This window comes from Clostridium sp. cel8 (genome assembly GCF_014050525.1).
Taxonomy (GTDB): domain Bacteria; phylum Bacillota; class Clostridia; order Clostridiales; family Clostridiaceae; genus Clostridium_B.
Genome location: NZ_JACGAG010000015.1, coordinates 1 through 57,254 on the forward strand (window position 1 = coordinate 1; position 57,254 = coordinate 57,254).

The window sequence follows — 57,254 nt, forward strand, 5'->3', positions numbered from 1 at the left end:
ACAGCATAGAAATAAAGCACCAGAAAACTGGTGCTAATGTTAAAAGTTTTTTGGGACATTTTCAAAAACGGTTGACACATATTATCAATTTTCCTCATAAATTTAAAATTTATGATTATATATATAAATAGTATATCTTCAATCCTTAATATCCAATTGACACTTCATATAAAAAATGCTACTATATAAATGAATTGATAATGGATTTCAATACAAATTGATAAAGAGGTGACTTATATGAGTATTTGCGATTTAAAACCTGGGCAAAGAGCTTTGATAAAAAATATAACTGGAGATGATAAGTTAGTTAAAAGACTTTTAGCATTAGGATGCATCGAGGGAACTGAAATAACTCTAAAAAATTTTGCTCCACTAGGTGATCCAGTAATTATAAACTTGAGAGGTTTCAATCTCGCCCTACGAAAAAATGATGCAAAGAAGATTTCAATTGAAGGATGAATTAAGGATTTCCCATTTTATTTTATAGATACTATATAATTTCTAATATATTTATAGCAACTAATTACTAAATTTTTGGAGGGAATACATGATTACAGCAGCTTTATTAGGAAATCCCAACGTGGGAAAAACCTCTTTATTCAACTATCTTACAGGTTCAAACCAATATGTTGGAAATTGGCCAGGAGTAACAGTTGAGAAAAAAGAAGGTTATTTTGAAGATATAAAAATAGTAGATCTACCCGGAATATATGCCATGGACACATATTCAAATGAAGAAAAAGTTTCTAAGGCATTTTTAAATAAAGACAATGTAGATGTAATAATAAATATTGTAGACGCATCTAATCTCAATAGAAACTTATATCTTACAACTCAACTTAAGCAATTTAAGAAACCAATTATATTGGTATTTAATATGATGGATATAGCAGAGGAAATTGGACTAAAAATAGATTTTAAAAAAATAGAATCTGAACTTGGAGTTATTGCAATTCCAATAATAGCTTCAAAAAATAAAGGTATAGATAACCTTAAAAACGTACTTATAAATAAAGATTTTAATAATATACCTCATGATAAAAATAATTTTGATTTTAAAACAGAAAAACAAGCCTATTCATTTATAAATGGTGTACTGAAAAGATGTACTACTGTAACAAAGGCTAAATCTGTATCATATACTGAAAAAATAGATAATATAGTACTAAATAAGTTTATAGCATATCCTATATTTTTATTCGCACTTTTTTTAATTTTTAAATTTACATTCAGCTGGGTTGGTCAGCCTATTGCCGACAAATTCAGCGACTATCTTTCAGGTAGTATAACATATTATTTAAGAGACCTACTTTCTGGAACAAGCCCTTGGTTTAGTTCACTTTTAATTGACGGAATACTTTCTGGAGTAGGATCTGTAGTTGTATTTTTTCCTGTAATATTTTGTCTGTTTTTAGGTATATCTCTCTTAGAAGACAGTGGATATATGGCAAGAGGAGCTCTTATAATGGATAAGCTTATGAGAAAAATAGGACTTTCAGGTAAGGCATTTATTCCACTTATAGTTGGGTTTGGATGTTCAGTACCTGGAATTATGTCATCTAGAACACTTGAAAGTGATAAAGATAGAAAACTAACAGCATTATTAATACCACTTATGTCTTGTAACGCAAGATTGCCTATATATGCCCTATTTGCATCAGCTTTCTTTGTAGGAAGTGAAACTGAAGTAGTATTTTCATTATATTTACTTGGTATAATTTTTGCATTTATAATAGGACTATTATTTAAAAATACAATATTCAAAAAAGATGAAGAACCTTTTATAATTGAACTTCCAAAATACAATATCCCTAATTTAAAAAATCTTATTATACATACTTGGGAAAAAGCAAAGGGATTTTTAAGAAAAGCAGGAACAATAATATTTTCAATGTCAGTTATAATATGGTTCTTGTCAAACTTTAGCTTAAAAGGAATGGTACCTATAGATCAAAGTATTTTGTACCATATAGGCAAATTTATAGCTCCTATATTTTCACCTATGGGATATGGAAGCTGGCAAAACACTGTGTCACTTATTTCAGGATTAATGGCAAAAGAAATTGTAATTGGTACTATGGGAATCATATATGGAAGCGATCTTACAAAAATACTTCCTCAACACTTTACTAATATTTCAGCCTATGCCTTTTTAGTATTCGTTCTATTATATACACCATGTATATCAGCAATATCTGCTATGAAAAAGGAATATGGAAGTAAAATGGCTGCTTTTTCCGTAACCTATCAATTTGCACTAGCTTGGGTTGCCTCATTTATCACATTTAAAATTGGTTCTATTATATTCTAATGGAGGTGTATAGATGATTATAGAAATGCTAATAACATTAGTTATTGTTGCATTTGCAGCATATATACTAGTTAGAAATATACAAAAAAAATCGAAAGGTAATTGTTGTTCTAATTGCAATTCATGTTCAAGTAACTGTATAAGTAAAAAACATATTAAAAATCAATGAAAAAAAGAACTTCTTCATTAAATTTTGTGAAGGAGTTCTTTTTTACTCTAAACCAATTAAATCAATTTTTATCCGATTTATCTATAAAATAATCCACAATATCTCCAATAGAAATCATTCCTTCTACAGTGTTATCATCATCTATTACAGGTATAGCTATTATATTATTTTTCCTTATTCTTTTTGCAACATCTATAACATCTTCATCTTCATGTGCAGTTATAACATCTTTTGTCATAACCCACTCTACAGGACATGTGTCATAGTGACCTTCTTCCATCAAAAATCTATATATATCAGCTTTTACTATCATTCCAACCAGTTTCCCTTTTATATCTATAACCGGAGCTCCATTTACTTTATGCTCACCCATTACATCTAATGCCTTGCTTAAAGTATCATCTGGCCTTAATTTTAATATCTTTGAGTGCATTATAGTAGTAATCATATTTCCAATCCTCCTTAAAATAATTATATAACAAATAGTAAAAAAAAGCTAAAAATCAATAACTCTTCCTTAAGATAAAATTTATTTCTTCCATATCTCTTCCGCCTTTTAAAATATAATCTATTACACGAGAAGCTGATTTTTTAGACATCTTATCTACACGACAATTTAAATTTATATTATTCTTTTTTATAAGACTTGTCAAAAACCTAAACTGTTTATCTGTAATTAAATCATCTCTTACAATTGAATCATTGTTTTCAATTTTATAGATAAACTCATGTATTTTAGGAAGATTCAATACATCCTCATAATTATGAAGCATTATAATTTTTTCTAGTTTTTCACTTTTTGTATTTAAAAATTCATTATATAAGTCTACACTCATTCCTCCATCTATTTGATCTTTTCTATTAATTCCTATATACTTTTCAACAGATTTTAAATTACACCTTTTCATACCAATTTGTTTATAATAAGGTCTTATATTTCTATATAAATCTATATGATGTTTAGGAGGATTAAAATTTATATTTGACCTTAACATTCTCTCACATATAAATGGTTCATCAAATGCAATTCCATTGTAAGAACACCAAATATCACAATCTAAAATATCATGTCCAAAACTATATAGCAATTCACTTTCATCTTCCAAAGACTCTGCAAAATACTGAGTTACTGAAAATTTATCATGATCCGAAAAATTTCCAGAAGATATAAGTATAACACTATCATTATTTTTATCAAAGCCTGTAGTTTCTATATCAAAATAAACTATATCTTTCATATTGTATTCATTAAATATATTTTTAGGAATTTTTAAAACTTCCTCATATTTCTTAATAAGCATTATTACCTCCAAATTAAATAGTAGGGAAGTTAAACATGCTTTAAATTGCAGTTATTTAACTTCCCTTTAATTTTACATTTCCTCAACTACATCTATTCCAAGTAAATATAATGCATTTTTTATTACCTGACAAGAAGCCTCTACAAGTTGCAGTCTAAATCTCTTTACATCTTTATCTTCAGTATTTAGTATACTACAAGAATTATAGAATTTATTAAACATTTTTGCAACTTCTATAACGTATCTAGTTAATACAAATGGTTCCAATCTATCTATTGCGTTTTCTATATGGGATCTGAATTCAGAAAGTATCTTTGCAAGTTGAAATTCTTCCATAGAACTTATTTTAACATTATTTACATCAGAATTAAACCCTCCAGCTTTTCTTAGTATACTTTTTCCCCTAGCATAACTATACTGTACATAAGGTCCAGTTTCGCCGTCGAAACTGAGCATTTCATCCCAGTCAAATACTATATCTCTCTCCCTATTGTTTTTCAAATAAGTAAATACTATAGCTCCTATGCCAACCTTCTTTGCCACTTCATCTTTATTTTTTAAATTAGGATTTTTACTTTGAATTATTTCAAGAGTCCTGTCTATTGATCTTTGCAATAAATCTTCAAGGAAAATTACATCTCCATGTCTTGTTGACAATTTCTTATTTGCAAATCTTACAAGTCCAAATCCTACATGAATGCAAGAATCAGCCCAATCTTTCCCCATAAGCTTTAATGTAGTAAATACTTGTTTAAAGTGTAATGATTGATCTAGTCCAACTACATATATACACTTATCAAAATCATATGTTTTTTTTCTATATATAGCAGCTGCAAGATCACGTGTTGCATATATAGTTGCTCCGTCTGATTTCTTTATTATACAAGGAGGTATATTGTATTTATCAAGCATTACTACCTTTGCCCCATTGCTATCTTCAAGCAATCCACAATTGTCAATTTCCTCTATTACATCATCCATTTTGTCACTATAAAAGCTTTCACCTGCATAGGAATCAAATTCAACACCAAGTGCTTTATAAACTTCACTAAATTTTTCTAAACTAAGATCCTTAAATTTTTTCCAAAGTTTAACTTCCTCTTCTTCTCCATCTTCTAGCTTCTTAAAATACATTCTTCCTTCATCTTCTAGTGATGGATCCTTAGAAGCTTCATCATGAAACTTTACATATATTCTTAAAAGTTCTTTTATAGGATCTTTTTTAAGTTCATCTTCATTACACCATCTCTTATATGCAGATATAAGCTTTCCAAATTGAGTACCCCAATCACCAAGATGATTTATTCTAGTGCAATTATAACCTTGAAAATCCATCATTTTATACAGTGAATTTCCTATAGCAGTACTAAACAAATGACCAACATGGAAAGGCTTTGCAATATTTGGAGATGAAAATTCTATTACTATGTTTTTTCCATTACCCTTTGAAGATTTTCCATATTCATCTCTTTTCTCTAGAATCTCACCTATAACATCTTTTGAAAACATTTCTTTATGTACAAAAAAGTTTAAATAAGGACCAAAATTTTCAACTTTGTAAAAGTATTTTGTATCAATCTTATCTTTGAGTTCACTTGCAATCATATTTGGGGCTTTTCTCAAAATTTTAGCCAATTGAAAACATGGAAATGCAAAATCTCCCATTTCAGGTTTTGGTGGTATTTCAATAATTCTCTCTATGGCATCAATTTCCATATCTACATTTTGTTTTATTTCATTTGCTATTATTTTTTTATAATCAATCATAATATTTAAAACTCCTCTCTATGTATTACACTATTTTTTATAACTACTTATAACATTATAATATAAAATATACACGCCTCATATGTAAAGAGACGTGTATTAAATCCGTGGTACCACTCTAATTGATAGAAAAATCTATCCACTTTAAACTTTAACGCAGTTAACGACTTATTTTTTACTTCTCAAAAAGCATTTTTCATAAGTTCCTCAAGGGCTCTTTTCTTTTTAGTGTAATTATAGGCTCCCACCAAAATCCTACTCTCTTAAAATTACATCTAAAAGTACTCTTCCCCGTCATAAGAATAATTTTTAATTTATTATATTACTATATCGTGTAACTTGTCAATGGAAACTACTGCTGCTTAAACTCAGACCATATTCTATCATATATTTTAGATGCACTACCAACATCTCTGAAACTTTCTGCTTTTTTAAGTTCTGAATCTGGTATATATACAGCTTTATTATTTAGATACTCCTCAGACATATACTTTTTTGCTTCTTTATTCGTATTTACATATTCAATTTTTTCAGTAGCTTCATTACTTATCTTACCATCTAACATGAAATTTATAAATTTCTCTGCATTTTCCTTGTGTGGAGCATTAACAGGTATTACAAAGTTATCTTCTTCTAAGTTCATTCCCTCTTCTGGGTATACTATCTTGAACTTTGGATTTGCACGAACTGCTGCTGATGCCTGAGATCCATACATATATCCAACACTTACATCTCCATCTATAAGGCTGTTGTGTGGAGTATCTGCATTTAAAACTTTAACATTTGGCTTTAATTTTTTTAATTCAGCACTTGCCTCTTCTAATTTTTTAGAATCTGTTTCATTCATAGAATATCCTAGTTTTTTAAGAGTCATCCCTATTACTATTCTAGGATCATCTACAAGTACAATTGAATCTTTAAGAGCTGGATTCCACAAATCACTGTAAGATTTTATAGGTATTTTAACTTTATCTGGATTATACACTATCATCTGAGTACCAAGGGTATATGGAATTGAATATTTATTGTCTTTATCATAGTACTGTCCTAAAAATTGAGGATCTACATTCTTATAGTTTGGTATATTATCTTTATCTATAGGTTGCAACAATATGTTCTTTTCCTTTAACATAACTTCAATAATATAGTCACTGCATATAACTACATCATAATCAGATCCCTTTACTGCTTGAAGTTTAGATAGCATCTCCTCATTAGTAGAAAAATTACTGTAGTTTACCTTTATTCCAGTTTTATCCTCAAATTCCTTTACTACAGAATCTGGAACATAATTAGCCCATGTAAATAAATTCAATACCTTTTCCTGTTTTTGTGAAGTCTTTTCAGATCCACATCCAGTAAATGACATTACTAAAAATGACATTACTGCACACATACTTAAAAATTTTAATAATCTTTTTTTCATAATATTTTCCCCCTAAAAATTATAATCTTTTTTGACTTACCAATTTAATACATTCACCAGTTATAAGAATAACAAAAGTAATTATAAGCATAACAGTGCACAAAGCATTTATTTCAGGCGACAGTCCAAACCTTAACATTGAAAACACTTTTATAGGAAGAGTAGTACTTTCAGGTCCTGATACAAAAAAGTTTATGATTACATCATCAAAAGACAATATAAATGCAATCATCGCACCTGTAAATACTGCTGGAACTATATTTGGAAGTATTATTGTAAAAAACACTTTAAGTCTAGTTGCACCAAGATCCATAGCTGCATCTTCTATATATGAATCAAATCCTGAAAATCTAGCTCTAACTACAATTAAAACAAAAGGAATACTAAAAGTTACATGAGATAGTATCAATGTTCCTATTCCAAAATTTATTTGAAACTGTGAAAAATAGCTAAGAAGGGCAATACCTAATATTATTTCAGGTATAACTATGGTTATATTTAAAAGTAATTCAATTATACTCTTTCCTTTAAATGAGTACTTGTACAATCCAACTGCACCTATAGTACCAATTACAGTAGATATAAAACTACTTACAATTGCTATTGTTAAACTATTTTTAAATGCAAAAATAACATCAGTATCATTAAATAACCTTTCATACCATTCAAATGTAACTCCTGTCCATAGTGAACCAGTTTTTGCTTGATTAAAAGAATAAATAACTATTACAAGTATAGGCAAATACAAAAATATAAAAATCATACTGATATATATGTATTGGCTCCATTTAGCAAATTTTCTATTCATTAAAATACCTCCATATCAGTATTTTTGCCCACTATCTTTATACTAACAGCAACTAAAATCAAAGTAGCCACTACCATAAATATAGATACAGCTGCACCAAATGGCCAGTCACGAGCTACTAAAAATTGATTTTTTATGAGATTTCCTATAAGCATTACTTTACTTCCTCCCATAAGATCTGAAATATAAAATAATCCAAGAGATGGTATAAACACAAGTATACAGCCAGCTATTACTCCAGGCATTGTAAGAGGTAAAATTACAGTTAAAAATGTTGCAAAGTTTCCTGCTCCTAAATCTTTAGCTGCATCAATATAGGATTTTTCCAATTTTTCAATAGAATTATAAATAGGAAGCACCATAAATGGAAATAGAGTATATGTCATTCCTAAAATAACGGCACCATAAGTATAGAGCATTTTCAAAGGTTCTTTTATTATATTTAATTTAAGAAGTATACTATTTATAAGTCCTCCTGTACTCATAAGATTCATCCACGCATAAGCTCTTATAAGAGAATTTGTCCAAAATGGAATAATAATAAGCATTATTACAAAGACTCTAAATTTACTTGATATTTTACTTATAAAATACGCAAAAGGATATCCAAAAACAAGTGAAACTATAGTTGTTATAAATGAAATTCCTATTGAATCTCCAAAAACCTTAAAGTATAATGGAGATGCAATTCTTTTATAGTTATCAAGAGAAAAAACAAAATCTATGCCTCCATTTACACCTCTTCTAAGAAAACTTACAAATATAACATAAAAAATTGGTACTGCTATAAAAAGTAACATCCATAAACTTACAGGACCTATAAAAATATATTTTTCTAAATCAAATTTTTTTAATTTTTTTTTCAACTAAACCACCTCTTTAGCTTCCTTTGAATCTTCACCTTCATCTTCATTTTGAATTATCACAGCATCTTGAAAATTCCAGTATAACCATAGATATTCTCCTACTTGTGGTAAATATGCTCCCTTAACATAATTATTTAGAATTACAAAACTTCCATTTTCCAATTTAAATGTAATTTTTCTGTTTGATCCAAGATACACACTACTAATTACTTTTCCTCTCAATGAGAACTTTTCCTTTGGATTTAAAGAAAATTTAATATTCTCTGGTCTTACCATTAAACATACTTTATCACCTTTTTTAAGTGAGTCACTATTTATTCCCATATATCCATTCTCATTTTTCAAGTATGCTATACCATTTGATACAGAATCTACAATACAGTCAAATATATTTGATTCTCCTATGAAATCTGCCACAAATTTTGTATGTGGTTTTTCATATATTTCCATAGGTGTGCCTATTTGTTCTATTACACCATCTTTCATAATAATTATACGATCTGACATATTAAGTGCTTCTTCTTGATCATGGGTTACATATATAAAAGTTATTCCTAAATTTCTCTGAAGATTTTTAAGTTCAACTTGCATTTGTTTTCTTAGTTTAAAATCCAATGCTCCAAGTGGCTCGTCTAAAAGTAGTACATCTGGATTATTTACAAGAGCTCTTGCAATTGCAACTCTTTGTCTTTGACCTCCACTTAAATTTTTAGGCATTCTTTTTTCATATCCCTTTAGCCTTACAATTTCAAGCATTTTATTTACTCTTTCTTTTATAGTTTTTTTATCTATTTTCTTTATTTTTAGTCCATATGCTATATTATCATAGACGTTCATATGAGGGAAAAGTGCATAATTTTGAAATACAGTATTTATACTCAATTCATAGGGTTCCTTATTATCTATACGACTTCCATTTAAAAATATATTTCCACTTGTTGGCCTTTCAAATCCTGCAATCATTCTAAGTGTAGTTGTCTTTCCACATCCGCTTGGTCCTAAAATAGTAAGAAACTCACCTCTTTTTATACTCATTGAAATATTTTTAAGTATATCTTGTCCATTAATTTTTTTGTTACTTTTACAAGTTCAAGAATATTATCCAGCGTAATCAACCCCCAAAATTATATAAATTATATGCACAAATCTCAGTTCAAAAAGCCTCTGCATCCTATGAGATACAGAAGCTAACTTATGCGATTTATCTTAAAAAGTCTAACTATAATTCAATTCATAGTAATTTACTCAACATTAAATTATAGTGTAATAATACCACATTATAGAAACATATGTCAAATAATTATTTTTATACGCAAATTTAGATAATAAAAAAATACATACTAAAAGCAATTGCTATACTACCTTTAATATGTATTCAACATAATTATTGTATTGTTTATTTAAAACTTAGTCCACTTTTTTGCACCACTTACCACAAAATTCAGCCTTTCTAGTACACATGACTTTACTTGAACCACAATTTGGACACTTATATTTATCTTGTTCATAACTTATCTCATATATATTTCCACAGTCAAAACACTTAAACTTGCAAAATGTTGCTCTATAATTTCCTCCGCTTATCCTTATAGAATTTCCCTTTGTTAGTGCTGTAGCCACTTTTTTTCTAGCACTATCTATAATATTTTGAAATGTTTGTCTGGAAACTTGCATTCTCTCAGCACATTCTTCTTGGTTTAAATCTTCAATATCTTTAAGTCTCATTGCTTCAAGTTCTTCTACTTTTAAAGTTATTTCTTTAATTTTACATTTTGGTTTTCCCCAAGGAATAAAGTAAGTATCCTTGGGAAAATATTCTACTCTCCTACACTTAGTTGGTCTTGGCATTTAAATTCCTCCTCTGTATACTTACACTAACATTACAACATTTACACTACTTTAAAGCTATATACAGAGATTATACACAAATATAGATTAGTAGTTAATTACCGCAATTCCCCTCATATTCGTGTTCACTGCAAACACTTCCTGTAGATTTTAATTCACCTTTTATATACTTTTTAACTATATCGTCACAATTTCCTTCAGCTCCAACAACTACTTCAATATTATTTTGGTTAAATAAATCTTGTGCTGTCTGTCCCATGCCACCTGCAATAATAGTATTTACATTTAAATCACCTAAAAATACTGGCAGAAAACCTGGTCTATGCCCTGGATTAGGCTTAAATTCTCCTTTAATAGATCCATCTTTACTAACTTCATATATTTTAAAACCTTCACAATGTCCAAAATGTCTACTTACATACTTTCCATCACTTGCTACTGCTATTTTCATTTAAAATTCCTCCTATAAATATTTATTGGCATTTGCCATCTTTATAATACTATTATTTTATATTATTGTCAAATGCCAATAACTAATTTTTATATTCTCTCTGCTATAAGTCCATAAAAATCTTTTGCAATATCTATAGTGGAAATATTGATAAATCCTAATTTATCTAAAATTTTTACTAATACTTCTTTATCTAATCTGTCTTCCATAGGAGGTCCCATTTTATAATTACCTTTTTTCCACTCAATAATGGCAATTCTACCTTTTGAGCAGATAATTTTTTTTACTTCACTTAAAAACTTTTCTTTATTTTTAGCTTCATGAAGTACATTACTTATAAATGCAAAAGTTACTGTTTCTTCTTGAAGCTTAAGATTATTCTCTTCAGTTAAGACAGTTTCTACATTTGATATATCTAATTTTTTCAATTTTATCTTGATTTCATTGATCATTTTATCTAAAATATCCAACGCATATATTTTTCCACTGCTTCCTACAATATTAGCTGCAGGTATAGTAAAGTACCCAATACCACAACCTATATCAGCTACTATATCACCATCATGTAGTCCAAATTTAGTAAGAGTGCTCTCAGGTGGAAGTATTTTTCTTCTTTCTTCACTATTAAGCCTATGCTTGTGTTTATAATTAAATTTATGAGGCACTTTTAACTCCTCCTTATGTATACATATTTTTTTATCACAATTTAATATAACATAAATTTAGTATAAATTCAAAATTTTCAATTATGTAAATCAATGTTATATAATTTTTTATATATAAAAAGCCTTAAGAGTTTTGCCTCTCAAGGCTGAAATTTTATATAGCACTTTCCTTAACAGTGTCTGAAGAAGATGCATTAGAATAGTATTTCATCTTTACATAGAATAATACAAAGAATGCTACTGAAACAACTACCCCTGTTACATTAGAAAAAGTTGGATTTAATCTAAAACCTTCTTGTGCTTGTAATATATAGCTTACACTAACTGCAGACATAAATATTGCAGGTAAAGTTGTAATCCAATGGTTTTTACTATTTTTATAAAGATATACAGAACATGCCCATAGTGTTACCATAGCAAAAGCCTGAGTTAAAAAGCTCATATACCTCCATAAAATAGGGAAATCTACAAATGTAAAGAATATTGCAATAACAAACATTGGTATAGCTAAAGTTAGTCTATTTTTAATTTTTCCTTGAGGATATTTAAACATTTCAGCAAGTAATATTCGTGCACTTCTAAAAGCTGTATCACCTGTTGTAATAGGGCAAACAACTATACCAATTATTGCAATTACACTTCCAATAGGTCCTAAAAGTGATTTAGTTATCTCAAATACAGCTCCTGCAGGACCAGCCTTTCCAAGAACAATTTGTCCTAAATTAGTAGTATTACCATAAAAAGCTAAACCAGCTGCTACCCAAACTAATGCTACAACTCCTTCTGAAATCATTGCTCCATAGAAAACAGTTCTTCCTTCTTTTTCATTTCTTAAACACCTTGCAACTAATGGAGATTGAGTTGCATGGAAACCAGATACTGCACCACATGCAATTGTAACAAACATCATTGGCCACATAGCTAATTTACTAGGATGGAGATTAATAAAATTCACTTCTGGAATATTGTATCCTTGAAATAACATTGCACCACCAACGCCTATTGCCATAAATAAAAGGCAAGCACCAAAAATAGGATATATTTTTCCTATAATTGCATTTATAGGAAGCATAGTTGCAAGAAAATAATAAAATATAATAGCAAATACCCAAAAATTCACTCCGAAATTTACAGGTATTAATTGTGACAATAGTTTTGCAGGTCCGACTATAAAGACAATTCCGACAATCATGGAGAAAAACACTGTAAGAACTCTCATAAATCTTTGTACAGACTTACCTAAGTATTCTCCGTGAATTTCAGATAAACCAGCTCCATTTTTTCTAACAGAAATCATTCCAGATATATAATCATGAACAGCTCCACCAAATACGCAGCCTATGATTACCCACAAAAATGCAACAGGTCCATACAATGCCCCTTGGATAGCACCAAATATTGGTCCAAGTCCTGCTATATTTAAAAATTGTATAAAATAAAGCTTCCAAGAAGGCATTTGAACATAATCTACTCCATCTTCTGAAGCGTATGCAGGTGTTATTCTACTGCCATCTGCCCCAAACTGCTTCTCAACATATTTTGAATAAAATAAGAAGCCGGATAAAAGTATTACTAGTCCCCCTAAAAAAGTATACATATTATAATTCCTCCCTATAAAAATATTTATATTTTATTTATATACAAATAATTTAAAACATTAAATCACTAAAGTAATATAATTATTTTAAACCACAATTTTAAAACATACATAATCTAAGTTTTTTTAGATAGAAAAAGACCATTTCTCGATATGGGGCGAGAAATGGTCGCGGTACCACCCAAATTTATAACTTAAAGTAATAACGGTTTTCACCGACATAAACTTACTACTATTTCAGTTTGCAACTCTAGGGTGATTTTTCAAAAACAATAACTTATGGGTTTTCAGCTTATCCCACTCTCTTTTAAGTATCTTGTCTTCTACTTTTCCCTATCCTAGTTTTTATATTATTTCTTTATTGGTTATTAACTATTATAGCAAGTATTATTATAATGTCAATAGTTAATTTATGATAGTTTGTGTCAAGTTAAAGTGGGCAATTTTATTTTTTAATTTCTCCATTATAAATTCAGTTAAAATTTTATCCTCAAAGGACTTAGTCCGCAGCCCGAAAGAGCGCATTTATTCTATTGACTTTTTATCTAGAATTTTAAGACTATCTATGAATAAGTTCAGTAAAATTTCTTTCTCTAAATAAGCTCTGTATTGCCTTTCTACCATTAGTTATGGCTCAGCCTGTAAATGATATACTTGATTTTTCAGCTAATATCTTAGCCAAATTATTGGCACCTTTAATAGACCAACTCATATTTCTTCTTTTTCTTCTATTTTAGAACTTAACTTTTGTACTAAATTACTTGAAATATGACCTATTGTATCCATTTTTAGATATTCATCTAATAAAAACTTATAGGCCTTTTTCCCAAACCTTCGGTCTAAGTGCGTTAGCACTTCTTTCATAAATTCACATGCTTTATTACATACATATTTATATATTTTTTTCTCTAAGTTATTGAAAGTTATGTCATTATCCTTTAAACTTAAATTGTACATTAATATCACCCATTTCTATATAGTTTCGCTAACTTATATTATAATGGATATATTATGTACATGGGAGATGTTTTTTGCATCTCCCTTTATTTTTTATTATTAATTACTACTATCTTTGCCCACTAAATTTATACTCTAAGTTTGTGATAAAATTTCAGCTCATTTCATTAATCCATGGAAATTTTACTATTCCTATTGTATTTACATACCCATAGTTCTTATAAAACTATATAATACACCACTTTTTAAAGGTGGAAAATATGCATTTACATACCACATAGTTCTTATAAAACCTTAATAAGACCTAAAGCGGTTATGTGCTTATTAGAATTTACATACCACATAGTTCTTATAAAACCTTCTAATTATCAATATCGTGTGTTGTATGTTGATTCATTTACATACCACATAGTTCTTATAAAACTTAAAAATGTAGTATATAAAGCACCTTTTAAGTTTAGATTTACATACCACATAGTTCTTATAAAACTAATACTCGCATAATTTGTTCCGTACGGTCTTTCCATGATTTACATACCACATAGTTCTTATAAAACTAAATAATATTGCACAACCCCATCTTTTAATACACAATTTACATACCACATAGTTCTTATAAAACCCATACGATCTGTTAACGGCTTATCTATAACACTTACATTTACATACCACATAGTTCTTATAAAACTTCTCATGTCACTTGCATAGCCTTGTACGGCACTCAAATTTACATACCACATAGTTCTTATAAAACATATTCAAAAAAACAAAAGAAATTCTATTGGTACAAATTTACATACCACATAGTTCTTATAAAACAAGCTATAACAAAAGCACTTGATACTGCAATAATCAAATTTACATACCACATAGTTCTTATAAAACGATGAAACATGGATGGATGCTAATGCAGCAATAAAGAAATTTACATACCACATAGTTCTTATAAAACTAGTGAAACACAGGCAGATCACGACGCTCTTGCAACTATTTACATACCACATAGTTCTTATAAAACTAATAATATAATGCAGATACCGAACGGATATATTGAATTTACATACCACATAGTTCTTATAAAACTTTAACTATAGTAGATAATATTATAAAATCATATAATAATTTACATACCACATAGTTCTTATAAAACTTGAATTATCATTACTTTGAAAATCTTCCACATTATTCATTTACATACCACATAGTTCTTATAAAACAAATAACTTTTGTATCAGTATAAAGAGAACTTAAAGGATTTACATACCACATAGTTCTTATAAAACTTCAATTTGATTAATAATAATTGCTTTATATTTTCTGTCATTTACATACCACATAGTTCTTATAAAACAGACAGTAGAGATGAAAACTATATTAAATCCACATCCATTTACATACCACATAGTTCTTATAAAACGCAATTAAATCATGACCATTAATTGCTAAATCCTTTAATTTACATACCACATAGTTCTTATAAAACAAGCATTGTTTATATGTATATTATAATATGCTTTGTTATTTACATACCACATAGTTCTTATAAAACCTATCTCTGACACAACCACCAACAACAAAAGCTTGAATTTACATACCACATAGTTCTTATAAAACCAATCTTCAACGCTTTCTGATTTTACTGTTACGTTTTTATTTACATACCACATAGTTCTTATAAAACATCAATTGTTATATTGTCACTTGGACCCGAAACAAAAATTTACATACCACATAGTTCTTATAAAACTTTAGTATTGTGTTAACTAAGTCTGCTATGTGTGGATTATTTACATACCACATAGTTCTTATAAAACCTTAAGAAGAAATATAAAGATGGTTTAAACGCTGAAACATTTACATACCACATAGTTCTTATAAAACGTATAACAGCAGGAGCTAATATAAATCAATCCAATACATTTACATACCACATAGTTCTTATAAAACGTTTAGCAAAAGCTATAGTTCATATATATATAATAGAAATTTACATACCACATAGTTCTTATAAAACCTTAATATAATCTTGATCTATAAGGCTAATTAAAAAAGATTTACATACCACATAGTTCTTATAAAACACTAAATTACAGAATAAATGGGAGGTGATAATATGCAATTTACATACCACATAGTTCTTATAAAACCTAGTCTTAATAAAAGAGTTATCAATAAAAGAAAAAGCATTTACATACCACATAGTTCTTATAAAACATAGAAATATAGCAATAAATGAAAGTACTACTATAAATTTACATACCACATAGTTCTTATAAAACCAGTACAGCAACACTTGCTCCTAACATACAAATAAGTTTATTTACATACCACATAGTTCTTATAAAACAATAACTTTATCCTCTATAAAGCCTTGAAGTTCTATATTTACATACCACATAGTTCTTATAAAACAGTAATCAATATTATTCATCTACATCACCTTGTTTATTATTTACATACCACATAGTTCTTATAAAACTTAATAAATTTTATCATAAAGAGTTTTTTTATATGATTTACATACCACATAGTTCTTATAAAACCTAATGCCATAAGACTTTAGTTCTGCAACTGATTTATTTACATACCACATAGTTCTTATAAAACAAAAATGCTTATGCTTCGAATCCTAGTTGGTATAAAGAATTTACATACCACATAGTTCTTATAAAACCCCATAATTCAAAAAATCATAAAGCCTTAATTTATCTAGTTTCTCAGGCCCCATAGAATTATTCAATTTAACATAATTGCATTGAGCCACCAGTAGTGCATGTTAATATTACAATAGAAATGCTTGTAAGCCTTTTATTTCAATACTTAATCCATATTTTATAAAAACAGAGGTTTACTGCAAAATTCTAAATAAACATTTCATCATAATTTTTCTCAATACCTATTATATCTTTCGTTATATTTTTAGGATTTTGAACCCTATAGATATAAACTGAATCCTCTGCCCTTATTGTGTTTCTATTTATTTCAGATAAACATTTATGAAGTTTAGCTTCTGTTATATTTCCTTCAAAAACAGAATTCTGTGTCCATGTCAAATATTTTTTTACAATTTTTCTCACTCTGTTTACCCTTTTTTCTCCTATATCATAGGTTAATATAACAAAAATAATCACCACCACGCTTTCAAAGGTTTATACAACTCATCATCAATAAAATACTTTATAAGTTTATAACATTCTAATTTTATAAAATTTCTATAAGATACCTTTCTTTTTAAACTTCTATGCTTTATGGTTGTAGAAAGTTTAATTTCATATTCCTTTATAAATTTCTTTCTTCCTTTTTCATTTAAAAAACATATACTTTCATGAGTATCAAAATCATCTAACTTTAACATTTTATTGTTAATAAGATAAAATATTAGTGGATCTACTATTAGAGGTTTAAATATCTCTGATATATCAAGACACAATGAAAATCGTTTTGTAGAAGGTTCATGTAAAAAACTTATTGTTGGATCTAATTGAGTTTTATATATTTCTCCCAAAACAGTTGTATACATCATGCTATTTCCAAAAGAAATCAATGCATTTAAAGGATCAGTAGGAGGCCTTTTTTCTCTCTTCTCAAAGGTAAAGCCGTTTTTCAAAATATAATTGTAAGCAGAATAATATGCATTTCTCATTCTACCCTCTGCTCCCATAAGCTCATCTATACTATTAGCTGTCAATATATTAATTCTCTCATTTTCAATTTTATCCATAATTTTTTCTGTTCTTGGCTTATACCTTCTTAAATTTCTTAATATGTGGTGAGCTGCACTATCAATAAAACATTTTGCTATATACAATCTCTTTTCTTTATTATTATAAAAGTCTGCCTGACGAGTGATCAAGTATCCAGATACATTCTTCTTTCTTGGATAGTAACTTCCTGAATAGAATCCATAATAATTATAAAAATTCACTATAACACCATATTTACTTATAAAATTAAAAAATTTAGTATTTAAACTTATCTCACCAAATAAATGCAATCTTTCTATAATTTCTATCGGTATATCCCTTGATAAATCATCTCCATCAGTAAAATGAATCGTATTTTCTCTTCTCTTTATTTGTCCATTTGTAAATATATAATAATCTTTACCCATATCTATTGAACCTCCTTTACATAACAAAATTGATAGTACGCACATTTTTTACAATAGGGATATTTAACAATTTTAGGAGGTTTGTCTTCATTTAAAATCTTATTTATATCTACTAAAGTTTTTTCTATCTCAATCTCTGCTTTTTCATCTAGCTGAACAATTTCATTTTTTCTCTCCTTTACATAATTCAAAACACCTTTTTTCTCAATACCAAGCTTTTTTAAATAGTACAAATAGTAAAGAAGCTGCATTTTATCAATATTTTTCATTTTACTTGTTATCTTTATTTCACGAATAAATTCCTTGTCCATTATGTCCAATCTAATTATATCATCAATTAAAACCTCTCTTGTTTTTAATCTTGAATATGAATTTTCATGTACAGTTTTTCCTTCCATAACTCTATTACTATTATTCTCCATTGTTATTCCTCTATTAAAAAGCCATAATTTTCTTTTACAAACAAAATAATAGTTAAATTTTATCCCCTGAACTTTAAACTCTTCTAAATTAAATTCCATTTTTATCACCCTATGTGGTTTATTATATCAGAATTAAATAAGATTCCACTCTTTTCATCATATTTACATTCAATAACAAAAATTCTATCACTAATACAGCTTTTAACGATTTTATTAGAACACTTATATACTGGAACATCCACAGTAAGTTTATTTATCTTTCTAAACAATTCAGTTTTATGTTTTCTTTCTTCTTTTAAATGAGCATTTTTACATTCCATAAATTCGTCTATCAAAGACATATTACTATCATAAACAGTTCTTGGTATAACTGTAATTGAATTTATCTCTCTTAATATTTTTTGTGATTCACTGCTTGTTAGTGCATATTCTTCATTGTCATCTAATATTTTTAAAGCATACTTAAACTCCTTATAAAATTCAGTATCCTTAAGTTTATCTTTTGTATACAACTTATCAACTAAATCAATTTTATCAGTTTCTCTTAAAATACAATTGTTATATTTTTTTAAATACTCTAATCCCATTTCAAATATTTCTTTATCATATATAGTTCCTATTCCGCTCACACCATTTGTATAAATATATACATTAGGTTCATCTAAATCAAACTCTCTTTTTCTATAACATCTTCCAAGTCTTTGAAATAAACTGTCCAAAGTAGATAGTTCAGTAAATAAATAATCAAAATCAACGTCAAGTGAAGCTTCAACTATCTGTGTTGTTATCCATAATCCGCTCGTTATATCTTTACTGTCAGCAAAATCCTTTATCTTTTTTTCAAGCTTAGCTCTATCTTTTTTTATAAATGCAGAATGTAATAAATTTAAATTATCTAAATTACAATTTTTCAAAAGTTCATATAATTCTAATGCTCTTTTTACTGTATTAACTATAACTAAAACCTTTTTGCTTTTAGCTCTTTTAACTATTTCTTCAATATCATCTTTAATTTCTTTATCTTTAAGTAAAATTTTATGTCTTTCTTTATCCATAACAAATTTAGGTATTTCACCATTATTTTTTACATTAAATTTGACTCCACGTTCTATTAAACAGTCAGTATATATTTTAGGAAGAGTAGCTGTCATTATTAAAAACTTTCCACCTATTTTATATATCATCTCAATACCCTTTATTATTGCTGCTGCTATCTTTGGTGTGTATGATTGTATTTCATCTATGACAACTTTAGAATATGCTAGTGTTGCATAAATTTTTTCATATCCTTTGTATTTGAATGGAAATTTAAATAATTGATCAACAGTAGTAAGACTTAATTTTTTTGAAAGTAATCTTGCGGATTCAACTAGATCTTCTGGATTTTCAAATCCGTTTTCTTCAAGATAGTCCAAACTTGTTGAGTGGAGCAGTCCAGCCGGTTTATATCCAATTTCATTATCATTTACAATTCTTGAAAATAAGGAATTAAGTGTAACCCTAAGTGGAAGTGTAAAAAATCCCTTATCATTATCAAGCCACATAAGAGCAGATTCCGTTTTACCCATACCAGTAGATGCTATTAAAATTAAATTATTTTCTCTATTTTCACTACAAAATGTTTGCACATTTCTTAATTTTCTAAAATTATTTATTACATATTTTCTTGCTGACTCTCCAACATTATTCTCCCGATCTAATTCTATTTCTCTATGAGCAGAGGCTGAATGGTCTATCCTATGTAACAATCCTTTTAACATAACATAGTCATAATACCCAGCTTCATTTTCTTTAATTCTATTTTGAAAATTCATAGAATTAAACACCTTATTTATTGGTTTATCTGGAATTTCAATTTTCATTTCTTCCCTTATTTCACCAATAATATTTTTCAAATCAAGTTCAGCTGCTTGTCTAATTTCATGCACATCAGGTTTTTTATCTCTCTCATGGTGATAAGCTATAGCTTGTATTAGTATCTTTTTCAAAGTTTTATTTTTCGAAAGTCCATATTTTTTATAAGGAATAAGCATTGGAGATAAATAATTATGTGGTATATCTGTACTATCATTTTCTGGAAGTTCTTTTTCTTTTAAAACTCTTCTTATTTTATTTTGAAACTGAGTGTAAGCTTTTCCAACATCATGGTAGAGGACAGCTATATTTAATAGCTGCCAAAAATCATTTTTATCAATAGTTACCTTTTGTTCTATAATCTCACCATATGTTTCTCTCAGTTCTTCATAATTTTTAACTAGTTCATCTGTATGCTGTTTTATACTTTCAACAGGATTAGATTTTGCATATAACATTTAACCACCTCCAAACTTACACTAATCACTAAAGAAAATTAACTCTTCAGGATTATTTTCTTCTACCCAAATCAATCCTTCTTCAATTTCCTGATCACTATTTGCATACAAAACATCTGTCTTATGCCAATTTCTAATATTATTTACTTTTTCATACCAGTTGTTTAGTCTATAATTTATTCCATGAAGTTCTTCACATATCTGCCCTTTAGGAATATATATAGGATTTTTTATAAGATATGAATTGTAATCATCATCATCTATGTCTACTTGCTTTGCCCATGTAAACTCGATATTATCTATTCTTGCTAAGTCCTCTCTTCTACCTAAACTAACTGCTTCATTTAAATTATAAAATCCATTATATATCTTTTTAAGTAACTCTTCTTCAGATGATATGTGAATAGTCAAATTTATGTTAAAAAGTTGATGAACATTCATTGGCATAGTTGTTATACCTTTATCTTTATAAAAATAGGTAGTTTGAAAATTATTAAACTTACTTTCATAATTTCCTTGAACTGAAACTCCCATAGGATAGTACTTATCAGCATTAATAACCTTATGCAATAGTCCCTTTATTGTAGAATAAGGAGGCAGTGGATAGGTTTCTGCTGCCTTAAATGAAAATGGTTTTTTATAACAGGCTGATTCTTGAAAAATATTAAGTTTAAGAACTCTTTTGCGATTCTCCACATTAATCACACCCCATAATATGCTTTTACACCATTTTGTAAGTTATCAAAGAACTTTTCTACAGAATAATTTCTGTTTTTAAATACCTCTTTTAATTCATCTTCATTATTAAATACACCGCTTACCATTCCAATAGAAGTTGATTTATCAATTGAAATATCAAATATTTTTGTTTCAAGTGTCTGTTTTAAAATATTAGAATCTATGCAAGGCTTATTATCTCTATAGCTAAGCTTTATTCTGCCCAAAAAGAATGGATTTGGAATATCATATATACCTCCAACTATAAAAAGTGGTGCAAGATTTTCCTGTCTTCCTCTTATATTTCTGTTTAATACTTTAAGTATGCTTAAAAGCTGATTTACTCTCTGTACCTTATATTTTTTATCCAAATTTATATTGCCATCATTGCCTACCTTGTCTAAATCTACTGTAATTGTGTATGTGTAAAAACTAAAATGTTGTTCTACATTTGCAAGGTTAGGATGTTCACCTATTCTATCTGCTAATCCTTTGTTATTTAAAAAATCCATATCACTTCTATATGGCTCTAGTGAAATAGCATGACTAAGTCTAGCAACTGCACTTCTTATATTTGAGCCACCTTTTTCATCATCATTTTTTTTAGCTGTTTTCATATATCCAAATAAATCCATTTCTTCAGAATCTTTTATTGTGCAGTCATCTCTAAATTGTACTGTTCCTTTACTTTTATCAACAACTTGTGTATTCCAATTGTAAAACATACTTCCAAGTCTTACAATATCATATCTTAAACATTGTCTTGATGCAAAAGTATATAAATTTCCATCTCCTCTTGTCAATTTTTTAAGTTCAGATATATTTGCAATTCCCTCTCCAAAATTCAAACTCTGTGCTTGAAAAACAACAGTTAAAGTTAATCCCTTATTCATTTTTATTTACCTCCTCTACTTTTTTAGACGTTTCTTTAGATATAAGTCCAGATACAAAAGTTTGTGCAACTGATTCAAATTCTGAATTTTCATCTGAAAAAATTTCAGAAAAAAGTGATGGAACTTCTTTTTGTACTGTCATATACGTTCTAAGTATAGCATCCATAAAATTGTTTTTATTGCCAGTTTTAACTGAGTTTAACATTTTATAAGCTATACCAGCTATCTTATTTTCTTCACCATGTTCAGTAAAATATTTATTTATATCTTGTCCACTTTTATATATAAAAAATAATTTTTTACTATTCATTTCACTTTCCCCTCCCTTATATTTATTTAAATAGTATCTAATTTTACAAGCTATATAACAATCTAAAGCACTATATCCATTTTTTATATTTTGTCTTAATCTTTTATCTATAACAAATTTAATATCTAAATTTTTTAAAATTAAATCTACTATTTCTGATTTAAATTTTTCATCTTTTATACTATTTAGTTCATCACATTTTTCTTTGAAAAACTTAGCTATAAATCTTGGAATGTTAAAATAATTTAATTTGCAGTTTTTCCCATTAACATCAAATTCAACAAAAAGTATATTTTGAAGCTCCCATTCACTTTCAACTCCAAGCTCTTGAACCATATCCAGTATGATCTCTTTATAAGGAGAATCTTTATCCTTTCTATTATAAAAATTTTGATTTTGCTTATATAATTTATTTACAGTTGTATCCACGTTAACAAATCCAAAATAGGTTTTATCCTTATAATCACCATCTATATAACTTTTAAACAAATCCGTAGCTCCTGCTGGTGTACAAAACAGTATTAACTTGCACATATTACATATAGGAAACTCCGTATTAAAATTCCAAAATAAATTATATGCATTGCCACTACTAATTCCTAGAGGGGAAAATACCTTCTCCTCAAAATCATAACCTAAAGATTTAAATTCACCACATAAAGAACAATTGTATAATTTAGGAGAATTAAATTCCTCTTTAATTGAATTTATATTCTTTGTTTTGTCTATCTTCTTTCGTATTCTTTTATAAATCTTTTCAATATTTTTTTCTTTAAAACTCTTATCTAAATTTAAGTATTCATCAATACATTTTTTTGCTTCATCTAAATTACCATTTTCACATAAATCTATAAGCTTTCCCATTTCATATATAGGAATCATATAATCTTTCTCTGCTATTTTTCTCTGATAACTTAATCTTTTAGATGCTAAATTTCTCTGCAAAAAACTTGCTTGTCCAAAATATTCATCATATAAAATACTTCTCACTTTATTCAATCTAAGTTTTTCTGAAACTTCTTCTTTTGATAAAATTTCCTTAAACTTTTCATATTGCTCATCTAAAATCTCAAGCTGTTTTTCACTTTTTACCTTTGAAATTTCATTTGATATAGCTTTTAGTTCTTTTCCATTCTTATCATTTTTAAATTTATTGGCTATATCTGTTACTGTCTTTTTTAAATACTTTATTCCATCTTTATAATCAGATTTTTTCTTTATATAGGCTTTTTGTTCCTGATATCTCTCCAATCTATCTTTAGGAACATCATATCTATTCATAAAATAGTTAAAATAATATTTACCAAATTCTTTTAAAATATTACTATCAAATTCTATATAATTTTCCTTTATAGTAACCTCTTTTAGTTTTTCTGCATATTCAAGTATTCGCATAAATCCAACAATGCCCATATTATAAAACCAATCATTTAGATATACCTTGACTTTCACTCTATACCACCTCTATCATTCCAAAGCCTTGATTTCTCCTAAAGCCCACTCCAAGCATATAAATATCTTTTAAATCCTTTACAGCACCACATAGTTTAAATATTCCAGAATAAGCTTCAACACAATATATACTCTTACCAGAAGTCATCTTAAAGTCTGCTATTTCCTCTTTAACTATTTTCTTTTTCATCAAAACAGGCATAAATTGTATATCTTCTTTCAAACCATATCCTCTATAATTTTCAAGAATTTTGTTTTGAATATAATTAAATTCTTTAGAGTATTCATCACTTTTAGGTGAAACTGCTTTTCCGTTTTTATCTTTAATGTAAATTGGGGATAATGTTTTAAAACATAATTCTCCTTTTGAAATGTTTTTTTCAGGTTGTATAGATACTCTGAGTTTATTAATTTTATACATTTTCTTATATTGAAATGTTTTTTTCTTTAGTATTCCATTATAAAGCTTTAACATAAATTCAGGATCAGGAGATGATATATTAATTTCCACTGAGTCATTAATTTTTATTTCATCTTTATTCATTTCATAATCCTTCAGATAAACAGAAAAAGTAAAGTTTTTTGATTTTTTGTTCTTCTTATCTCTAAAATAGTATAATTTATTTAGATAATCCTCATCCTCTGCCTTAAGAGATTCTTTTATCATACTCACAAACATCATATGATAACATAATGGTATTTTTTCTGTGCTAAAAACACATCTAAACCTCACATTTTCACCTTCTTTCTCCAAAATTGTTTTATAAGTTAATTATATCAAATATTTAGGAACTATTTGTGTTAAAATAAAAAAATATTAATAATACTTTTTTATTTTATCAATTTCTTCTTTCACTGCTATTTTAAGTTCCTCTGGAGCTAAAACTTTAACCTTACTTCCCATACTTAATACCCAGCTAACTATTTCTGTTTTGCCTGACATTGTTGCCTCAAATATTACAGATTCATCATCATTCCATGTAATTTTTTGATTTTCTGTCCATATTTTTTCACTTATTATATATGACATTGGCTTGTAAATGCACATTTTTACATTCAATTTACTATCCCTATAAATGCCAAAACTACCATTCATATATCTCTTTAATGAAAAATTTTTATCTATCTCAAATTTAGAATCTAACGTTTTGTATTTTTTAATTCTAGATATTTTAAAATCCCTTATTTCATTTCTTTTCTCACAAAAGGCTATTATATAAAGGGAATTTTTATAACTTATAATAGCATATGGATGTATTATTCTAATGCTTAATCCAGAACTTAGTGAAAAATATTCTATCTCCATTTTTCTCCTAGTTATTACTGCACAATTTATATCAAGTGTTTTCTTTTTATCTTCTTCATTAATATTTTCTCTAGCAGATTTTTGAAAATACTGAACATACTCTTTTTCATTAGATTTATTAGCAATATTTATTTTATCTTTTAAAACATTAAACTCCCTATAATATGGGAAATTCATACTTTTCAATTGAAAAGTGGCTAAATTAAGTACAGTTAAATCTACATCATTTATATTCAAATTTAATAAATGATCATATCCATCTATGCTATATCCTCCATCTATACCTGTTGTAGAAGTTATATTTATTCCAGCTAATTCTAAATCCCGCTTATATTTTCTTACCTGTCTTTCATCTACTTCCAATTCTTCTGCTATATCTTTACATTTCATTTTACCTATACTTTTTAAAAGTATTATCATATTCAATAAATTAGAAAATTTACTCATATTACTATCTCCTTTAAAATATAACTTAAATATAATTTGATAATAGACTAGTAAAATTATAACATATAAATTGTTATAGAAATTATATAAAAAAATACTGCCACATTAGCATCTTTTTTATGCTAGTGTGACAGCCTCATTTATAACCTAAAACTTATTAAAACCAGTTAAATCTACATCTTCAAGTTTTACAAGTTTAGTAGAATGTTTAATCTTATAAATTATAAGCAATCCTAAAAAAATAGGTAATCCTATGTATGAAGATATTACTCCACCCCAGTCTATATGACTTTCTTGAAAATATGTAATACCCTGTCCTAATACTACAACTGCACATAATGTAAATGCAATTATGGGACCTACTGGGAAAAATTTAGCTCTATATTTTAATTTGGATAAATCCTTTTTCTGTACAATACAAGCCCTTCTAAATCTATAATGACATGTAGCAATTCCAAGCCAGGCTATAAATCCCGAAAGTCCTGAAGCTGCAACCAACCATACATAAACTGAACTTTGAGCATAAAGGCCTGTTAAAAAGCACAATGAAGCTATTATAGTTGTAGCTATAACGGAATTTACAGGGACACCTCTTGAATTTACTTTTCCAAAAATCTTAGGTGCATCGCCATCTTTTGCCATTGAATACAACATTCTTGTAGATGCATACATTCCTGAATTTCCACAAGAAAGTACAGATGTTAATATAACAGCATTCATAAGAGATGCAGCTCCTGCTATTCCTGCTCTTTGGAATATCATAGTAAAAGGACTTATCTTAACTCCAGCCTTTGTATATGGAATTATTGCTCCAACTACTATAATTGTTCCAATGTAAAATATTATTATTCTCCAAAATATTGTATTTATTGCTTTAGGTATAGTTTTTTCGGGGTTTTCGCTTTCACCTGCAGCAATACCTACAAGTTCTGTCCCTTGAAATGAGAATCCTGCAATTAAAAATACTAAAAATATAGATTTAGCTCCTCCAACAAATGGTGCTTCTCCAACAGTAAAATTTTTAAATCCAATAGGACTCCCATTAAATATTCCAAATATGAGAGCTACTCCAATTATTAAAAATACTATAACTGTAAATACTTTAATTCCAGCAAACCAAAATTCAGATTCTCCATAAGCTCTTGCAGATAACAAGTTAAGTCCAACTATAAGTACTAGAAACGTTGCACTCCATATTACCGGTGGAACATTTGGAAACCAAAACCTCATTATAACTCCCCCAGCAACCATTTCAGCAGCAACTGTAATTGCCCAATTGTACCAATAATTCCAACCAAGTGCAAATCCCAAAGCTGGATCTACAAATTTTATAGCATATATACTAAAGGATCCTGAATCTGGCATATAAGTAGCCATTTCTCCTAAACTTGTCATTAGAAAATAAACCATTATTCCTATACAGGCATATGCTACTATTGCACCACCAGGTCCAGCTTGTTTTATAGTATCCCCTAGTGCTAAAAATATACCAGTACCTATTGCCCCACCAAGAGCAATCATGTTTAAATGCCTTGCCTTAAGACCTCTTTTTAATTGATTTGAATTTTCATCTTTAGCTTCTAAATTATTTTGCATTTTACTCCTCCTTAGTAAGTGTCTTTCTTATAAATGAAAACTAAGGTAAAATAAAACACCTTGAGAATCACTCAAGGCATTTTATTTTACGTATTTTATACGTTTAAAATTTATACCACTTTGAATGATAGCTCTCCACAAACATTATTGTGGCAGTTTTACATATATTTTAAGTAAAACCAACTTTTCAGCATCAAAGCCTTTGCTGAAAGTTTCGGCAAAGTTTCCTTTCAAATAGCTTCATCGTGCTTATCTCAACTATTTTACTGATAAACAATGCTCCTCTATCCTAATTATTCATTTAATAATACGTTATCATCTATATTATTAATCATATTATAAAATTAGTCAATACAATTTTTTATCATGTATTTTAATTTTTCTATAATTAAAAGGAATTATTTAAAATATGTCGAATATTATAGCATATAAACTATTATTAGGAGGTTTTTTATGGGATCTTTAAAAGGTACAAAAACTGCTGAAAACTTAATGAAAGCTTTTGCTGGTGAGTCACAAGCTAGAAATAGGTATACTTTTTATGCTTCTGTTGCAAAAAAAGAAGGTTACGTTCAAATTTCAAACATATTTATAGAAACTGCTAATAACGAAAAAGAACATGCAAAGAGATTTTTTAAATTTGTAAATGAAGATTTATGTGGAGAAGCTGTAGAAATAAATGCATCATATCCTGTTGCACTTGGAGATACTAAAACAAACTTAAAAGCTGCAGCTGCTGGTGAAAATGAAGAATGGTCCACTCTATATCCTGAATTCGCAAAAGTAGCTGATGAAGAAGGCTTTTCAGTTATTGCAACTGTTTTTAGAAAAATTGCAGAAGTTGAAAAACATCATGAAGAAAGATACAAAGCTTTACTTAAAAATGTTGAAGAAAATAAAGTATTTACTAAAGATAAAGTATATAAATGGAAATGCACTAACTGCGGATACATTTATGAAGGTACTTCAGCTCCTGAATCATGTCCTGCATGTGCACATCCTCAATCTTACTTTGAGCTACTTTCAGATAACTTTTAATAGTTCGGCTAAGAAAAATAGCAGATGGAACCACTTTCCACCTGCTATTTTTATATTAATTTTTCTGTTTAAAATCATCTGGCACATCAATTCCTGCCATTTTCATAAGATACAGTGCATTACGAGTTTCAGAAATTCCCCTTTTAAGTTTATAGTCGAAATATATTTTATTATTATTATAGTATTCTCTAAAGTGATAGTTTTTAATATTTCCTAAGCTCTCCTTTTCCATATCGCAGAGTTCCAAATCGTGAGTTGATACCATACCACATGTATTCAATTTTCTAAGCTCATTTATAAGTATTTTTGCTCCAATATGCCTATCTAAAGAATTGGTTCCCTTGAATATTTCATCTAACAAGAAGAATATATATTCTCCTCTCTTTGCACATTCTACAATAGACTTTATTCTTAAAATTTCTCCATAAAAAGAAGATATATTTTTATCTAAATTATCACTTATTCTCATACAAGTGTGTATATTCATAATTGAACAGGAGAACTGCTCGGCACATACAGCAGAACCTGAATATGCAAGTATTAGATTTACACCAGAAGTTCTTAAAAAAGTGCTCTTACCAGACATATTTGATCCTGTTATAAGTAGTACTCTTGAATTTTCTCCTATAGTTAAATCATTGCTTACAGCTTTTCCTCTAATAAGAGGATGAGCCATGGATTTTGCCTTTATAGTAAGAGGTTTTTCCAAAATTTCAGGAATACACCAATTAGGATGATCAAAATTTATAATGGAAAGACTACTTAAAGCTTCAATTTCTGCTATAGCCTCAATCCACTTAGACACATTGTTACCATTTTGAAGTTTCCACTTTTCAAGTGCAAACATACTTTGATAATCCCAAAGGAAAAGTATATTTAAAAGTAAATATGCCATATTCCTTCTTTCAGAAATATTGTTTACTATTTTAACTAAATCTTCCATAGGTTTAAACCTACCATGATTTAAATCAGACTCCATTTCATTTCTTCCAAATATACCTTGAATCTGTTTTATGAGTTTTGAAGAAAACCTTTCCTTGTATATCATATTTATTATATTTTCATATGAACTTAAATTTTCTTTAAGTTTAAACAGAGTATCTAAACTATTTGACCTATTCTTAAAATCAACAGATAAAATCAACATTGGAAAAAGCAGTGCTAAATATCCAATATAGTCAGGAAGCATATTAAAAATAAAACTCATAAATAGAAGAGATATAGTTATTACAGGAATAATTTTAAAAAGTACTATGATAAACTTATTTCTATAAATCTTATTTCCAGACTCGTTAAGTAAATGAACTAAATCTTTGATTTCATATTTGTTTTTATTATTTCCTGCAAAATAGGCTTCACATTGAAGTCTTTGTCTAAACTTTATCTTATGTGATAGCTCAGCTATTGCCTGTTGATTTAATAGTATACTCTCTCTTTTATGATATTTAGCTTTTAATATATCAGCTAATTTTTTCCTTCCAAGTTCTGTTTTACAAGTATTTATCCATTGAAATATAGATCCTTTTCCAAATACATCTAAATCAAAGCTGTAATCATGATCTTGATTTTCAAATTCACTTCCAGAATCTTTAAATTCTGTCCAATTTCCCTTTAATCTTTCATAGGAAGTGTTATTTATATCAGCAAGTTTCTTTGTAAAATCAAAATTATGCTTAAATTTTTCGTGCATTTTAACTGTATAAATAAATAAAACTAAAAATACAATAAATGAGCTTATACTTAAATATATATATCCATGATTGTACAACAATATAGTAGTAATAAGTCCCAATAGGAAAACAAGTAATCTTACTTTACTTATAAATTTAATTGCTCTATTTTCATTTTCAGCAAGCCAACTGTAGTGCCGACTTCTATTTATATAGATTTTTTCAATATTTTTCATATTTTATACCTATATCAACTTTCTATTGTCATTTTTTAATATTTTTGAAGGTTTTAATTCTTGAATATATTCGTTTATTTTAAAATCCATTTTCAATATATGATCACCTATCCAAGTATATATAAAATCAAGTAATGATAAAACTTCTTTTTCTGGATTATCTTCTATTTTCTCAATATCAAAATTCTCTATTTTTTCTATAAACTTATCATGAACTAGTTTTTGATTTTTATATCCAGGATATTCGTACAGTAACATTAATCTTTCCTCATCTTCAAAATGATAAACTGTATAATCTCTAAGTTCATCAATACCATCTAGAACTTTGTCAATATAAAATATACTATCAGGACCTTTTATGCTATCATATAACGATTGTCCTATTCTAAATAATTTCTTATGCTCATCATCAATCAACTTTATTCCACATTTGTATTCGTCTTTCCATTCAAACATTTTATATTTCTCCTTCTAATATTAAATTTAATTCTAATATACAATCAATTATAGCATATCTATAATTTAATGATTTATAAAGAATTAAAAAAAGAAGTAATAGAATACCTTTTTAATATTCTAAAACTCCCTTTAATTATTAACATATAATTACATAACGCTACTTGGCATTACAGCATCTAATACTCCTATTACAAGTGCTGCTAAAATAGCACCTATCATTGACACACTCATATTTGGAACTATGAATTGAGTTATATATATTATAATAGCTGCAATTAAAAATCCTTTTAATCCCTTTCCAAAAGGAGATGCATCAATTCCCATATACCTTTCAACTGCATAATCTATTGCACTTATTACTACTGCAGCTCCCAAATATGACCACAAGCCTACTATAGTAAAACCAGGTGTTAAAAAAGACGTTATGGCAAGTATAACCACTGTAATCATAAGTCTCATGATATATCCTCCTATAGAAGACTTTTCATTTTTACCACTTGTATTGTTCACAATAATCACTCCTTTACATATGATAATTTCAAGTACTATTTAAATTCTATAGCAAATAAATTTTTATTATATATAATATATTTACCCCATTTTTTAAAAATTATTTATAAAAATAGAAAAAGTTCCAGTAAACACTGAAACTTTTCCTATTGTATCTTTTAAAACTCATTAAATTTATCTTTAGGTACTCCACATATCGGACATTTTTCAGGAGCTTCTCCCTCTACAGTGAAGCCACACACTGAACATACATATATTTTGGTACCTTCTAGATCTTTTCCCTGTTTAGCTGAGTCCTGAGCCTTTTTAAATAATTTGGCATGCTCTTTCTCTGCACTAAGTGCAAATGAAAATGATCTTTTAGCATCTTCTTCCCCTTGTAACTTGGCAGTTTCAAGGTATACAGGATACATTTGATTTATCTCGTGCATTTCACCGTCAAATGCTCCTTGAAGATTGTTAACTACATTTGTCATTCCAAATACGCCACCTGCTGTAACTGAACTATCACCAGCTTGATCTTTAAGCACATTAAAATGGTTCTTAGCATGAACCCACTCTGCATAGGAAATAGCCTTAAATAGTCTTCCTATATTGTGGTACCCCTCTTTAGCCGCTTCTTCGCCCCAAATTAAATACCTCATATGAGCCATACTTTCTCCACCATAAGCTGAACGCAGAAAATCCGCAGTCATTGCATTTTTTACAGACACATTATCACCTCATTAAATAAATTTTATCCATATATTATATATTCCCTTAAATGAGTAATAATATTCTAATTTAAAACTTAAAATTTCCATTTTCAAATATAGGTATTTCTCTTCCCTCTTGTGTTATTCCCATTATATTTAAATCTTCAGTGCCTACCATAAAGTCAACATGTTCAAGGGACTGATTTACTCCAAGATCTGAAAGCTTTTCCTTAGACATATTTTCGCTTCCACGAAGGCATACAGGATATGCCTCACCTATAGCCAAATGACAAGATGCATTTTCATCAAACAATGTATTGTAAAATAGTACCTTAGAATTTGATATAGGTGAATCAAATGGAACAAGTGCAACTTCACCAAGATAATGAGATCCTTCATCAGTTTCAATAATATGTTTTAATGTTTCTAAACCACGCTTTGCAGTATAGTTTATTATTTTTCCATCTTTAAATTCCATTGAAAAATCCTCAATTAAATTTCCGTTGTAATTTAAAGGTTTTGAACTTACAACTTTTCCATTTACTCCTGTTTTTAAAGGAAGGGTAAATACCTCTTCTGTAGGTATATTTGCCATAAATTCAGTTCCCTTTTCACTAAATGATGAACCTCCAAGCCAGATATGCTCTTTTGGAAGTTCTATTTTAAGGTCTGTTCCAAGTGAATTTTTGTATTTTAGATACTTAAATTTATTTTTATTTAAAAAGTCCATTCTACTTTTCAATTTATCCTTATGTTCATCCCATGCTTTTACAGGATCCCACTCTCCTACTCTTGTTGCTTTAAATACTGCATCCCATAACTTTTCCACTGCTTCATTCTCATCAATACTAGAGAATACTTTTTTAGACCAAGCCTTAGTAGGCACAGATACAACACACCATACATTTTTATCAGCCATAGTTCTAGCTCTAAATTCAGAAAGAGCTTTATTTGCAGCCTTAGTAGCTCTCATTATTCTACTTTGATCCACATCTTTCATAAGTTCAGGATCTGTAGCATGTATTGTTAAAAACGCAGCATCTTGTCTTGCATATCCTGTATATAGTTCCTTTTTCCAATCTGGGAATTCATCAAATACACTTTCCTTTGCATATAGATATTTTATTTTTGAGAGTTTTTCATCGTTCCAATTTACAATTACATCCTTAGCTCCTTCCTTGTAAGCAATTTTTGAAACAAGTCTTGTAAAATAATCACACTCTATCGGGGAATTGATAACTAAAATTTGATCTTGTTGAATATTTATACCTATTTTTACAATTAACTTAGCATATTTTTCTAAAAATTCTTTATTCATTTTGCCACTTCCTTACAATTTGATTATATATTACAATACAATAATATCATATGTAGTTTATTATTAACATAATATATTATTGTTAAAATTTTATTGTATACATAAAATCAAAAATTACCTATTTTATATTATAATCATAAATTACTATAATTTTATATAAAATTAAAAATTTGCATGATTCACATATAATAGTATAATGATTACATTGAATACTTTAGTAGAAAGGTGATTATATTGTATAAAAGAGGAGATTTTCATTTACATTCAAATGCATCTGATGGTAGACTTCCGCCTAGAGAATTAGTTAATCTAGCAAAAACACAAGGCCTTGATATAATTTCTATAACAGATCACGACACTGTATCAGGACTTGAAGAAGCGATTTCTCAAAGCAGTACAATTGGAATTAAAGTAATTCCAGGAATAGAACTCTCAACTCTCTATAATGGAACTAGTGTTCATGTACTTGGCTACTTCAATAATATAGATGATATACATACAGAATTTAAAGCTTTTCTCAAAGATATGGGAAATTACAGAATAAAAAGAGCAAAAAAAATAATATATAATCTATATAAATTTTTTAATATAAAATTAAATTACGAAGATGTGTTAAAAAGTGCTCATGGAATAGTTGCAAGACCTCATATAGCAAAAGCAATAATAGATGCCGGGTACAACTACAGTTTTGATTACATATTTTCAAACTTCATAGGAGAAAACAGTCCTGCATATGTACCAAACAAAAAGTTGACTACAGAGGAAGGAATAAGTATTCTAAAATCAATGAAAGCTGTGACTGTTCTTGCACATCCTGTCCTAATAAAGAAATTAAATATTGAGGATGTAATTAAATTGCCCTTTGATGGTATAGAGGCAATTTATCCCGCTAATACTGATGAAGACACTTTTAAATTTATAGACTATGCAAATAAATATAATAAGATTATATCTGCAGGTTCAGATTTCCATGGCTTAGATGAGAAAGATTCAAAACATGGCCATTATCCAGGAGTAGTGTATCTTGAAGAGGACAGGATAGAACTGTTTTTAAACAAACTAAATTCCATGTCTAAATAAAAGACTATTAATAAAATCAGGTGTCCTAATTTAGAGCACCTGATTTTTTAAATCATATTATATTCTATTTAAAAATGCAGTATATCCTTTAACAGCCTCATATATATCTGCCTTTGATGCAATCTCCCAAGGTGCGTGCATATTTTGAAGAGCTATTCCACAGTCTATAACCTGCATATTGTACTCTGCAAGTATATATGCTATAGTTCCACCACCACCTTGGTCTACCTTACCAAGTTCTGAAGTCTGCCATGATACATTGTTGTCATCCATAACTTTTCTTATTTCTGCAATAAACTCTGGATTTGCATCGTTACATCCTGATTTTCCTCTTGCTCCAGTGTATTTGTTAAATACTATTCCTTTACCAAAATAAGCTGAGTTATTTTTCTCCATTGTAGAAGGATAGTTTGGATCAAAAGCGGCACTTACATCAGAGGATAACATCTTTGAATTTGTAAGAGCTCTTCTTAGTTTTAAATCACTGTAATCTCCCATAAGATCTATTATTTCTGCCACAGTATTTTCAAAAAATCTAGATTGCATTCCAGTGGCACCAACACTACCTATTTCTTCCTTATCAACTAATAGTGTAACACAAGTTTTATCTGGATTTTCTATTTTCATCATAGCATCAAAAGAAGTATAGGCACATATTTTATCATCATGACCATATGCCATTACCATACTCTTATCTATGCCATAGTCCCTTGCTTTTCCTGCAGGTACTACTTCAAGTTCTGCAGAAACAAAATCTTCTTCTTCTATGCCATATTTATTATTTAATATTTCAAGTATATTTTGTTTTACTCTATTTTTTACTTCCTTATCTTTAACTGGAATACTTCCAACTAGTATATTTAAATCTTCTCCTTCAATTACCTTTGAAGCTTTTTTAGTCATTTGTTCATTTGAAAGATGTACTAAAAGATCAGATACTCCAACTACAGGATCATTTTCATCTTCACCAATTACAATATTAACTTTTGTTCCATCTTTTTTTACAACTACTCCATGAATTGCAAGTGGTAAAGTTACCCATTGATATTTTTTTATTCCTCCATAATAGTGAGTATCGAGCATAGCAAGATCAGTATCTTCGTAAAGTGGATTTTGCTTTAAATCAAGTCTAGGAGAATCAATATGAGCTCCAAGTATTCTCATACCTTCTTGTATATCTTTAGTTCCAATTACAAAGAGAGCTACAGTCTTATCTTTGTTATTTGCATAGACTTTATCTCCTGGATTCAACTTTTTCTTATTCTTTATTATTTCATCAATATTCTTATATCCCTTTGTTTCTGCTATTCTTATAAACTCTCTAGTGCATTCCCTTTCTGTTTTACACTTTGACATGAAATTTTTATATTCATCGGATATTTTAAACAACTTATCAAAATCATCTTTTGAGTATTTATCCCATGCATAACTATATTTTTTCTGTAAATCCTTTGTCATAATCATCTCTCCTTTTTCATCTATATTATATCAAACACTTAAATTATTTTCCATAAACCCTTAATTATAGAATATACCTTACAATTTTATATCCACTTCTTCTTTCTAAATATCATTATAAGTATAAATGCGATTAATACCATTAACATAATTACATAGTGATATCCATTTTTTACATTTATAAATGGCGTACCATTTAACTGCATACTATACATACTTGTTATGAGATTTAAAGGCATAAATATACTAGTTACAACTGTGAATATCTTCATGAGTTCGTTTGTCTTATTAGCTGCTTCAGATTCAAAAGCCTCCCTAACCATAGCTAAATCTTGAACTAGACTCTCAACAGCACCTATAAGCTTCTCTATCTTTTTGTTAATTCCAATAAAATATTTTAAACTGTCTTTTTCTATTATAAAATTATCATTTAAATTAAGACTATCTCCTATATGCCTTAATGGATTTAAGTACTTTCTAATTTTATACACCTGTCTTCTCAATGTTATTAAATTATACAATTGTTCTTTCTCAGGAGATTTTAATATACTTATCTCTATTCTATCTACTTGTGTTTCTAGTTCTGATATAATATCATAATTTCTTATTATGATCCTATCTAATATGTAGTAAAGAAGTATATCTACTTGAGGTTTATCCTTTAATATAAAACAGTTTTTTGACTCCTTTATATCTGTAATCAATTCATTTAATATATTCATTGTATCTCTATAAACTGTTATTATATACTTTTTTGACAAAAACACATATAACTCTTTTGAAACAATTATATTATCAACATAACTCAATACATTAAAAATAGCAAATGTATACTCGTTAAAAAAACTTATCTTAGCAGATTTTGAAAATTCTTTGCAATCTTTCATGCTTTCACTATCTATAGTTATAAACTCATCTAATTTTTCAATTTCACTTGTATTTGCAAGTATCCAATAATAGTTACTCTTTAAATTTCCTTCCTTAACTACATTCATGAAATTATTCTCTATATCTATTATTTTCAAAAAAACACCACCATTATAGCTATATGAATCAAAATAAAAATAACTATAATTATTTTGCTCAAAAATTATAGTTATTAATCACTTATAGCTATATAATAGTAGATATTAATTTGAAAGTACTTTGTCCATAAATATATCATGCTCTTCCATAGGCACTTTATCTATAATCTGGAAGTCGTAACATATTCCAATTTTTTTACTATTAGATGAAAGCTTATTTAGAAATCTGTCATAATATCCTGCTCCATAACCTAATCTTCCTCCAGATTTATCAAAAGCTATTCCAGGTACATATGATATATCTATATCCTTTTCATCTACTTTATTTTTAATATTCACAGGTTCTAATATATTAAACTTTCCAGGTTTCAAATCACTAAACTTTTTTATTTCAACTGCAATCATCCCCTGATCTTTAGATATCACCTTAGGTACACAAACTCTTTTACCATCTTCAAGTGCAAAATTAATTATTTTATGAGTATAAATTTCACTTTTGTAACTTACAAATATAAATATACAATTTGAATTTATATAATCCTCACTATTTATAATCTTATCAAATACTATACTATCAAATTTTTTACGTTTAGACTCAGTTAAATTATTTCTAAGAGTTTCCATATATTTTCTAATACTATTTTTATCCTTCATGTTAATTTTCATTCCTCTTGTCTTCAACTTGTTTTATTCTACTACTTATTATATCTACTGGTGTTACTTTAGAAATCAAACTATATCTAAAATTTGCAGCTGCTGCTTCTATTATAACTGCTAAATTTCTACCTGGCCTTATTGGCAATGTGAGTTTTCTTATTTTAACATTTAGTATATCTGCATACTCCTTGTCTACTCCAAGTCTATCGTAATTTTGTTCCTCTTTCCACTGCTCTATGTATATAACTAGATTAATCACCTTACTTTTTAAAACAGAACTCAAACCATAAAGTGCAGGTATATCTATTATTCCCATTCCTCTAACTTCTATCATACCAGATGTTATAAAAGGAGACATTCCATGGAGCTCTCCATCTATTTCCTTTATATCAACAGCATCATCTGCCACTAATCTATGACCTCTTTTTATAAGCTCAAGTGCAGTTTCACTTTTTCCTATTCCACTTTCTCCAGTTATCAGTATTCCAACTCCATACACATCTACAAGTACTCCATGAAGTCTTGTTTCAGGTGCCAATTTATAGTCAAGATAGTTCATAAGTTTATTTATAAATCTTGTAGATAGCATATTAGTTCTAAGCACCCATCTTCCATTTTTAATTGCATTGTCTAAAAGTTCTTTATGTGGAACTAGACCCCTAGTTATTACAGTACATGGATTATCAAATTCAAAATACTTTTTCAGCCTCTTTTCTCTAAGATCAGGCTGCATTGCATCTAAAAAACTCCATTCTGCTTTTCCAACAACCTGTACCCTTTCATTTGCAAAATAATTATAAAATCCACTGAACTGTAATCCAGGTCTATTTATATCACTTACTTTTATTTCATTTATAGTTTTCCCTTCGTTTAGCACCTCTAAATTCAAGTCATTTATTATATCCTTAACTGTTACTCCCATATTATTCCTCCTAGTTTAATCTTTCATTACTGGGATTTACTTTTTTAATTGTATCTAATTGTGATTTCAAATTGGCTCTTATATTTTGTAAATACTTTTTTCTAAGTTCTCTTTGTTCCAATTTTTCTTCTTCTGTAAGTTTTTCACTTTTACTTTTGTGATATAAAAAATTTATTCTACTAACTAATTCATCTATATTCAAAATAATCCTCCTAACAATATACAATACTTATTTACATTTTATATATTATAACATAAAAATAAAAAAGTACACTATATACCTTTACATCATAAAATATTCTAAAAAGTTTTTGACAATATTTTAATATTACGCTTTTTTTGTATTACCTTATATACCAATATATAAAGACATTTTTTACTCTTTTCCACATTTTTTCCACAGAATAGTCCACACGTTATCTACAGACATATTGTTTGTTCTTGTAATAATATGTATATTATTGACTTATAAAAATTATGCTTAATTTTATAATATCTGTTAAAATATAAGTAACAAATAAATTTTAATTATGAGGTAATTATAATGAATAACAAATCAAAAAATTTAGAGGCGGAGATAATTTCATTAAAAGAAATGTTATATAATTTAATCAAAAAGAATAGTTTAACTGATAAAAAAGTAGTAAAATGCAGTATGAAATTAGATAAGTTAATCTTAGAATATCAGAAATTAAAACGTCACTAAATTCAAAATTATATCTTTATTAAGATAATCCTTTACATCTAATCAATACCATTTTCATATAATATATATTTTCATATATGTCTTCTTATTTATTTTATAAAAATATTTTAAAAATTAAATCTATTTATATCTTATATATCAAACAGTAGAAACTATTTGTAATTTATAAAAAGGGAGCAATCGCCCCCTAAAATTACAATAATTTCAAAAACTTATCTACAAACTCATCTGCCTTTTTAAATTTATCTTCACTAGGTACAAGTTTAAACCTAAAGCCATCTTCAACTGTTTTAAATTTCAATGATTTTAATCTTTCAGTCATCATCTTGACTGCTTCACCACTCCATCCATAGGAACCAAAAGCTCCTGCTGGTTTACCTCTATTTGGTATAGCACATATACTAGATAACATATCCCATGCAGGTTTTACTGCATCTTGATTTATTGTAGGAGAACCTACTAAAATTCCACTAGCAGAATTTACAAGACATACAACATCATGCATATCCATTGAAGTTATCTCATGACATTGTGCTGAAATTCCTGATGATTTTATCTTATCAGTTATATACTCTGCCATTTTCTTTGTATTTCCATAGGCAGATATATAAAATATTTGGACATTTTTATCATGTACTTCATCAGTTGCCCACTGTCTATATATATCGATAAATTTATCAATATACTTAGTGTGTATTGGTCCATGACTTGGAGCTACTATATCTAAATCAAGGCCTTCTATTTTATCAAGTGCCTTTAAAACAAACTTTTTAAATGGAGACATAATACAATCAAAATAGTATTTCATTTCTCCTTCATATTCAAGGGAGTTTCCTATGATATTGCCATCTTTTGGACAATAGTGACATCCAAGAAAATCACAAGTAAATAGTATCTTTTTATCTTCTACATAAGTAAACATAGTATCTGGCCAATGCACATTTGGTGTTACCATAAATTTAAGAGTAGTTTTACCAAGATTCAAAGTATCAGGAGCAACCATACTCTTAAAATCCTTATTTATTATATCTTTAAGATACATAAGTGCGGCTCTAGACGCAACAACTGTAGCATCAGGATATTTATCAATAAGCATAGATATAGATCCACTGTGATCAAGTTCTGTATGCTGAACAATTATATAATCAACTTTTCTATCTCCTATAATACCTGTTATGTTAGATAAATATTTATCATAAAATCCATTCACATTTTTAACAGTATCTATTACAGCTACCTTTTCATCCTTAATCAAATAAGCATTGTATGTGCTCCCATATTTAGTATCCATTATAATATCAAAGACCTTAAGACCAGGATCTTGAACGCCAACCCAATATATATTATCTTTTAATTCTAAACTATTCATTACATGAACCTCCCATATTATAATCATTGCTTCTATTTATAGTTTATCCTAATATCATATATGTTATTTAATATAATTTTAACACATGTAGTTTACATTTTAAATAGTTTCTGATTAATGTAAGCGTTATTATTAAATAATAATTACTATCTTAACAATTTTGATACCTTTCCGGAATAAAATATATATTCAAAATGAAGTGCTCTTGTCAACACTACATATAATATTTTCTGATCAAGCTTTGTATTCTTGTAATTTTCTTCATTGCAATTGTATACTACAGTACAATCAAATTCCAAACCTTTAGTCATATATGAAGGTATTATTATACAATCCAGCTTTAAATTTTTATCATTATCTTTTATAACAGTCCAGTTGTACTCACTATACTTTTTCAAATAACTTCTTATCTTTTTACATTGATCGTAATTTTTACCTATAACTGCTATACTTTTTTTATTTTGAGATCTAACATACTTTACAATTTCATCTAATTTTTCTCCAAATTCCCTATTTGTATTAAATTCAATTACTTCAGGTTCTTTTCCATGCCTTAAAATAGGAGTAGCAGGCTGTAAACCATTTTTTTGAAATTTTAGCACCCTATTTGCATAATTTATTATTTCAATAGTAGATCTATAACTTTTTGTTAATTCCACATATTTAAAATTATCTTGAAAAATATCTTCAATTAAACTTTCCCAACTATCTATACCTTTGTAATAATATATCCCCTGGGCTATATCACCTACTATTGTCATAGAATTATTGCTAACAAACTCCTTCATTACTGAATATTGAACCTTACTATAATCTTGAGCTTCATCTACAACTATATGCTTATACATAAACTTATCAGGTATACCTTCTATTTTTAACTTAAGATATACAAGGGAAGTTAAATCATCACTATCTAAAATTCCCTTTTTAATATTATTTTCAAATTCTTCTTTCATAAATTCCCATAAAGTTCTACTTACCCTATCACCTGTTATATTAAAAAATAATGCTTCGTTATTTAAAAATTCCCCATATTTAGCTTTTGAATCTACATTATTCCAATTGTCAAAATAACTTTCAAAACATTTTTTTGAATTTACAGTAAGCTGCTTTTTCTTTTTATCTCTTTCATTATATATTTGTGTAAGTTTTTCTCTTCTTTCTTGGCAGTCACCCATCTTTTTCTTAATTCTTGCAGCCTTATATCCATAGTAAAAGTCTACTTTATCCAATATTAATTTTATTTTATCATTGAGTTTTAATTTAAAATATCTCTTTATCTCATCTTTCCTCTTTTTAATTGGGAAATTAATCATATCATTTAAATAAAGTCTCTTTATCTCTTCTTTTTTAAACAATACATAATTGTCAACTTTTATGTCATCTATATCTGAATCCTTTTTCTCCATATATCTTACATACTCATCTAGAAAACATTTAAATTTTATACTTCCTCTAAGCTTACTACTTTCAACTATTAATTTTTCATATTTTGGATCTGTATTTTCAACTATGAGAGATAGTTTTTTATCTTTAGTAATGACTTTACATTTTATATTTAATATTTCTTTACAAATATCCTCAAATGTTTTTTGCTTTACATTATTTACTCCAAGATCAGGTAAAACTTCCGATATGTAATCCAAGAAAAGTTTATTTGGACCTATAACTAAAATATCATCAGCTGAAAGTTTATCCTTATATTTATAGAGAAGATAGGCAAGTCTATGAAGTGCTACAGTTGTCTTTCCAGATCCTGCAGAACCCTGTACTATTAATGCTGTATTTTTTTCTGCTCTTATTATATCATTTTGTTCTTTTTGTATAGTTGCAACTACATCTTTTAATTTATTACTTACACTCTCTTCAAGATTTATTCTAAGAAATTCATCTACTAATGTATTTCCCTCTTCATTTGAAGATCTTAACATAATATCATTTATTCCATCATCAAATGCATCTTCAAGTTTTTTAGATCTTATCAAAAATTTTCTTTTTAAATTTAATTTTCCACTTACAATTCCGGTTGGTGCTCTATAAAAAGCATCTCCAGAAGTGCCACTATAATACAAATCTGCTAGAGGTGTTCTCCAATCAATTACTTTTTCTTCTCCATCTTCTACATCGCCTAATCCAAATTTACCAATATAAAAAGTTTCTTCATCTCTTTTATATTCTCTAAAATCAATTCTAGCAAAATAAGGTTGATCCTTACTTTCCATATATTTTTCCAAACTTTGATGAGTTATATTATACAATTTTTTCTTTGTTTCAAGCTCTTCATTATATCTACCTTTAAATTGTTTTTTTAGACTATTTATATCTTTTTTAAGTCTATTATCTTCCTTCTTTATATTTTCAATTTCATTTTCTATCCATTTTTCAGTATCTTCAAGATGCTCTATTTCTTCTATCATATCTTCTTTTTTTATAGCCATAACTCTACACCCCCTATTTTCAAACTACATCTTAAAATAAATTAGCTTATAATTAAACACACCGTTAAATTACTATATTATTTATACAAGTGTAAATTTTATATTTAAGCTATTAAGATGTCAAGGCTTAAAATTTGATTACATAAATAAATAAATGTATAATTTAACTATAGAAATTTTTATGATATTTATCTAGGAGGTATGCCCCTTGGCAGTAAAAGAAGTATTAAAATATGGAAACAAAATTTTAAAAAGAGTGAGCAGAAGAGTTGAAAAAATAGATGATACTGTGATTAATATAGCAAAAGATCTTAAAGATACTTTAAATGAAGATGAAGGAGGAATAGGTCTTTCAGCTCCACAAATAGGAGTATTAAAGAGAATAATATTAATAGACTTTAAAACAGATGACTTTACTCCAATACTACTTTTAAATCCTAAAATAGTAAAAAAGATGGGACGAAGTGAAAGCACAGAAGGATGTCTTAGTTATCCCGGCTATGAGGGAATTGTAATAAGGCCTAAAAGAATTATAGTAACAGGCATAAATTTAGAGGGAAAGGAAGTAACATATAAAGCAGATGGACTTCTTTCAAATGCATTTTGCCATGAAATAGACCATTTAAACGGAATTCTATATATGGAAAAAGCTAAAAAGCTCTATAAATTAGACAAAAAATAGAGTTTCTATCTGAAAATAACTAGAGAAACTCTCAGCTTAAAAGTACAATATAAATTGCGAGAGTTTTCCTTAGTATTTTCCAATTTTAAATTAAATAATTGATATCATAGCAGTTTAACAACTGAACTAATTATTAATATCTTCCATATAAATTGTATCTTCCATTTCATCACCATAAAATACAATATACTCTTCCCTCTCACATATTGTATTTTCATCTTTAAATTTATTTATATCAATAAAAAATTTCTCAATATGATAATCTCCATAAATATTTATCTTTCCATTTTTAATCATATTTTTTATAATTCTCTCTTCATCTTTTATCTTTTCTGTATAGAGAAAATCAGGAACCCACCTTTTTTTATTGAATTTAAGATAATCATATTTTACTATATCCTTTAATTTAAAATTGTCTTGATTTAGGTATTCACTGTTAAATTCTAAAAACACCTTATAGTACTGCACAGCAGATATATTTTTATTTAAGTATCCCTTATTATAAAAGAAGTCACCTAATTCTTTGTAAAAATCAAAAGGAGTACTAAATTTATTTAGGAAATACTTTATTATATTTGTAAATTTTCCTGAATTGTAGTACTTGTCAACCATCTTATCCACTCTCTTTAATATTCTTAGCTTTTCATAACTTATAAAATTTGTTTTTAAAACCTCATAAGGAGGATATGGTTCATAGACTATTCCAAACTTTTCTGCATTGTCATGCATTGAAGATCCTTTTAAAACCTTTAAAAATCCCAGCTGTATTTTTTCTGGATGAATGGAGTATACATCGTTAAAGGAATTTTTAAATGATTCAAAATCCTCATATGGAAGGCCTGCTATAAGATCTAAGTGTTGATTTATATTATGAAATTTCTGTATTTTCAATACTTTATCCTTTATCTTTGAAAATTCAACATTCCTATTTATACTTTCGAGTACTTTAGTATTCGTAGTTTGAACACCTACTTCTAGTTGTATTCTCCCCTTAGGTGCTCTGTTTAGAACTTCTATCTCCTCATCAGTTAATATATCTGCAGATATTTCAAAATGAAATGTGGACTCAGTATCCATATTTATTATAAAATTCCATATTTCAATTGCAAATTTAGGATCACAGTTAAAAGTTCTATCTACAAATTTTATGAGCTTAAATCCTCTTTTTATAAAAAAATTCAATTCTCTTTTAGCTCTATCAATGTTTAAAAATCTAACTCCATGTGTAGTGGATGATAGGCAATAACTGCACTTAAATGGACAACCACGAGAAGTTTCATAATATATTATCTTATTATCTAAATTGTCATCTTCATCATAGGGGAATACAATTTCATTCATATCCATAGCTTCCCTTTTTCCAGTAAATACAATTTTATCATTTTCCCTAAAGTACAATCCCTTTATGTCCTTTAATCTTTTAAGGCTAGATTTACCTCTGTGGACTGCCTTTTCCTTTTCAATTGCAAAACTCACCAAATCATAATAAGTTTTCTCACCTTCCCCACATATTACACAATCGCCTACATTGGAGTTTAAAAATGTTTCACTGTCATAAGATACCTCTGGTCCACCATAGAATACCTTTATACTTGGATCTACAAGCTTTATAAGCCTTGCTAGAGATCTGCAAAAATCTATATTCCATATATAACATGAAAATCCAACTGCATCTGGCTTTTCTTTTATTATCTCTTCTAGCATTTTCTCTCTTCTATCATTTATTGAAAACTCTTTTATTATACATTTGTAATCAAGATCTTTTGTAAAAGCCCTCAAATATCTAACTGCCAAATTACTGTGAATAAACTTTGCATTTATAGCTGTCAATACTATTTTCATTTGTGAATAAATTCTCCTCTCACACTCTTATACTCTTTATAAAATATATTAACACAAATTAGATATATATAAAATTAACAGCCTAGTATATCAAAGTAAATTTAACACTCTAAATAGCACTGAATTACTCATCCCTACTTACTGAAACTTCTTTTAGAGCCTCATCTTCACACTTATTTTGGGCCTTTATATGATATACATCATTTGTAAAATTATATTCCTTCAATTCAAAATATTTTTCAATAAGTTTCAATGTAGTTTCTTTCGAACTATCTTCAATAAGATTAAAATTTCTTATCTTTATAGTCCTTAACTTTTTCCCTGGAACTAATATCTTTATATCTCCGTTAAATATCCTACCTACTTTTTTATCTATATCCCATATATAAAGCATTCCATCTCTATTTAAATATCTGTGTATATGCTCTATAATGGATTTTCTCTTGTTTTTTGACCATATGCTACCAAAAGAAAATAACAGTATACAAATGTCATAGCTTCCCTTTTGTATGTTTTTTTCACCATCTTGCCCTCTTATATATTCTAAATTTATACCATGATTAAATTCTTTGTATATGTTATATATTATTCCATTGTTCTCTAGTCCAATGTCAAGTAAATTACCTCTAAATATCTCATTTTCCATATTTATAAATATCTCTTTTTTAATCATAAAATTCCTCCTGTTACCTAAGCTATTTCCATAATAAGTAAATACACTATATAATTAAATTCTATAAAATAAAAAAAAATCCTTCAAATTAAGGAAGGATTTTAAGAGATTTTATTTTATCGTAATAATCAAGCATAAATCCAGATGTAGTCCTCTGTGCTTCTTTCAATATTGTAGAAGCTATATTCCAATACCTTTCATCTGTAGATTTAACATCCAAATTTTTTATATAAGTGCTATTTGCCATTATTGCATTGTTTTTTATATAATCATCTAAGCTTTCATATCTAACTACATTGTTATTTGCAACAAAAGAGTAGTCAGACATAAGCTTACTTATAATCCACAATTCAAATTTTCTATGACTCTTTAAAAGCCTGTTGTTAACATGCTGTGGAACTGTTACATCTTGAATAAGATGACAGGCTGCTCCAAAATAAAAAAGAGATTCATCCATTTTTCCTGCTTTGGCCATAGAAATCGACTTGTTATAATATTTTTTACATTCTGTAAGAGCATCTGAAAATCCATAAAGACCCTTTCCCCTACTTACATGATAAAAGTGATTAGAGCTTTTAAAATCCTGATCAGCCCAGCTAACCCCTGAATTTAATCTCAAAATATTTTCTCTAAAATACTCAGATTCTTCTTTATATCCATCATTTTTTAATATTTCAATTGACCTTATCATTATAAACTTGTGAACAGTACAATTTGTTTTCATTATTTTTTTCTTTAAAGGATTTACTGCAAAAAACAATTTCCTTACTGCTGTGCCATATGTCCTCTCGAATCTTCCCTTCATCTTAAGAATAATTCCCTCTTTCCATAATTAATTTTAATCTCTTTTAACTTTTAAAACTAGAATTATAGCAACTATAGCTGACAGAATGAGATACACATATACATTATTATATTGCTTAAGATCTTTAATGTTATTAAAATCTTTTTTATTTATACTATACATATATCCACTTTTACTATCAAGTATTAATAAACTTTTACCGTATATTTTCATGCTCTTTATTAGAGAATTTTCTCCAAATTTAATTTCACTTTTCTCAACTTTTGGGTATTTAAAATTATATATTAAATTATCTGTACTATTGTAAAAAAATATACAATTTTTTTCACCTATATTACCTAAACTATCTACAGCTATAGAACCTAAACTAGATACTTTGAGGCTCTGATAAATAGGTGATGGTGGATTCATATTTGGATGATTCTCAAGTAAAAATGAAAGCCCATTTTTTCCTTTAAATTTAGGTGAAGTAATTGGATCTCCTCCGCTGTAATCAGGCCATCCATACCATACTCCTTTTTCTATCTCATATATATAGTCATTGTCACCTGAAACTGGTCTTGCTCCTCTATTTTCCATACCACCTACAGAACAAAATAACTTATTTTCAAAATTAAAATCCATTCCAAGTACATTCCTTATTCCCCAGGCAAATGTAGAAGCTTTTTTTGTATTTATATTTATAAATATAATTGAAGCATTTCCAGGAAAATGTGAAGGTATAACCTGACCCTTTATACTTCTAGTTCCATAACTTTGAAAAGCTCCAGTAGTTCCATTTTCAAAATTTATTCCCTTTAGTGTTATGTCACTTGGAGTAATATCGTGAACATAGGTCTTAGAGTCATTCCACATATTGTCTTTCCCAACAACTCCAGAATTAGTGGCAGCTCCTATTGATACATATAAATAATTTCCATTTATCTTTACAATGCTCTTATTGTAATCTCCATAGTTTGGAATTCCAGAAAAGAATTCAGTATTTCTACTTTCAATTATATCATAACAATATATTTTATCTTTTGACGCATAATATAACTTTCCATCCTTATAATCTATACTGCTTATATCAAAATTTTCATTTTCAATTATATTATAACTTCTGCCAGTTTTATCTATAACTTGAATTTTAGACTTATATGCTATGTAATAATTACCTTTTTCATCTGATGTAAAGTCAACTGCTCCTTTTAAATCTTTGTACTTTATTTTAAATGAAAGGCTTCTATCCAATACTTTTGGATTCACCTTATAATGATACCTATAAAAATAGAACTTAATTATATATGCAGCTACAACTGCAATACATATTAAAAGTGCAATTTTAAAAATCTTTTTCATTTACATAATCTCCTAAACAATATCTCTCAAAACATATATATTTAAAAGATTTAATATATATGAATACTTTGCGTGAAACAAAATTATTATTTAAAATACTGTACTTTAAATTTTAGAATATATTTATTTGTCCAATCATAACTATTTAACAAGTGTATATAAACTTGCAACCTAAATTTAAAATTCAGGAGTTTTTTATGAAAAGAGATAGATTTTTAAAAAGTTCACTTATAATGATTTTTTCAAATTTAATTACCAGTATATTTGCCTTTGTATTTTCTATGATTTTATCAAAATATCTAGGTGCAGAAGGTATGGGGCTATATGATCTTATAATGCCAATATATGATCTTTTTATCTGTCTTATATGTGGTGGTATGGTAACTGCTATATCAAAAACAGCGGCAGTTTATTTTGAAAAAGACGATTTTTCAAATTTAGATGGATCTATTTCTGTATCTTTTTTATTTGACTCAGTATGGTCCCTTATAATAATTTGTTTTGTATTTGTAAATGCAAAATATATAGGAATGAATATAATAGATGATATAAGAGCAGTTCATTCAATACAAGTAATATGTCCTGCTATGTTTTTTATTTCCCTATCCTGTATATTAAAGGGATACTTTTATGGTACTTCTGATGTTAAAATTCCTGCACTTATAGACGTATTTGAAAAATTTTTGAGAATAGTAATAATTATAAGTATAATAACTGCTTTTTCACTTAAAAGTGTAAAAAATACAGTAACAGCTGCCTACTTAACACTTACATTTGGAGAGCTAACAAGCCTTGTACTTTTGTATATAGTGTATAGATTAAAAAGAAGACACTACACTATTTCAAAAGAATATACACCTGATAAATTTCAACTTATATTTGACATACTGATAGTTTCTTTTCCACTGTGCATAAACGGTTTTTTATCTACTGCACTTTCTGCATTTTCTGCACTTATTATACCAAGAAGACTAGTATCATCAGGTATAGATTACAATGTTGCCCTTGCAATGATAGGCAAATTTAAAGCAATGTCTATGAATATAGTGTTCTTTCCAACTACTATACTAAATTCAATATCAATAGTGTTAATTCCTGATTTGTCTGAAAAGTTAAGTGCAAAAGATTACTTTTCAATTGAAAATAGAATTTCCCAAGTTCTTAAAATATCTGCTATACTTGGAATAGTTACTATGATAATATGTTTTTGTTTTCCAGATTATCTTGGGCAATTATTCTATAAAAGAGATGATATAGGAAAGTACATAAAATTTATATCCCTATGTGCACCTATAAGTTTTATGTCCGTAGCTACATTTGGAATTTTAAATGGACTTGGAAAGCAAAATATAATTCTAAGGAATTCTATACTAGTATCAATAGAAGATCTGATTTTAATATACATATTAACAGGTATACATTCCTTAAACATATATGGCTGTGGTATAAGCCTTCTGATAACCTCTATAACTAGCTTAACTTTAAATATGTATGAAATAGTAAAAGATAACTTCTATAATCCGCTTTAGAAGTTATCTTTTACTATTTCACATTTATGTGAAAATTATTTTATTCTCATAAGTATAAGTTTAGGAATAAATCTCTTTACAGTTGAAGGCATATTGTCTAAATCTCTCTTTGTTACCCCACCTATAGATACCATCATAAATACATATACAAACATACCTACTAAAATAGAAATTATAGTTGCTATGGCATTGGAAATATATTCTATACTCATAAATCCTGTAAGCATATTCAATATATAATACACAAAAAATACAATAATGCCCATTACAATAGATGAAATTAATGGTCTTACTGCATGAGTAATCATATTTATATTTACCTTAAGAGATTCATTTATCTTTTTATGATTTAAAATTATAGGTATCAAATATCCTATAATAGTTCCAACTATAGCTCCAAGTATATTTATATGTGGCTTAGCAATTAAATAATAGTTTACAGCTATTTTAAAAGTTATACCTAGTATAGAATATACCGTTGCCACATATAGCTTTCCTATACCCTGAAGTATAGTTGTCTGTATCTGCATAACAGCCATAAACACAAGTACTATTGAACCAAATCTCATTATATAGGCCCCTCCTCTAAATTTAAGAAGAGAGAATATAGGTTGACTCAAAATTGCAAGCCCTACAGCACATGGAATGGCAACTAAAAAACACAATCTAAAAGAATAGTTTATACGATTTTTTACCTCTAATTTGTCATTTACTACAGAGGCAGCTGATATAGCTGGAAGTATTGCCATAGCAAGAGATGAAATTATTGCAATTGGCACATTTAAAAGCTGCTGGTACTTTACCAAAAAACCATAAAGCATAGTTGCCGTATCTTCTGTAAAGCCCCCAAATATAAGCCTTGATTTTGTATTCATAAGGTCAACTACATTTCCAGCATAAGTCATACCTACACAAAGTGTTATTGGAATACCATAATTTATTATTTTTCTTACTATTTGTCTTGTAGTTATTTTAATTACAGTATACTGTGAATTTTTCCACTTTAAAGACTTGCTATATTGACTATAACACATCATAAGAAAAGAAGCAGATATCAATGCACCAACTGAAGTACCTATAGTACTTCCTGCACACCCTACCTCTACTCCATATTTTATTAGAAAAGCAGCAAAAATAAGTGAAAATACAATATTTAATGCCTGCTCTATAACCTGCGACACTGCAGTAGGTGTCATATTTCCATTTCCTTGGAAATATCCTCTGTAAGCAGAAGATACTGAAGTAAAAAGTATAGCTGGTGCTAGGGAAATAAGAGAGAGATAGGCACTTTTATACTTAGTTAATTTTGCAAGAGGCATGGCAAAAACGACAAGGAAGATTGACATAACTATTCCAAGCATAATAAGCATAAATCTTGCTATTTTAAATCCTCTTATTGAATCCCTGTAATTTCCAATTGCATTTAACTCCGATATAAGCTTTGATATTGCAACTGGTATTCCTGAATTAGTTATAACAAAGACAAAAGCATATATCTGATAGGATGCTCCATATATACCATATCCAACATCTCCAATTATTCTAAGTAGAAATGGAATATACAAAAGTGACAAGACCTTAGTAGCCATACCTGCTGCAGATAATATTGCAAAGCCTTTAGTTGTTGACTGTTCTTTCATATTCAAAACTCCCCATCAAAAGGTTAAAATTTTTCAAATAAATCATTTTTTATTTTTTTGAATATAGGCGGAAGTGACGCTGTAATAGTTTTTCCATTAATATATGAAAAATCTTTCGTAGAATTTTTAAAATGCAATTTATATGCATACAGATATTGGTATACCAGTCCATATTTATTGTAAAAATGACTATTAACTTTTGAATCTCCGTATTTTGGATCTCCTATAATTGGATTACCCATATATGCAAGATGAGCTCTAAGCTGATGACTTCTTCCTGTAATCAAATTTATTTCAATAAGAGAATACAATCCACATGTTTTTAAATTTTTTATTTTCATAGATATTCTCTTTGTATCTTTCTTTGAAAACTCACATATACTTGATATGTTTTTTTCTTTATCTTTATGTATATATGCTGTATATTCCCCATCTTTTAAAGTTCCCTTTACAATTGCAATATAGTATTTATCTAAATCCCTATTCCTTATCATTTCATTTAATGTCTTAAGGGAATTATAATTTTTCCCATATACTACAATTCCAGATGTATTTCTGTCTAGTCTATTACATGGAGATGGAGAGAATGTAGGTGAATCTTCAGGCTTATATTCACCCTTATCATATAAGTATGATAATACATAATCAGTTAAAGTGTTTTCCTTGCCCTTATTATCAGAATGGACAAGTACACCTGGCCACTTCTCAACAAGTATCATATTTTTATCCTCATATATAATTTTTAACGATCCACTATCTATACTTATAAATTCACTTTTCTTATTATTGGAAAAAATATAATTTGCCTCTACAATATCCCCTTTTTCAAGAAAATATTTTTCCTTTTTCTTTTTGCCGTTTACCCTTATATCTCCTTTTCTCATAGCCTTGTATATAGCACTTAAAGGCACATCTTTTAACCATTTTCTTAAAAACTTATCAAGTCTTTGACCTTCTTCATTACTTCCTATTTCTATTTTCATCTTCTCACTCCTATACAAGAATATAAAATATGCATATAACTATAATCGACAAATAATTTTTGAAATATGTGGTTTAGACTATATTCTTGCCGGTTTTTTGTTCAACAATTAATTATATAATAACATTCCAATTCAAATCAACATATTTTTTAATTGATAAGATATAAAAGAATTGATAATACTATAATTTTCAGGTTAATATAGTTTTAAAAATCCCCGCATAAATGCGAGGATTTTTATATAAATATTAAGTTATTTCAAGAAATCATATACTGCTCTGCATTGAATTGCAATACCTATTGGTATACAATCTTCATCTACATCAAATAAACTTCCATGTGCAGGATTGACTATGCCCTTATCTTTATTACCACTTCCAAGATAGTAAAATGCCGATGGCCTTTCCATTGAAAAATATGCAAAGCTTTCAACACCCATACTTGGATTTTCAAGATTTATTATATTTTTATCACCTATAATATGAGATGCTGATGAAACTACATCTTTAATAACAGTGTCGTCATTGTAAAGGCAAGGATAGCTCTCTTCTATATCTATTTCGCAACTTCCTCTCATAGATTCTACTATTCCCTCTGTTACCTGACGAAGTCTCTTTTTTACATATTCCCTATGCTCTGTTTTCATTGTGCGTATTATTCCAGATATAGTTACTTCAGAAGGTATTACATTTTGAGCAGTTCCTCCATTTATTGAACCAACTGTAATCAAAGCTCCATCTGTTGGAGGTATTTCTCTACTTATTATCTCCTGCAGTCCTACAATAACATAACTTGCCATTACAATAGGATCTATTCCTGTATGTGGTCTTGCACCATGTGCACCAACGCCTCTTATTTTTATTGTAAAAGGATTTGAAGCTGCATTTACAACACCATACCTTACTCCTATTTTACCAACATCTATTCCCTCTTCTACATGTAATCCTATTACCCTATCTACATTTGGGTTCTCAAGTACTCCTTCTTTTATCATAACTTTTGCCCCACCTGAAGTTTCCTCTGCAGGTTCAAAGAAAAGTTTTACATTTCCATTTAATTTATCCTTCATACTATTTAATATTCTGGCTACACCAAGCAGTATAGTAGTATGTACATCATGTCCACAAGCATGCATCTTTCCCTTTACTTTAGATGAATACTCACATTTTTTCATATCTTGAATTGGCAGTGCATCCATATCAGCTCTAAGTCCTATAGTCTTGTTTCCATTTCCCTTTATAATAGCACATATTCCTGTATCTGCCACTTCTTCATATTGTATATTCTCTCTATCTAAAAATTCTTTTATTTTTCCTTGTGTTCTTTTAAGCTCATAGTCAAGTTCAGGATGCATATGAAGATCTCTTCTAATATCAATTAGTTCATCTTTCATATTTTGTGCAATTTTCAAAAAATCAAGTTCCATATTTATCCTCCAAAATTATATTTAGTAAAATTTTATTTCCACCCAATTTCTATTACATCTCCTTCTGAAAGCTTATCATAATAACCTGCATTTTTACCATTTAAGCTTAGATATAATTCTCCTTTTGGATTAGACAGATCAAATTCTACATGATTGAATATATCTACAAATATATATTTTTTCTTTCCATTTAGTACTATTGGTTTTCCATTTGCAATTACAGTTATCTCATTTTTATTATTCTCAAGTTTTTGAATTTTATCTTTATTTATATTTTCAATTGGTTTTACATTTACTTTTTCTCCATCTTTTTCATTTTTTTCATCTTTAATATCTATTTTCTTATCTTTACTATCTATGGAAATATCATTATATATTAAAGATATTCTATCTCCCTCTTTAATTTCATAGGTTTCTTCCAAAATTTTTCCATTTAAATAAAACTTAGCCTCATTTCCACAATGTGCAAAGTACTTCTTGTAATCTCCTATAGTTTTAGGAATTATTATTTTAATATTATCATTTTCCTTTATACAATAGTCAAGATCAACTCTGTTATCATCTTTATATGCTATAGGTTCTAAATTTTCCAATACACCATTTACAAAAAAGCTTACAGAATATGCCTTAGAAATATAGTCTATAACCTTTGGAGATGCATTTTTACCATCAACAGAATATTCAACTTCTATTTTATCTCCTTCTTTTATTTCTGCATCCATTCCCTTTTCAAATCCATTTATAGTTATTTTTGCGTTTTTCCCAAGTGTTCCAAAAGCTACTCTCTTTATTCCATTTAAAACAAACCTTATGTTTTTACCATTTTTCCCAATTAACAATTTTGGACTTATACCCGCTTGCATTAGTACATCCATAACAGTATGTTTATGAGAATTAAACATACTTATTACGCTTCCATTTAACATAACATCTATAAAATCATGTCCAAGCCTTCTTATGGATACAAGGGCAATTCCAAGCACAGTAACCCCTGTACTTTCAAGGGAATTGTCAGTACATACACATTCTTTTACAGATTCTCTTCCCTTTACAGCTATTCTCTGTGGCTGTATACCTAAATTTTCTGCTAAAAATTCATGAATTTTAGGAGTATGTGCTCCTCCTCCTACTAAAAATACAGCATTTGGAGACTTATCTCCATTTAAACTTATTATTTTAGATGATATTTCATCTGCTATTTTCTTTACTGTTGGAGTTATCAATTTAATAACTTCTTCGCTTGGCACTGTATTTTCTATTCCAAGAACATCAGTATAAACTATCTTTTCAGATACACTGCATTCTTTTTTTATTTTTTCAGCTGAATTAAAATCCACAAGATAATTTTGCGCTATAACCTCTGTAACTTCATCTCCTGCTTTTGGCACCATTCCATATGCAGTTATGGAATCATTACAACTTATAGCTATATCAGAAGTTCCCGCTCCTATATCAACAAGAGCTAAATTTAAAATTCTGAGGCTTTTAGGGACTGCAGCTTCCATAGCTGCTATAGGTTCAAGTGTAAGACTTATTACATTAAGTCCAACCTTTTTCATAACAGAATACAAGCTGTCCACAACAGATCTTGGGAGAAATGTAGCAATAACTTCTGCTGAAATTTCAGATCCTTTTTGTGACAAAAGATTGCCTATTAAGTAACCATTTAAATAGTAATTTTTAACACTATATCCTACACAGTATAATCTTCCCTTTGTATCTTTATTTATTTTACTTTCTGCAGAACTAACAGCCGTAAGTTCAAGACTTCTTATTGTGTCTTTATCTATCTCTTTATCATAGTCAATTTTCATACTCTCTTTTGATATTATAGTTCTTAAGAATCTTCCTGCAGCAGCTATAACTACATTTTCCAGCTTCATATTAAGATCTTTTTCTATTTTTTCTTTTATATTTAAAACAGTGTTTGCCACAAGACCAACATCATGAATTTGACCGTCTATCATAGCTCTTTGCTCATGTTCAAGACAATATTCTGATATTACATGGAATTTTTTATCTTTAACAATTCCTGCCGTACCTATTACAGTACGAGTACCTATATCTAGTGCAAATATTACATCCTGTGAATTAAGTTTAGCAGTGCTCATAATATTTACCTCTTTTTCCGTAATTTAAAAGTTATATTTGAAAATAGTATTCTATCTTACAAATATTATAATTAATTATAGTATATTTGTAAACTATGACCATACAAAGCAAATTACAAGTATATAGTAATTTATAATTTTTTAAATAAAAAATATGGATAGGTTTACAAGTAGATAAACCCATCCTTTTATTTAAGTACATTTATGTTAAAATGATTTTAAGATAATTCTAATCTATCTTCCTTCTCACTTATATAAGGAAGTGTTTTTAAAATTTCATATACTATCTTTTTATCTTGATCCTTTTCTTTCAATACTTGTTTTTTCTCTATCTTATTAAGACACATCATGTTACACCAAAAATCCACAAAATCCTGTTTAGTTATAAAATGTGTAGAATTATTAGTTTTTTCTTTGACTACAAATCCATTGTGAAAGTTTTCAATTACATTAATATTTTTCATTTTACCACTTGATACTATATTACACACATCATCCCAAATCTTCTTGAATTCAATCACGAAAATTCCTCCCTCATAAATATATTTATAGGCATATTTCAAAAGTATGTTATATTAATAACTAATTCATAGTATAACACATATTACAAATATATTAAATAATTATTTGAATTTTATCTAAAAGTATATCACATATACTATGTTTTGTTTTATTATATTAAGTTTACATTCTAATTTAATTTACATAATATTATTAATGTTTACTAAATATAATTAATATTTTATTTATATTTAATTTAATCTCAATAATGATATTGTTATCAAAGCTATAATTAATAATCTCTTTTATATGCTATGCTATAAATATTTAATTGTCAACCGTTTTTGAAAATGTCCCAAAAAACTTTTAACATTAGCACCAGTTTTCTGGTGCTTTATTTCTATGCTGT

The 57,254-nt window shown here is 28.0% G+C and carries 51 protein-coding genes, 1 CRISPR repeat array, 1 riboswitch and 2 other annotated features; of the genes, 8 read left to right on the plus strand and 43 right to left on the minus strand.

Annotation, left to right across the window (positions count from 1 at the left end):
- The first annotated feature begins 237 nt into the window (after positions 1–237).
- The 3 genes from H2684_RS11150 to H2684_RS11160 all read left to right on the plus strand — a co-directional run bounded on the left by H2684_RS11150 (position 238) and on the right by H2684_RS11160 (position 2,480).
- The gene (locus H2684_RS11150) at positions 238–459 is read left to right on the plus strand and encodes a ferrous iron transport protein A (protein ID WP_182089478.1); all 222 of its coding nucleotides are present in this window, start codon (positions 238–240) and stop codon (positions 457–459) included.
- 88 nt (positions 460–547) lie between these two features.
- The gene (gene feoB / locus H2684_RS11155; RefSeq protein ID WP_182089479.1) at positions 548–2,311 is read left to right on the plus strand and encodes a ferrous iron transport protein B; all 1,764 of its coding nucleotides are present in this window, start codon (positions 548–550) and stop codon (positions 2,309–2,311) included.
- A gap of 13 nt (positions 2,312–2,324) precedes the next feature.
- Positions 2,325–2,480, plus strand: a complete 156-nt coding sequence (locus H2684_RS11160; protein WP_207719454.1) for a FeoB-associated Cys-rich membrane protein — start codon at positions 2,325–2,327, stop codon at positions 2,478–2,480.
- A 61-nt stretch (positions 2,481–2,541) separates the two neighbouring features.
- Here the strand turns inward: H2684_RS11160 and H2684_RS11165 are convergent, their stop codons facing one another.
- The 22 genes from H2684_RS11165 to H2684_RS11270 all read right to left on the minus strand — a co-directional run bounded on the left by H2684_RS11165 (position 2,542) and on the right by H2684_RS11270 (position 27,732).
- The gene (locus tag H2684_RS11165) at positions 2,542–2,928 is read right to left on the minus strand and encodes a CBS domain-containing protein (RefSeq protein ID WP_182089480.1); all 387 of its coding nucleotides are present in this window, start codon (positions 2,926–2,928) and stop codon (positions 2,542–2,544) included.
- A 55-nt stretch (positions 2,929–2,983) separates the two neighbouring features.
- Positions 2,984–3,781 (minus strand): ribonuclease H-like domain-containing protein, encoded by a 798-nt coding sequence (locus H2684_RS11170; protein ID WP_182089481.1) that lies wholly within the window; start codon positions 3,779–3,781, stop codon positions 2,984–2,986.
- Between the two features lie 72 nt (positions 3,782–3,853).
- Entirely contained in the window at positions 3,854–5,545 is a 1,692-nt protein-coding gene (gene argS, locus H2684_RS11175) for an arginine--tRNA ligase (RefSeq protein ID WP_182089526.1), read from the minus strand.
- A gap of 88 nt (positions 5,546–5,633) precedes the next feature.
- Positions 5,634–5,855 (minus strand) — a binding site (T-box leader).
- 45 nt (positions 5,856–5,900) lie between these two features.
- The gene (locus H2684_RS11180; protein WP_182089482.1) at positions 5,901–6,974 is read right to left on the minus strand and encodes a spermidine/putrescine ABC transporter substrate-binding protein; all 1,074 of its coding nucleotides are present in this window, start codon (positions 6,972–6,974) and stop codon (positions 5,901–5,903) included.
- Between the two features lie 19 nt (positions 6,975–6,993).
- Positions 6,994–7,782: an ABC transporter permease gene (locus H2684_RS11185; protein ID WP_182089483.1), complete on the minus strand. Its 789-nt coding sequence runs from the start codon at positions 7,780–7,782 to the stop codon at positions 6,994–6,996.
- Positions 7,782–8,648 carry an ABC transporter permease gene (locus H2684_RS11190; RefSeq protein WP_182089484.1) on the minus strand — a complete coding sequence of 289 codons (867 nt, stop codon included), beginning with the start codon at positions 8,646–8,648 and terminating at the stop codon, positions 7,782–7,784. The genes H2684_RS11185 and H2684_RS11190 overlap by 1 nt, the downstream gene beginning before the upstream one ends.
- Positions 8,649–9,683, minus strand: coding sequence for an ABC transporter ATP-binding protein (locus H2684_RS11195; protein ID WP_182089485.1), 1,035 nt, complete (start codon positions 9,681–9,683; stop codon positions 8,649–8,651).
- Between the two features lie 372 nt (positions 9,684–10,055).
- Complete coding sequence (locus H2684_RS11200; RefSeq protein WP_182089486.1) at positions 10,056–10,496, minus strand: DUF134 domain-containing protein; 441 nt, start codon at positions 10,494–10,496, stop codon at positions 10,056–10,058.
- A gap of 94 nt (positions 10,497–10,590) precedes the next feature.
- A complete protein-coding gene (locus H2684_RS11205; RefSeq protein ID WP_182089487.1) occupies positions 10,591–10,947 on the minus strand; it encodes a NifB/NifX family molybdenum-iron cluster-binding protein in 357 nt (118 codons plus the stop codon).
- 89 nt (positions 10,948–11,036) lie between these two features.
- Positions 11,037–11,612, minus strand: a complete 576-nt coding sequence (locus tag H2684_RS11210; RefSeq protein ID WP_182089488.1) for a methyltransferase domain-containing protein — start codon at positions 11,610–11,612, stop codon at positions 11,037–11,039.
- 154 nt (positions 11,613–11,766) lie between these two features.
- Complete coding sequence (locus H2684_RS11215) at positions 11,767–13,209, minus strand: carbon starvation protein A (RefSeq protein WP_182089489.1); 1,443 nt, start codon at positions 13,207–13,209, stop codon at positions 11,767–11,769.
- Between the two features lie 151 nt (positions 13,210–13,360).
- Positions 13,361–13,558 (minus strand) — a binding site (T-box leader).
- 359 nt (positions 13,559–13,917) lie between these two features.
- The gene (locus H2684_RS11220) at positions 13,918–14,166 is read right to left on the minus strand and encodes a hypothetical protein (RefSeq protein ID WP_182089490.1); all 249 of its coding nucleotides are present in this window, start codon (positions 14,164–14,166) and stop codon (positions 13,918–13,920) included.
- A 199-nt stretch (positions 14,167–14,365) separates the two neighbouring features.
- Positions 14,366–16,840: a CRISPR direct-repeat array (repeat unit 29 nt; unit sequence ATTTACATACCACATAGTTCTTATAAAAC).
- 187 nt (positions 16,841–17,027) lie between these two features.
- Positions 17,028–17,291 carry a CRISPR-associated endonuclease Cas2 gene (cas2, locus tag H2684_RS11225; protein WP_182089527.1) on the minus strand — a complete coding sequence of 88 codons (264 nt, stop codon included), beginning with the start codon at positions 17,289–17,291 and terminating at the stop codon, positions 17,028–17,030.
- Positions 17,292–17,293: 2 nt separating this feature from the next.
- Positions 17,294–18,277 (minus strand): type I-B CRISPR-associated endonuclease Cas1b, encoded by a 984-nt coding sequence (gene cas1b / locus H2684_RS11230; protein ID WP_182089491.1) that lies wholly within the window; start codon positions 18,275–18,277, stop codon positions 17,294–17,296.
- A 2-nt stretch (positions 18,278–18,279) separates the two neighbouring features.
- Positions 18,280–18,798 (minus strand): CRISPR-associated protein Cas4, encoded by a 519-nt coding sequence (gene cas4, locus H2684_RS11235; RefSeq protein WP_182089492.1) that lies wholly within the window; start codon positions 18,796–18,798, stop codon positions 18,280–18,282.
- Positions 18,799–18,803: 5 nt separating this feature from the next.
- Positions 18,804–21,011, minus strand: coding sequence for a CRISPR-associated helicase Cas3' (gene cas3 / locus H2684_RS11240; protein ID WP_182089493.1), 2,208 nt, complete (start codon positions 21,009–21,011; stop codon positions 18,804–18,806).
- A 21-nt stretch (positions 21,012–21,032) separates the two neighbouring features.
- Positions 21,033–21,707 carry a type I-B CRISPR-associated protein Cas5b gene (gene cas5b / locus H2684_RS11245; RefSeq protein ID WP_182089494.1) on the minus strand — a complete coding sequence of 225 codons (675 nt, stop codon included), beginning with the start codon at positions 21,705–21,707 and terminating at the stop codon, positions 21,033–21,035.
- 5 nt (positions 21,708–21,712) lie between these two features.
- On the minus strand, positions 21,713–22,621 hold the full coding sequence (cas7i, locus tag H2684_RS11250) for a type I-B CRISPR-associated protein Cas7/Cst2/DevR (RefSeq protein ID WP_182089495.1): 909 nt from the start codon (positions 22,619–22,621) through the stop codon (positions 21,713–21,715).
- Positions 22,614–24,383 (minus strand): type I-B CRISPR-associated protein Cas8b1/Cst1, encoded by a 1,770-nt coding sequence (gene cas8a1, locus H2684_RS11255; RefSeq protein WP_182089496.1) that lies wholly within the window; start codon positions 24,381–24,383, stop codon positions 22,614–22,616. Before cas8a1 ends, cas7i begins: the two co-directional genes overlap by 8 nt.
- Before the next feature lies 1 nt (position 24,384).
- Positions 24,385–25,116, minus strand: a complete 732-nt coding sequence (gene cas6 / locus H2684_RS11260) for a CRISPR-associated endoribonuclease Cas6 (RefSeq protein ID WP_182089497.1) — start codon at positions 25,114–25,116, stop codon at positions 24,385–24,387.
- Between the two features lie 84 nt (positions 25,117–25,200).
- Positions 25,201–26,136 carry a WYL domain-containing protein gene (locus H2684_RS11265; RefSeq protein WP_182089498.1) on the minus strand — a complete coding sequence of 312 codons (936 nt, stop codon included), beginning with the start codon at positions 26,134–26,136 and terminating at the stop codon, positions 25,201–25,203.
- A gap of 147 nt (positions 26,137–26,283) precedes the next feature.
- Positions 26,284–27,732, minus strand: a complete 1,449-nt coding sequence (locus tag H2684_RS11270; RefSeq protein ID WP_182089499.1) for an amino acid permease — start codon at positions 27,730–27,732, stop codon at positions 26,284–26,286.
- A 120-nt stretch (positions 27,733–27,852) separates the two neighbouring features.
- Positions 27,853–28,027, minus strand: a riboswitch (Lysine riboswitch).
- Between the two features lie 158 nt (positions 28,028–28,185).
- Here H2684_RS11270 and rbr point away from each other — a divergent pair.
- Positions 28,186–28,770 (plus strand): rubrerythrin, encoded by a 585-nt coding sequence (gene rbr, locus H2684_RS11275; protein WP_182089500.1) that lies wholly within the window; start codon positions 28,186–28,188, stop codon positions 28,768–28,770.
- Positions 28,771–28,825: 55 nt separating this feature from the next.
- Here rbr and H2684_RS11280 read toward each other — a convergent pair whose 3' ends face one another.
- The 5 genes from H2684_RS11280 to H2684_RS11300 form a co-directional block, all read right to left on the minus strand.
- A complete protein-coding gene (locus tag H2684_RS11280; protein ID WP_182089501.1) occupies positions 28,826–30,676 on the minus strand; it encodes a MutS family DNA mismatch repair protein in 1,851 nt (616 codons plus the stop codon).
- 9 nt (positions 30,677–30,685) lie between these two features.
- On the minus strand, positions 30,686–31,132 hold the full coding sequence (locus tag H2684_RS11285; RefSeq protein WP_182089502.1) for a hemerythrin family protein: 447 nt from the start codon (positions 31,130–31,132) through the stop codon (positions 30,686–30,688).
- Between the two features lie 150 nt (positions 31,133–31,282).
- Entirely contained in the window at positions 31,283–31,594 is a 312-nt protein-coding gene (locus H2684_RS11290; RefSeq protein ID WP_182089528.1) for a phage holin family protein, read from the minus strand.
- A 209-nt stretch (positions 31,595–31,803) separates the two neighbouring features.
- Positions 31,804–32,358, minus strand: coding sequence for a rubrerythrin family protein (locus H2684_RS11295; RefSeq protein ID WP_182089503.1), 555 nt, complete (start codon positions 32,356–32,358; stop codon positions 31,804–31,806).
- A 70-nt stretch (positions 32,359–32,428) separates the two neighbouring features.
- Positions 32,429–33,658: an aminopeptidase gene (locus tag H2684_RS11300; protein ID WP_182089504.1), complete on the minus strand. Its 1,230-nt coding sequence runs from the start codon at positions 33,656–33,658 to the stop codon at positions 32,429–32,431.
- Between the two features lie 234 nt (positions 33,659–33,892).
- Between H2684_RS11300 and H2684_RS11305 the strand changes: the two genes are divergently transcribed.
- Positions 33,893–34,738 carry a PHP domain-containing protein gene (locus H2684_RS11305; RefSeq protein WP_182089505.1) on the plus strand — a complete coding sequence of 282 codons (846 nt, stop codon included), beginning with the start codon at positions 33,893–33,895 and terminating at the stop codon, positions 34,736–34,738.
- A gap of 57 nt (positions 34,739–34,795) precedes the next feature.
- Here H2684_RS11305 and H2684_RS11310 read toward each other — a convergent pair whose 3' ends face one another.
- The 5 genes from H2684_RS11310 to H2684_RS11330 form a co-directional block, all read right to left on the minus strand.
- On the minus strand, positions 34,796–36,196 hold the full coding sequence (locus tag H2684_RS11310) for an aminopeptidase (protein WP_182089506.1): 1,401 nt from the start codon (positions 36,194–36,196) through the stop codon (positions 34,796–34,798).
- An 86-nt stretch (positions 36,197–36,282) separates the two neighbouring features.
- Entirely contained in the window at positions 36,283–37,221 is a 939-nt protein-coding gene (locus H2684_RS11315) for a magnesium transporter CorA family protein (protein WP_182089507.1), read from the minus strand.
- Between the two features lie 105 nt (positions 37,222–37,326).
- Positions 37,327–37,887 carry a 5-formyltetrahydrofolate cyclo-ligase gene (locus H2684_RS11320; RefSeq protein WP_243159338.1) on the minus strand — a complete coding sequence of 187 codons (561 nt, stop codon included), beginning with the start codon at positions 37,885–37,887 and terminating at the stop codon, positions 37,327–37,329.
- Positions 37,877–38,800 (minus strand): HPr(Ser) kinase/phosphatase, encoded by a 924-nt coding sequence (gene hprK, locus H2684_RS11325; protein ID WP_182089509.1) that lies wholly within the window; start codon positions 38,798–38,800, stop codon positions 37,877–37,879. The genes H2684_RS11320 and hprK overlap by 11 nt, the downstream gene beginning before the upstream one ends.
- Positions 38,801–38,810: 10 nt before the next feature.
- Entirely contained in the window at positions 38,811–39,002 is a 192-nt protein-coding gene (locus H2684_RS11330) for a DUF896 domain-containing protein (protein WP_182089510.1), read from the minus strand.
- A gap of 342 nt (positions 39,003–39,344) precedes the next feature.
- On the opposite strand from H2684_RS11330, the gene H2684_RS11335 reads away from it, so the two are divergent.
- Positions 39,345–39,506, plus strand: a complete 162-nt coding sequence (locus H2684_RS11335; protein ID WP_182089511.1) for an aspartyl-phosphate phosphatase Spo0E family protein — start codon at positions 39,345–39,347, stop codon at positions 39,504–39,506.
- A gap of 193 nt (positions 39,507–39,699) precedes the next feature.
- Here the strand turns inward: H2684_RS11335 and H2684_RS11340 are convergent, their stop codons facing one another.
- Both H2684_RS11340 and helD read right to left on the minus strand, forming a co-directional pair.
- The gene (locus H2684_RS11340) at positions 39,700–40,875 is read right to left on the minus strand and encodes an FprA family A-type flavoprotein (RefSeq protein ID WP_182089512.1); all 1,176 of its coding nucleotides are present in this window, start codon (positions 40,873–40,875) and stop codon (positions 39,700–39,702) included.
- A gap of 146 nt (positions 40,876–41,021) precedes the next feature.
- Positions 41,022–43,313: an RNA polymerase recycling motor HelD gene (helD, locus tag H2684_RS11345; protein ID WP_182089513.1), complete on the minus strand. Its 2,292-nt coding sequence runs from the start codon at positions 43,311–43,313 to the stop codon at positions 41,022–41,024.
- 208 nt (positions 43,314–43,521) lie between these two features.
- On the opposite strand from helD, the gene def reads away from it, so the two are divergent.
- On the plus strand, positions 43,522–43,995 hold the full coding sequence (gene def, locus H2684_RS11350; protein ID WP_182089514.1) for a peptide deformylase: 474 nt from the start codon (positions 43,522–43,524) through the stop codon (positions 43,993–43,995).
- A gap of 126 nt (positions 43,996–44,121) precedes the next feature.
- On the opposite strand, the gene H2684_RS11355 is transcribed toward def, so the two are convergent.
- From H2684_RS11355 to H2684_RS11370, 4 genes are all read right to left on the minus strand, one after another.
- Positions 44,122–45,837: a B12-binding domain-containing radical SAM protein gene (locus H2684_RS11355; protein ID WP_182089515.1), complete on the minus strand. Its 1,716-nt coding sequence runs from the start codon at positions 45,835–45,837 to the stop codon at positions 44,122–44,124.
- A gap of 124 nt (positions 45,838–45,961) precedes the next feature.
- Entirely contained in the window at positions 45,962–46,510 is a 549-nt protein-coding gene (locus H2684_RS11360) for a class I SAM-dependent methyltransferase (RefSeq protein ID WP_182089516.1), read from the minus strand.
- 88 nt (positions 46,511–46,598) lie between these two features.
- Complete coding sequence (locus H2684_RS11365) at positions 46,599–47,315, minus strand: zinc dependent phospholipase C family protein (RefSeq protein ID WP_182089517.1); 717 nt, start codon at positions 47,313–47,315, stop codon at positions 46,599–46,601.
- Between the two features lie 33 nt (positions 47,316–47,348).
- A complete protein-coding gene (locus H2684_RS11370) occupies positions 47,349–48,656 on the minus strand; it encodes a PQQ-dependent sugar dehydrogenase (protein WP_182089518.1) in 1,308 nt (435 codons plus the stop codon).
- Positions 48,657–48,853: 197 nt separating this feature from the next.
- Here H2684_RS11370 and spoVB point away from each other — a divergent pair, with 197 nt between their 5' ends.
- Positions 48,854–50,185 (plus strand): stage V sporulation protein B, encoded by a 1,332-nt coding sequence (gene spoVB / locus H2684_RS11375; protein WP_182089519.1) that lies wholly within the window; start codon positions 48,854–48,856, stop codon positions 50,183–50,185.
- 35 nt (positions 50,186–50,220) lie between these two features.
- On the opposite strand, the gene H2684_RS11380 is transcribed toward spoVB, so the two are convergent.
- From H2684_RS11380 to H2684_RS11400, 5 genes are all read right to left on the minus strand, one after another.
- Positions 50,221–51,825, minus strand: coding sequence for a polysaccharide biosynthesis protein (locus H2684_RS11380; RefSeq protein ID WP_182089520.1), 1,605 nt, complete (start codon positions 51,823–51,825; stop codon positions 50,221–50,223).
- 23 nt (positions 51,826–51,848) lie between these two features.
- Complete coding sequence (locus tag H2684_RS11385; protein WP_182089521.1) at positions 51,849–52,808, minus strand: RluA family pseudouridine synthase; 960 nt, start codon at positions 52,806–52,808, stop codon at positions 51,849–51,851.
- A gap of 252 nt (positions 52,809–53,060) precedes the next feature.
- Entirely contained in the window at positions 53,061–54,233 is a 1,173-nt protein-coding gene (locus H2684_RS11390) for a M20 family metallopeptidase (protein WP_182089522.1), read from the minus strand.
- A gap of 32 nt (positions 54,234–54,265) precedes the next feature.
- On the minus strand, positions 54,266–56,344 hold the full coding sequence (locus H2684_RS11395) for a cell division FtsA domain-containing protein (protein WP_182089523.1): 2,079 nt from the start codon (positions 56,342–56,344) through the stop codon (positions 54,266–54,268).
- A 218-nt stretch (positions 56,345–56,562) separates the two neighbouring features.
- Positions 56,563–56,865, minus strand: coding sequence for a hypothetical protein (locus tag H2684_RS11400; RefSeq protein WP_182089524.1), 303 nt, complete (start codon positions 56,863–56,865; stop codon positions 56,563–56,565).
- Positions 56,866–57,254: the final 389 nt, after the last annotated feature.

What these genes read in the sequence shown, in the direction of transcription:
- H2684_RS11170 (WP_182089481.1), bottom strand. Translation starts at nt 3,781, where the DNA reads ATGCTTATTAAGAAATATGAGGAAGTTTTAAAAATTCCTAAAAATATA.
- H2684_RS11365 (WP_182089517.1), bottom strand. Translation starts at nt 47,315, where the DNA reads ATGAAGGGAAGATTCGAGAGGACATATGGCACAGCAGTAAGGAAATTG.
- H2684_RS11200 (WP_182089486.1), bottom strand. Translation starts at nt 10,496, where the DNA reads ATGCCAAGACCAACTAAGTGTAGGAGAGTAGAATATTTTCCCAAGGAT.
- hprK (WP_182089509.1), bottom strand. Translation starts at nt 38,800, where the DNA reads ATGGGAGTAACAGTTAAGGATATAATAAATGACTTGAATTTAGAGGTG.
- H2684_RS11185 (WP_182089483.1), bottom strand. Translation starts at nt 7,782, where the DNA reads ATGAATAGAAAATTTGCTAAATGGAGCCAATACATATATATCAGTATG.
- H2684_RS11205 (WP_182089487.1), bottom strand. Translation starts at nt 10,947, where the DNA reads ATGAAAATAGCAGTAGCAAGTGATGGAAAGTATGTAAGTAGACATTTT.
- H2684_RS11220 (WP_182089490.1), bottom strand. Translation starts at nt 14,166, where the DNA reads ATGTACAATTTAAGTTTAAAGGATAATGACATAACTTTCAATAACTTA.
- spoVB (WP_182089519.1), top strand. Translation starts at nt 48,854, where the DNA reads ATGAAAAGAGATAGATTTTTAAAAAGTTCACTTATAATGATTTTTTCA.
- H2684_RS11160 (WP_207719454.1), top strand. Translation starts at nt 2,325, where the DNA reads ATGATTATAGAAATGCTAATAACATTAGTTATTGTTGCATTTGCAGCA.
- H2684_RS11340 (WP_182089512.1), bottom strand. Translation starts at nt 40,875, where the DNA reads ATGAATAGTTTAGAATTAAAAGATAATATATATTGGGTTGGCGTTCAA.
- H2684_RS11380 (WP_182089520.1), bottom strand. Translation starts at nt 51,825, where the DNA reads ATGAAAGAACAGTCAACAACTAAAGGCTTTGCAATATTATCTGCAGCA.
- rbr (WP_182089500.1), top strand. Translation starts at nt 28,186, where the DNA reads ATGGGATCTTTAAAAGGTACAAAAACTGCTGAAAACTTAATGAAAGCT.
- H2684_RS11215 (WP_182089489.1), bottom strand. Translation starts at nt 13,209, where the DNA reads ATGTATACTTTTTTAGGGGGACTAGTAATACTTTTATCCGGCTTCTTA.
- H2684_RS11395 (WP_182089523.1), bottom strand. Translation starts at nt 56,344, where the DNA reads ATGAGCACTGCTAAACTTAATTCACAGGATGTAATATTTGCACTAGAT.
- H2684_RS11385 (WP_182089521.1), bottom strand. Translation starts at nt 52,808, where the DNA reads ATGAAAATAGAAATAGGAAGTAATGAAGAAGGTCAAAGACTTGATAAG.
- H2684_RS11320 (WP_243159338.1), bottom strand. Translation starts at nt 37,887, where the DNA reads ATGAAAATTAACATGAAGGATAAAAATAGTATTAGAAAATATATGGAA.
- H2684_RS11180 (WP_182089482.1), bottom strand. Translation starts at nt 6,974, where the DNA reads ATGAAAAAAAGATTATTAAAATTTTTAAGTATGTGTGCAGTAATGTCA.
- cas7i (WP_182089495.1), bottom strand. Translation starts at nt 22,621, where the DNA reads ATGAATAAGGGATTAACTTTAACTGTTGTTTTTCAAGCACAGAGTTTG.
- H2684_RS11335 (WP_182089511.1), top strand. Translation starts at nt 39,345, where the DNA reads ATGAATAACAAATCAAAAAATTTAGAGGCGGAGATAATTTCATTAAAA.
- H2684_RS11360 (WP_182089516.1), bottom strand. Translation starts at nt 46,510, where the DNA reads ATGATTAAAAAAGAGATATTTATAAATATGGAAAATGAGATATTTAGA.
- H2684_RS11270 (WP_182089499.1), bottom strand. Translation starts at nt 27,732, where the DNA reads ATGCAAAATAATTTAGAAGCTAAAGATGAAAATTCAAATCAATTAAAA.
- H2684_RS11355 (WP_182089515.1), bottom strand. Translation starts at nt 45,837, where the DNA reads ATGAAAATAGTATTGACAGCTATAAATGCAAAGTTTATTCACAGTAAT.
- H2684_RS11285 (WP_182089502.1), bottom strand. Translation starts at nt 31,132, where the DNA reads ATGTTTGAATGGAAAGACGAATACAAATGTGGAATAAAGTTGATTGAT.
- feoB (WP_182089479.1), top strand. Translation starts at nt 548, where the DNA reads ATGATTACAGCAGCTTTATTAGGAAATCCCAACGTGGGAAAAACCTCT.
- H2684_RS11370 (WP_182089518.1), bottom strand. Translation starts at nt 48,656, where the DNA reads ATGAAAAAGATTTTTAAAATTGCACTTTTAATATGTATTGCAGTTGTA.
- cas3 (WP_182089493.1), bottom strand. Translation starts at nt 21,011, where the DNA reads ATGTTATATGCAAAATCTAATCCTGTTGAAAGTATAAAACAGCATACA.
- helD (WP_182089513.1), bottom strand. Translation starts at nt 43,313, where the DNA reads ATGGCTATAAAAAAAGAAGATATGATAGAAGAAATAGAGCATCTTGAA.
- H2684_RS11310 (WP_182089506.1), bottom strand. Translation starts at nt 36,196, where the DNA reads ATGACAAAGGATTTACAGAAAAAATATAGTTATGCATGGGATAAATAC.
- cas4 (WP_182089492.1), bottom strand. Translation starts at nt 18,798, where the DNA reads ATGGAATTTAATTTAGAAGAGTTTAAAGTTCAGGGGATAAAATTTAAC.
- cas1b (WP_182089491.1), bottom strand. Translation starts at nt 18,277, where the DNA reads ATGGGTAAAGATTATTATATATTTACAAATGGACAAATAAAGAGAAGA.
- H2684_RS11165 (WP_182089480.1), bottom strand. Translation starts at nt 2,928, where the DNA reads ATGATTACTACTATAATGCACTCAAAGATATTAAAATTAAGGCCAGAT.
- H2684_RS11390 (WP_182089522.1), bottom strand. Translation starts at nt 54,233, where the DNA reads ATGGAACTTGATTTTTTGAAAATTGCACAAAATATGAAAGATGAACTA.
- H2684_RS11290 (WP_182089528.1), bottom strand. Translation starts at nt 31,594, where the DNA reads ATGAGACTTATGATTACAGTGGTTATACTTGCCATAACGTCTTTTTTA.
- H2684_RS11150 (WP_182089478.1), top strand. Translation starts at nt 238, where the DNA reads ATGAGTATTTGCGATTTAAAACCTGGGCAAAGAGCTTTGATAAAAAAT.
- H2684_RS11195 (WP_182089485.1), bottom strand. Translation starts at nt 9,683, where the DNA reads ATGAGTATAAAAAGAGGTGAGTTTCTTACTATTTTAGGACCAAGCGGA.
- H2684_RS11265 (WP_182089498.1), bottom strand. Translation starts at nt 26,136, where the DNA reads ATGAGTAAATTTTCTAATTTATTGAATATGATAATACTTTTAAAAAGT.
- H2684_RS11300 (WP_182089504.1), bottom strand. Translation starts at nt 33,658, where the DNA reads ATGAATAAAGAATTTTTAGAAAAATATGCTAAGTTAATTGTAAAAATA.
- H2684_RS11280 (WP_182089501.1), bottom strand. Translation starts at nt 30,676, where the DNA reads ATGAAAAATATTGAAAAAATCTATATAAATAGAAGTCGGCACTACAGT.